The organism is Lederbergia wuyishanensis, assembly GCF_022900255.1.
Classification (GTDB): Bacteria; Bacillota; Bacilli; order Bacillales; family Bacillaceae_C; genus Lederbergia; species Lederbergia wuyishanensis.
Genome location: NZ_JALIRM010000011.1, coordinates 173,014 through 214,225 on the forward strand (window position 1 = coordinate 173,014; position 41,212 = coordinate 214,225).

The 41,212-nt window shown below is 37.5% G+C and carries 62 protein-coding genes, 2 tRNA genes, 1 rRNA gene and 1 pseudogene (1 of these 66 cut by a window edge); 10 read left to right on the forward strand and 56 right to left on the reverse strand.

Annotation, left to right across the window (positions count from 1 at the left end; all coding sequences use genetic code 11):
• The 42 genes and pseudogenes from MT489_RS15640 to MT489_RS15845 form a co-directional block, all read right to left on the reverse strand.
• Positions 1-394 carry the 5' portion of a phage tail assembly chaperone gene (locus tag MT489_RS15640; RefSeq protein WP_244682494.1) on the reverse strand. The gene continues 8 nt to the left of window position 1, outside the view, so only the first 394 of its 402 coding nucleotides appear in the window; it begins with the start codon at positions 392-394; its stop codon lies off the left edge, out of view.
• Positions 395-411: 17 nt separating this feature from the next.
• Complete coding sequence (locus MT489_RS15645; protein WP_244682495.1) at positions 412-876, reverse strand: phage tail tube protein; 465 nt, start codon at positions 874-876, stop codon at positions 412-414.
• A gap of 17 nt (positions 877-893) precedes the next feature.
• A complete protein-coding gene (locus tag MT489_RS15650) occupies positions 894-2,189 on the reverse strand; it encodes a phage tail sheath C-terminal domain-containing protein (protein ID WP_244682496.1) in 1,296 nt (431 codons plus the stop codon).
• A 2-nt stretch (positions 2,190-2,191) separates the two neighbouring features.
• Positions 2,192-2,359, reverse strand: a complete 168-nt coding sequence (locus MT489_RS15655) for a hypothetical protein (RefSeq protein ID WP_244682497.1) — start codon at positions 2,357-2,359, stop codon at positions 2,192-2,194.
• The gene (locus tag MT489_RS15660; RefSeq protein WP_244682498.1) at positions 2,346-2,756 is read right to left on the reverse strand and encodes a phage tail terminator family protein; all 411 of its coding nucleotides are present in this window, start codon (positions 2,754-2,756) and stop codon (positions 2,346-2,348) included. Before MT489_RS15660 ends, MT489_RS15655 begins: the two co-directional genes overlap by 14 nt.
• Complete coding sequence (locus MT489_RS15665) at positions 2,746-3,144, reverse strand: HK97 gp10 family phage protein (RefSeq protein ID WP_244682499.1); 399 nt, start codon at positions 3,142-3,144, stop codon at positions 2,746-2,748. The genes MT489_RS15660 and MT489_RS15665 overlap by 11 nt, the downstream gene beginning before the upstream one ends.
• Positions 3,144-3,527 carry a hypothetical protein gene (locus tag MT489_RS15670; protein ID WP_244682500.1) on the reverse strand — a complete coding sequence of 128 codons (384 nt, stop codon included), beginning with the start codon at positions 3,525-3,527 and terminating at the stop codon, positions 3,144-3,146. Before MT489_RS15670 ends, MT489_RS15665 begins: the two co-directional genes overlap by 1 nt.
• A gap of 1 nt (position 3,528) precedes the next feature.
• A complete protein-coding gene (locus tag MT489_RS15675; protein ID WP_244682501.1) occupies positions 3,529-3,876 on the reverse strand; it encodes a head-tail connector protein in 348 nt (115 codons plus the stop codon).
• A gap of 27 nt (positions 3,877-3,903) precedes the next feature.
• On the reverse strand, positions 3,904-4,188 hold the full coding sequence (locus tag MT489_RS15680; RefSeq protein WP_244682502.1) for a hypothetical protein: 285 nt from the start codon (positions 4,186-4,188) through the stop codon (positions 3,904-3,906).
• Positions 4,189-4,205: 17 nt separating this feature from the next.
• Positions 4,206-5,096 carry a phage capsid protein gene (locus tag MT489_RS15685; protein ID WP_244682503.1) on the reverse strand — a complete coding sequence of 297 codons (891 nt, stop codon included), beginning with the start codon at positions 5,094-5,096 and terminating at the stop codon, positions 4,206-4,208.
• Positions 5,097-5,117: 21 nt separating this feature from the next.
• Positions 5,118-5,678 (reverse strand): phage scaffolding protein, encoded by a 561-nt coding sequence (locus MT489_RS15690; protein ID WP_244682504.1) that lies wholly within the window; start codon positions 5,676-5,678, stop codon positions 5,118-5,120.
• Between the two features lie 427 nt (positions 5,679-6,105).
• Positions 6,106-6,354 (reverse strand): annotated as a pseudogene (locus tag MT489_RS22480) (hypothetical protein); the annotation flags it as partial.
• A gap of 18 nt (positions 6,355-6,372) precedes the next feature.
• Positions 6,373-7,389 carry a minor capsid protein gene (locus MT489_RS15700; protein ID WP_244682505.1) on the reverse strand — a complete coding sequence of 339 codons (1,017 nt, stop codon included), beginning with the start codon at positions 7,387-7,389 and terminating at the stop codon, positions 6,373-6,375.
• Positions 7,382-8,806: a phage portal protein gene (locus tag MT489_RS15705; protein WP_244682506.1), complete on the reverse strand. Its 1,425-nt coding sequence runs from the start codon at positions 8,804-8,806 to the stop codon at positions 7,382-7,384. The genes MT489_RS15700 and MT489_RS15705 overlap by 8 nt, the downstream gene beginning before the upstream one ends.
• A gap of 9 nt (positions 8,807-8,815) precedes the next feature.
• Positions 8,816-10,090 (reverse strand): PBSX family phage terminase large subunit, encoded by a 1,275-nt coding sequence (locus MT489_RS15710; RefSeq protein WP_280518655.1) that lies wholly within the window; start codon positions 10,088-10,090, stop codon positions 8,816-8,818.
• Entirely contained in the window at positions 10,074-10,934 is an 861-nt protein-coding gene (locus MT489_RS15715; RefSeq protein ID WP_244682508.1) for a terminase small subunit, read from the reverse strand. The genes MT489_RS15710 and MT489_RS15715 overlap by 17 nt, the downstream gene beginning before the upstream one ends.
• Before the next feature lie 76 nt (positions 10,935-11,010).
• Positions 11,011-11,283, reverse strand: coding sequence for a hypothetical protein (locus tag MT489_RS15720; RefSeq protein WP_244682509.1), 273 nt, complete (start codon positions 11,281-11,283; stop codon positions 11,011-11,013).
• A gap of 358 nt (positions 11,284-11,641) precedes the next feature.
• Positions 11,642-12,142 carry a sigma factor-like helix-turn-helix DNA-binding protein gene (locus MT489_RS15725; RefSeq protein ID WP_244682510.1) on the reverse strand — a complete coding sequence of 167 codons (501 nt, stop codon included), beginning with the start codon at positions 12,140-12,142 and terminating at the stop codon, positions 11,642-11,644.
• A gap of 13 nt (positions 12,143-12,155) precedes the next feature.
• Positions 12,156-12,326 carry a hypothetical protein gene (locus MT489_RS15730; protein ID WP_244682511.1) on the reverse strand — a complete coding sequence of 57 codons (171 nt, stop codon included), beginning with the start codon at positions 12,324-12,326 and terminating at the stop codon, positions 12,156-12,158.
• 145 nt (positions 12,327-12,471) lie between these two features.
• Positions 12,472-12,630 (reverse strand): hypothetical protein, encoded by a 159-nt coding sequence (locus tag MT489_RS15735; RefSeq protein ID WP_244682512.1) that lies wholly within the window; start codon positions 12,628-12,630, stop codon positions 12,472-12,474.
• Positions 12,631-12,819 carry a hypothetical protein gene (locus MT489_RS15740; RefSeq protein WP_244682513.1) on the reverse strand — a complete coding sequence of 63 codons (189 nt, stop codon included), beginning with the start codon at positions 12,817-12,819 and terminating at the stop codon, positions 12,631-12,633. It lies immediately after the preceding gene.
• A 2-nt stretch (positions 12,820-12,821) separates the two neighbouring features.
• Positions 12,822-13,043, reverse strand: coding sequence for a hypothetical protein (locus MT489_RS15745; RefSeq protein WP_244682514.1), 222 nt, complete (start codon positions 13,041-13,043; stop codon positions 12,822-12,824).
• Positions 13,040-13,267 (reverse strand): hypothetical protein, encoded by a 228-nt coding sequence (locus tag MT489_RS15750; RefSeq protein WP_244682515.1) that lies wholly within the window; start codon positions 13,265-13,267, stop codon positions 13,040-13,042. The genes MT489_RS15745 and MT489_RS15750 overlap by 4 nt, the downstream gene beginning before the upstream one ends.
• Positions 13,264-13,539: a hypothetical protein gene (locus tag MT489_RS15755; RefSeq protein WP_244682516.1), complete on the reverse strand. Its 276-nt coding sequence runs from the start codon at positions 13,537-13,539 to the stop codon at positions 13,264-13,266. Before MT489_RS15755 ends, MT489_RS15750 begins: the two co-directional genes overlap by 4 nt.
• Positions 13,536-13,949 carry a hypothetical protein gene (locus tag MT489_RS15760; protein WP_244682517.1) on the reverse strand — a complete coding sequence of 138 codons (414 nt, stop codon included), beginning with the start codon at positions 13,947-13,949 and terminating at the stop codon, positions 13,536-13,538. Before MT489_RS15760 ends, MT489_RS15755 begins: the two co-directional genes overlap by 4 nt.
• A gap of 127 nt (positions 13,950-14,076) precedes the next feature.
• Positions 14,077-14,445: a hypothetical protein gene (locus MT489_RS15765; RefSeq protein WP_244682518.1), complete on the reverse strand. Its 369-nt coding sequence runs from the start codon at positions 14,443-14,445 to the stop codon at positions 14,077-14,079.
• A 40-nt stretch (positions 14,446-14,485) separates the two neighbouring features.
• The gene (locus tag MT489_RS15770; protein WP_244682519.1) at positions 14,486-15,778 is read right to left on the reverse strand and encodes a DNA cytosine methyltransferase; all 1,293 of its coding nucleotides are present in this window, start codon (positions 15,776-15,778) and stop codon (positions 14,486-14,488) included.
• Positions 15,779-15,786: 8 nt separating this feature from the next.
• A complete protein-coding gene (locus MT489_RS15775) occupies positions 15,787-16,194 on the reverse strand; it encodes a DUF1064 domain-containing protein (RefSeq protein ID WP_244682520.1) in 408 nt (135 codons plus the stop codon).
• Between the two features lie 19 nt (positions 16,195-16,213).
• Positions 16,214-16,414, reverse strand: a complete 201-nt coding sequence (locus MT489_RS15780; protein WP_244682521.1) for a hypothetical protein — start codon at positions 16,412-16,414, stop codon at positions 16,214-16,216.
• A gap of 17 nt (positions 16,415-16,431) precedes the next feature.
• On the reverse strand, positions 16,432-16,638 hold the full coding sequence (locus MT489_RS15785) for a hypothetical protein (RefSeq protein WP_244682522.1): 207 nt from the start codon (positions 16,636-16,638) through the stop codon (positions 16,432-16,434).
• On the reverse strand, positions 16,635-16,817 hold the full coding sequence (locus MT489_RS15790) for a hypothetical protein (protein WP_244682523.1): 183 nt from the start codon (positions 16,815-16,817) through the stop codon (positions 16,635-16,637). Before MT489_RS15790 ends, MT489_RS15785 begins: the two co-directional genes overlap by 4 nt.
• Positions 16,818-17,729, reverse strand: coding sequence for an ATP-binding protein (locus MT489_RS15795; RefSeq protein ID WP_370876405.1), 912 nt, complete (start codon positions 17,727-17,729; stop codon positions 16,818-16,820).
• Positions 17,638-18,105, reverse strand: a complete 468-nt coding sequence (locus MT489_RS15800; RefSeq protein WP_244682525.1) for a hypothetical protein — start codon at positions 18,103-18,105, stop codon at positions 17,638-17,640. Before MT489_RS15800 ends, MT489_RS15795 begins: the two co-directional genes overlap by 92 nt.
• Positions 18,069-18,461, reverse strand: coding sequence for a DeoR/GlpR family DNA-binding transcription regulator (locus MT489_RS15805; RefSeq protein ID WP_244682526.1), 393 nt, complete (start codon positions 18,459-18,461; stop codon positions 18,069-18,071). Before MT489_RS15805 ends, MT489_RS15800 begins: the two co-directional genes overlap by 37 nt.
• Positions 18,462-18,616: 155 nt before the next feature.
• Positions 18,617-19,618, reverse strand: coding sequence for a RecT family recombinase (locus MT489_RS15810; protein WP_244682527.1), 1,002 nt, complete (start codon positions 19,616-19,618; stop codon positions 18,617-18,619).
• Positions 19,618-21,147 carry a DUF2813 domain-containing protein gene (locus MT489_RS15815; protein ID WP_244682528.1) on the reverse strand — a complete coding sequence of 510 codons (1,530 nt, stop codon included), beginning with the start codon at positions 21,145-21,147 and terminating at the stop codon, positions 19,618-19,620. Before MT489_RS15815 ends, MT489_RS15810 begins: the two co-directional genes overlap by 1 nt.
• Positions 21,148-21,245: 98 nt before the next feature.
• Positions 21,246-21,437 (reverse strand): YqaI family protein, encoded by a 192-nt coding sequence (locus MT489_RS15820; RefSeq protein ID WP_244682529.1) that lies wholly within the window; start codon positions 21,435-21,437, stop codon positions 21,246-21,248.
• Positions 21,438-21,782: 345 nt separating this feature from the next.
• Positions 21,783-21,941 (reverse strand): hypothetical protein, encoded by a 159-nt coding sequence (locus tag MT489_RS15825; protein ID WP_244682530.1) that lies wholly within the window; start codon positions 21,939-21,941, stop codon positions 21,783-21,785.
• Positions 21,932-22,195 carry a helix-turn-helix domain-containing protein gene (locus MT489_RS15830; RefSeq protein ID WP_244682531.1) on the reverse strand — a complete coding sequence of 88 codons (264 nt, stop codon included), beginning with the start codon at positions 22,193-22,195 and terminating at the stop codon, positions 21,932-21,934. The genes MT489_RS15825 and MT489_RS15830 overlap by 10 nt, the downstream gene beginning before the upstream one ends.
• A 91-nt stretch (positions 22,196-22,286) precedes the next feature.
• Complete coding sequence (locus MT489_RS15835; RefSeq protein ID WP_244682532.1) at positions 22,287-22,604, reverse strand: hypothetical protein; 318 nt, start codon at positions 22,602-22,604, stop codon at positions 22,287-22,289.
• The gene (locus tag MT489_RS15840) at positions 22,605-23,372 is read right to left on the reverse strand and encodes a BRO family protein (protein WP_244682533.1); all 768 of its coding nucleotides are present in this window, start codon (positions 23,370-23,372) and stop codon (positions 22,605-22,607) included. It abuts the gene before it with no gap.
• Positions 23,373-23,383: 11 nt separating this feature from the next.
• Complete coding sequence (locus tag MT489_RS15845) at positions 23,384-23,629, reverse strand: helix-turn-helix domain-containing protein (protein ID WP_244682534.1); 246 nt, start codon at positions 23,627-23,629, stop codon at positions 23,384-23,386.
• A gap of 170 nt (positions 23,630-23,799) precedes the next feature.
• On the opposite strand from MT489_RS15845, the gene MT489_RS22350 reads away from it, so the two are divergent.
• The 5 genes from MT489_RS22350 (at position 23,800) to MT489_RS15870 (ending at position 26,920) form a co-directional block, all read left to right on the forward strand.
• Positions 23,800-24,171 carry a helix-turn-helix domain-containing protein gene (locus tag MT489_RS22350; RefSeq protein WP_307415928.1) on the forward strand — a complete coding sequence of 124 codons (372 nt, stop codon included), beginning with the start codon at positions 23,800-23,802 and terminating at the stop codon, positions 24,169-24,171.
• Positions 24,172-24,269: 98 nt separating this feature from the next.
• The gene (locus MT489_RS15855; RefSeq protein WP_244682535.1) at positions 24,270-24,923 is read left to right on the forward strand and encodes an ImmA/IrrE family metallo-endopeptidase; all 654 of its coding nucleotides are present in this window, start codon (positions 24,270-24,272) and stop codon (positions 24,921-24,923) included.
• The gene (locus MT489_RS15860; RefSeq protein ID WP_244682536.1) at positions 24,920-25,276 is read left to right on the forward strand and encodes a hypothetical protein; all 357 of its coding nucleotides are present in this window, start codon (positions 24,920-24,922) and stop codon (positions 25,274-25,276) included. Before MT489_RS15855 ends, MT489_RS15860 begins: the two co-directional genes overlap by 4 nt.
• A 22-nt stretch (positions 25,277-25,298) precedes the next feature.
• Positions 25,299-25,679, forward strand: a complete 381-nt coding sequence (locus MT489_RS15865) for a hypothetical protein (protein WP_244682537.1) — start codon at positions 25,299-25,301, stop codon at positions 25,677-25,679.
• Positions 25,680-25,714: 35 nt separating this feature from the next.
• On the forward strand, positions 25,715-26,920 hold the full coding sequence (locus MT489_RS15870; protein ID WP_244682538.1) for a site-specific integrase: 1,206 nt from the start codon (positions 25,715-25,717) through the stop codon (positions 26,918-26,920).
• A gap of 74 nt (positions 26,921-26,994) precedes the next feature.
• On the opposite strand, the gene groL is transcribed toward MT489_RS15870, so the two are convergent.
• Positions 26,995-28,623: a chaperonin GroEL gene (gene groL / locus MT489_RS15875; protein WP_244682539.1), complete on the reverse strand. Its 1,629-nt coding sequence runs from the start codon at positions 28,621-28,623 to the stop codon at positions 26,995-26,997.
• 49 nt (positions 28,624-28,672) lie between these two features.
• Positions 28,673-28,960, reverse strand: a complete 288-nt coding sequence (gene groES, locus MT489_RS15880) for a co-chaperone GroES (protein WP_244682540.1) — start codon at positions 28,958-28,960, stop codon at positions 28,673-28,675.
• Between the two features lie 246 nt (positions 28,961-29,206).
• Between groES and MT489_RS15885 the strand changes: the two genes are divergently transcribed.
• The 3 genes from MT489_RS15885 (at position 29,207) to MT489_RS15895 (ending at position 30,694) form a co-directional block, all read left to right on the forward strand.
• The gene (locus MT489_RS15885; protein WP_244682541.1) at positions 29,207-29,941 is read left to right on the forward strand and encodes a CPBP family intramembrane glutamic endopeptidase; all 735 of its coding nucleotides are present in this window, start codon (positions 29,207-29,209) and stop codon (positions 29,939-29,941) included.
• Entirely contained in the window at positions 29,938-30,138 is a 201-nt protein-coding gene (locus MT489_RS15890; protein ID WP_244682542.1) for a YdiK family protein, read from the forward strand. The genes MT489_RS15885 and MT489_RS15890 overlap by 4 nt, the downstream gene beginning before the upstream one ends.
• A gap of 151 nt (positions 30,139-30,289) precedes the next feature.
• A complete protein-coding gene (locus MT489_RS15895) occupies positions 30,290-30,694 on the forward strand; it encodes a nuclear transport factor 2 family protein (protein ID WP_244682543.1) in 405 nt (134 codons plus the stop codon).
• A gap of 79 nt (positions 30,695-30,773) precedes the next feature.
• Here the strand turns inward: MT489_RS15895 and tatC are convergent, their stop codons facing one another.
• From tatC to moaC, 4 genes are all read right to left on the reverse strand, one after another.
• Positions 30,774-31,532, reverse strand: coding sequence for a twin-arginine translocase subunit TatC (gene tatC, locus MT489_RS15900; RefSeq protein WP_244682544.1), 759 nt, complete (start codon positions 31,530-31,532; stop codon positions 30,774-30,776).
• A gap of 15 nt (positions 31,533-31,547) precedes the next feature.
• Positions 31,548-31,736, reverse strand: a complete 189-nt coding sequence (locus MT489_RS15905; protein WP_213131303.1) for a twin-arginine translocase TatA/TatE family subunit — start codon at positions 31,734-31,736, stop codon at positions 31,548-31,550.
• 76 nt (positions 31,737-31,812) lie between these two features.
• Positions 31,813-32,475: a redox-sensing transcriptional repressor Rex gene (locus MT489_RS15910; RefSeq protein WP_244682545.1), complete on the reverse strand. Its 663-nt coding sequence runs from the start codon at positions 32,473-32,475 to the stop codon at positions 31,813-31,815.
• Between the two features lie 18 nt (positions 32,476-32,493).
• Positions 32,494-32,994 carry a cyclic pyranopterin monophosphate synthase MoaC gene (moaC, locus tag MT489_RS15915; protein ID WP_244682546.1) on the reverse strand — a complete coding sequence of 167 codons (501 nt, stop codon included), beginning with the start codon at positions 32,992-32,994 and terminating at the stop codon, positions 32,494-32,496.
• Positions 32,995-33,111: 117 nt separating this feature from the next.
• On the opposite strand from moaC, the gene MT489_RS15920 reads away from it, so the two are divergent.
• Positions 33,112-35,040 carry an ABC-F family ATP-binding cassette domain-containing protein gene (locus MT489_RS15920; protein ID WP_244682547.1) on the forward strand — a complete coding sequence of 643 codons (1,929 nt, stop codon included), beginning with the start codon at positions 33,112-33,114 and terminating at the stop codon, positions 35,038-35,040.
• A 244-nt stretch (positions 35,041-35,284) separates the two neighbouring features.
• Positions 35,285-35,791 (forward strand): GNAT family N-acetyltransferase, encoded by a 507-nt coding sequence (locus MT489_RS15925; RefSeq protein WP_244682548.1) that lies wholly within the window; start codon positions 35,285-35,287, stop codon positions 35,789-35,791.
• A 97-nt stretch (positions 35,792-35,888) separates the two neighbouring features.
• On the opposite strand, the gene tsaD is transcribed toward MT489_RS15925, so the two are convergent.
• The 8 genes from tsaD to rrf all read right to left on the reverse strand — a co-directional run bounded on the left by tsaD (position 35,889) and on the right by rrf (position 41,081).
• On the reverse strand, positions 35,889-36,905 hold the full coding sequence (gene tsaD / locus MT489_RS15930; protein WP_244682549.1) for a tRNA (adenosine(37)-N6)-threonylcarbamoyltransferase complex transferase subunit TsaD: 1,017 nt from the start codon (positions 36,903-36,905) through the stop codon (positions 35,889-35,891).
• Positions 36,902-37,369, reverse strand: a complete 468-nt coding sequence (gene rimI / locus MT489_RS15935; RefSeq protein ID WP_244682550.1) for a ribosomal protein S18-alanine N-acetyltransferase — start codon at positions 37,367-37,369, stop codon at positions 36,902-36,904. Before rimI ends, tsaD begins: the two co-directional genes overlap by 4 nt.
• Positions 37,362-38,063 carry a tRNA (adenosine(37)-N6)-threonylcarbamoyltransferase complex dimerization subunit type 1 TsaB gene (tsaB, locus tag MT489_RS15940; protein ID WP_244682551.1) on the reverse strand — a complete coding sequence of 234 codons (702 nt, stop codon included), beginning with the start codon at positions 38,061-38,063 and terminating at the stop codon, positions 37,362-37,364. The genes rimI and tsaB overlap by 8 nt, the downstream gene beginning before the upstream one ends.
• A complete protein-coding gene (gene tsaE / locus MT489_RS15945) occupies positions 38,044-38,514 on the reverse strand; it encodes a tRNA (adenosine(37)-N6)-threonylcarbamoyltransferase complex ATPase subunit type 1 TsaE (protein WP_244682552.1) in 471 nt (156 codons plus the stop codon). The genes tsaB and tsaE overlap by 20 nt, the downstream gene beginning before the upstream one ends.
• A gap of 119 nt (positions 38,515-38,633) precedes the next feature.
• A tRNA-Asp gene (locus tag MT489_RS15950) sits at positions 38,634-38,709 on the reverse strand.
• Between the two features lie 22 nt (positions 38,710-38,731).
• Positions 38,732-38,805, reverse strand: a tRNA-Met gene (locus MT489_RS15955).
• A 286-nt stretch (positions 38,806-39,091) separates the two neighbouring features.
• Complete coding sequence (locus tag MT489_RS15960) at positions 39,092-39,571, reverse strand: C40 family peptidase (RefSeq protein WP_244682553.1); 480 nt, start codon at positions 39,569-39,571, stop codon at positions 39,092-39,094.
• Positions 39,572-40,965: 1,394 nt separating this feature from the next.
• A 5S ribosomal RNA gene (gene rrf / locus MT489_RS15965) occupies positions 40,966-41,081 on the reverse strand.
• Positions 41,082-41,212 lie beyond the last annotated feature (131 nt).

Sequence of the window (41,212 nt, forward strand, 5' to 3'; positions counted from 1 at the left end):
TTGCTGCTTCAATGTCATCGTCCATCGATAGATCAATACCACTGATTTCTGTTACCTTCTCCAATATCTGAGTCGCTTCACCGAGTAGGAACATCGCAGAATACAGATTATCGGCACCTCGGACACCATATGATTCTTGTAATTCTGTATCGTTTAAATCTGGATGAACAATTGATGCGACACATATTTCTCGATTGTATTTTACAACATTAAATACTCGTTCTGGACGTCCTTTAACCCCAGGCTTTGTTTTAAAACACTGTTCATTAATTTTGTCAGCTTCAGCAGATGACAACGGACGCAAAACAATAGCCTCCTCGAAACGATCAAGTTTCAAAGAGGCGTTTTCTACTTCCTTTACATTTCCTTTTAAAAACGCTTTGAATTTACTCACTTGAATACCCCCGAAAATTAGTTAGTTACTTTAAATTGATTTAAGAAATCGAAATCATCATAAGTGAATGAGATTTCTTCTTTTAATACATCATCGGATTCACCGTCAAGAATCGCAATCATTGCACTATCAGGAACGATATTTTTAACAAGAGTCGTTTGTTTGCCAGCTGAACTTGTTGCATCTTCATTTACAACCATTGCATCTAAGATTGGCGCCTTACCTGAACGTAGGTATTCAAGTGCCATGGCCCGCATTTCTGGACGATGATAGTATACTGTCATATTTCCTGTTCCTGTAGCACCAACTATCTTACTACCATCCATTCGTGCCCCAACACGAGGGACAGATGCCTTTTTATACTCGACTTTTGCATCAAACTTGGTAATTTCGGCAAATTCTAAAGAACGGCCATTAATCGTAAGGTAGAGCATTCCCTCTTTACCACTAATTGCGTTTGCTGTTTCCATGATTCTAGGCATTCATTGCACCTCCCGTATTATTGACAGTGGACTGTCATATATAATTTTTCCATGGCATCGTTGAAAGTAGCGCTCAATCCAACAAGCACTGAATCCTTTTCATCACCTTGAGTAATCGAAATATCTTCCGACGTATACTCAAGAGCACCTTGCTGAACTAACGGATCCAAAACTACTTTCATCACTTGCTGCTTAAACAAGTCTCGGCCATCCTCGTTGTTATTGACTCTTCCGATAAAGAATGTTGAAAATACATGCTGCACATTATCTGAAACAGAATCCATAGTACGGACGAGTTTGTTCTTTCGAAAATCTCGATTCTTATCAACAGTAAATGAACGGAATGTATTAATATCCTGCTCCACAACAACGCGGCCGTTATTAGATACGTAAACAATATGGCCATCTTTTAAGGCTTGTACAATTTCTTCGTGAGTTTTACGTTCGCAATCAATAGCACCTGGATACTCAACATACGTAAGGGAATTAGTACCCGCGTTGGCATATGCACCTGCGTAAAAATATAGAGATTTGTCTGCGGAGAGAGCTTCATTTCCTTCAAGAGTCACACCATTTAATACGGAAACAACTCCTTCAAAATCAGCTTCCTTATAATTATTGGTGACAAAAGTAACGTTCTTGCCGCTTTGTTCACGCCATTCTTTCACTTTCAAAGTGAATAGCTGCTTGATCGTTTCATCAGCCGTACCGATTGCGACCACTTTAAAATCTTGCGTATCTAGTCCTTCAGCTAAAGTCGAATAGGACTCATTTGTTGCTGCAACAGTTGTTCCTCCTGTGAGAGTAAGAGAAGCGTCCTCCGTTGGTAACTCTCCACTGAATGATGCAAAAGCATTTGGAACTAACTCTGCAACAGTCGCGACAACTTGAGAGTCAACTTGAACACCTTTGTAAAATGTTCTTACGGTAGAAGATCCTTTTAACCCTACTGTGATGGTTACGCTGATGTTGTTTCCATCTTTTCCTCCGTGGATAGCTGTTGCAACTAAAGTTCCACTAGTTGCTGTAGCTTTTTCCCCTGTACCGTTCAAATTATAGACAATAACTTGTCCATTCGCTTTGAAGGCTTCGCGAATAGGGATTAATTCCTTTAAACTTTTTCCGAAGAGTTCCGTAAATTTTGATCTAACTGAAACAGCAATAAACTTTCCTGGTACTCCCCAATCTAACATCAACGGAATGACAACAGGACCTGTTGAATCTAATCCCGATTCTGCTAAATCATTGGTTTCAAAATTAACGTAAGCACCAGGTCTTACTTTATTTTGCGATTCCCAATATCCACCTGCCATGTTCACTTAACCTCCTTGTTTTTCCAAGTCTTGACTGTCTTTTCAACATCTTCCTTTGTGTACGATTGGTTATCCCGTAGCAGGACGTTTAATAGCAATCGTTCATTGTTGTTTTTAGCCGCATTTAAAAAAGCTTCTTTACTGTATTTTTGTGGTTTATCTTTCGCCAACCGTCACACCTCCTAATTCCTTCATTTTTGTTCCTTCTACTTTTTCGGTCAATAACGCATTGACACTAAAGGTAATAACTAGGACATCATCAGAGACACTGCCCTCGATTTCATGAACGTGGTATTTATTTGCGATATATTTAAACTCGTTTTGGAAAGTCTCAAGAATTCCATCACATTCATTCCTGATATCTTCAGATTCTGGATAGTAATTCACGTTAAACGAAATAGTCCTGGACTCTTGGTTTCCAAGTGCCCTTTGCCCGTGACTATTAAAAATAAGCAATTGGAAAGCAGGAGTCATTAACCCCTGCTTAACTGGTTCATCATATACTTTTACATTCCCAAAAACAGTACGGATTTGATCAATAATGAGGGATTTCAAGTTAGCTACCAAAGATTCTCCTCATTTCTTTTTCGACTTCGTTTTTCCACATGTTCGGAGCAATGCGTTCCATTTCATCCTCAGTCAACTTCAGCATAAATCGACCTTCAACCCATCCAACTGTTTGTCCAGCAATTACAATCCGATGGCCTTTTTCTACAAAAGAAGCATATTCCAGTTGGTTATAGATGACAACGATATAGGTATCGCCCTTTTTAATGACGCTATATTTCCAGTTGTTCCGAAGATCACCCGAATCAACCGGCGTCATTTTTTTGACTTTCCGAATGGCCAACTGTGCAATGCGTCTTGCTACTTTCAAATGAATTTTATGAGAAGCTATATTTAGAGCAATTAGACTTTCTTTCAACTTAGCTACTTCACTAAATTCAAAGCCCATTACGCGAAGTCCTTTCGATTCAGTAATACTTCTTGATGGGAAACATAGATAAACGGTTCTTTTGCCGATTCATACTCAACAGAATGAAGTACTTCACCATCTTTTACGGTTTTCACAATAACCTTATCGCCAGGCTTTATCTCATACCGACTGGACAGAAATAGCTTGATGTCATACTGAATTGCATTTGCTTCTCCCTGATCCGTGTTATTAAGACCCGAAGCAGATAGTCTACAGGGAACGTTTTGATGTTTAGGTACCCAACGCATTCCATCTGCTCCTGAGGGTTTCTTGTATGGTTCGTAACGCTGAATCTCTGCTTCTTTGTCATACATGAACTCAACAGCGGAAGTGGCTTTTGCCATAATGTCACGAATGTTCATGTTACCACCTCAGTTTCCTGAAACGGTTTAATTGGTCTTTGTAATTAAACACTAGACTTTTCATTTCTTCTTCGGTGGACTTGACTCTTGCGGCACCGAATTGAACAGTTACGTCACCTTCCCGAATGGAAGCAACAGACGACTGACCTTCTTCCGAGTTTACCCGATTTTGATGGTTGAGTAGATCCACAACCATATTTGCATAGACATACCGCAATTCAGGAGGAATATCCTCCCTATTGCAGTACGTCTTAATGGATTGGCCAACTTCCTCAATGTGTATGTTCAATATCGAATCTTCGGGTTTAGATTCCGGAAGCTTCGCTTTTACGATATCAATTACTTCCATGTCAAACCCTCCTAAAAGAGAGGAAGATTATTCGTCTCCCTCATGTTCATCAAGTAATTGTTTAAGTGTTTCATTGCTTGCATTACCTTTGAATTCAACACCAAGTTCTTTAAGTTTTTCCTTAGCAGCTTCTCGGTCGAATTCATCGCCCTTGGGTTCCTCAACGATTAGTTCAATGAACGTTCCCTTTTCTTTAAGGTTTTCGTTCACTTCAGCTGCACGTTCATCAGTGAGTTCAATCACTGAATTTTGCTTATATACATCATTCGTATGGATATCTCGAAATGCCCTTAATACTTTATATTTAGCCAACTCTTATTTCCCCTTTCTTAACCTGCTGGTAATTCGACAACTTTGAGAACTGCCTTTTTATTAGCTGGAAGAATGAACTCCCCTGCTTTACCGGCGCCTTGGAAAGCTACACCATCAAAGTCTTCCGATGGAATAGTACGTGCAGTGTTGATGCCAGTGAACTGTTTACCAACACCTGCAATAGATGTGTAAGCAAGTTCGCCAGTTTGGAATTTCGTTTCTGGTACTTGCTTAATTAAAAAGTCTTTAAACTGCAAGATTTGATTAGTATCAACGTTTGCACCAGATTTCTTAGCAGAAGTAGTGATTGGATGGTCCACAATGACGTTATATAACTCCGGCTTCACCCATGCAATTTTAGTTCCAATGGCTTCCATGTTCACATAAGCATTGTTTAGGTCGTTAAACAGCTTCAACACGGCATCGTTTGTTAAGTCAGATAATTGAAGCGCTTGAGATGCAACTTGCGAAATAAATAAACCACCATGATTATCAAACATTTGAACTTTAGCCTGTGCTTGTAAATCTGAACGGTCTGCGATTGTCGCATCAAAGTCATTATTCACTGTGTGCTTGTCAATACCTTCGTGCCAAGTCCATTCCCAAGTGTATGGAACGTCTGTGTCTGTATAGATAATCTCTTTACGTTCACCAAAACGAGATGATTTACTAGTTCCAGTTCCAAAACCTACATTAGGGTCTTTGTTGTATTCCGTACCGATAACAACCGGAATATCACTTGTTTTGATAGAGAACGCTGTTTTATTATGTTGCACACCGTCTAGAGCTTCAATTTCACCACCGAAAAACTCGCGGAAATACGCTTGTTTTTGGTATACAGCTTGCAATAACTCTTTAAACTGTTTTTGATAACTACGTACTGCTTGATTGTTGTTTTCTCCTGCCATTTTAAAATTACCTCTTTCCTTTTAATTGTATTTTGCTAGCTTAGCAGCAAATGGATCATTTGGTTCTCCGCCTCCCGGATCTCCTTCAGCTGGCTTTGCACCTCTTATTGTTGGATTCGGATCAGTTTCAGGAACAAACAAAAAAGACTTCGCCTCTTGCAGAGTTTTAATCTGCTCATCAAGTCCTTTTGTGACGTTTCCGTCTTCTCCTAATTCAATTGTGGATTTGTCGATAAGTCCTGCTACCAAATCAGCATCATGAACCTTTCCATTCAGCGCAATTTTTAGTGCACTCGTTAATTGAGTGTCCCTGATTTTCGCTTCATAAGCTGTTTTATCCGTGTTGTATTTCTTTTGAAGTTCAGTGAACTGTGTTTGTAAATCTTCGCTACCTTCAGCCTTTTTCTTTAGGTCTTTAAGGTCTTTATCACGCTGAGTCAGTTGTCCATTCAAATCATCATTACTTGTTTGGAGATCAGTAACTTTCGTTTTATAGGATTCAACTGTTTTTCCATGTTCAGTCATGATTTTTTCAATAGCTTCTTTTTCGAGACCTAATCCTTCTAAAAATTCGCGTTTCATGTGTGTTCCTCCTTGGTTACGATTTTTTACGTAGTTACGTCTACGACCAGCTTTGAATCTTTTACGTCTGCAAATGCTAAAAAGACGAGAAAATCAAACTAGATTAAATTTATTTACTTGCATTTTCCTTTGACAAGAAACCTTCTAAATTAGCTGCAACTTTCTCAATATCTACTCCACTATGAATATGATTTTCAATCTTGAATTGTTTCATGTGACCTGTTGCTTTTGATTCTAAGCTGTCCAATAGAAAGTCTCTGATATCTCTTTTGTACATTACTTTTTTTGCTTCTTCCAAAGAGAAGCCGTAAATCACCATCAAAGAGTGAATGATTCCACTTTTATACCGGTATGATTCTCCTTCAACTTGTATCATCTCTACATTATCTAAAAATCCTTTTGAATTACAGGATTCCGAAATCATATCTTCATAGGTAGCTTCAAATATATCTGGTTTGCATGGATAAAATTCACCTTTAACCCCTTTGATAATGTAGTCATCTATGTTTGCTGTCATAGCACCTTCTAAAGTTTCAATGATAATTTGTTTAACATTTCCAATCTCATTAACCCCTTTATGAACCTGCCCTCCTATGAATAACTCAATGTCGTTGTAGTTCCCACCCTTGAATTGTATAGCTTCGATTATTACTGGCTTTTTCCGATACTTTTTAATCACTAAAAAACCTCCTACCTACTTTACGTATTTGTCAAACCACTCTTTATAAGTCATTGAATCTATAAGACCGTTTGTTGATTGCCTTTTCTCATACTGCATATACTCCGATTCATGAAAATAAGGAATCGTTGTTGTTCTACATCGAACGTGAAAAGGCGGTGCGCTTTCTCCTGGCTTGTAATCTTTTTCGTTATAAATCTTCCCATCTTGCTTTCTACATATATCGGAAGTTCGACTATCCAATGTCGCTAGAATCTCATATCTATCAATTCCGGCATCTTCATAACTTTTTTGAGAAGCAGCATTATGAAAAAAATTCGCTTCAGTTCGGACAAGCGCTTCAACACGTGAACGAGCAACGTCGGTAACCTCCATAATGGCTTTTGTTGTTTTTTGGATGGACCTACCAGCTGCAAAGCTTCTTTCCAACTCTTTGCGAATTGCTTTTCTGGTCGCTTCTTGGTGTCCCCATATACGCTTAGAAAACTCTTTCCCACTCCAATTGTAAGAAAGTACTTCCTCCATGGTTTTATCAGTTAAGGCTTGAACTGGACCTGTTACAACTCCCTGTTTTGCCATGTCAAACATCGTCTGATAGTAAGAGCCTTGGTAGATGTCTGCTAAACCGGTGTACGTGTATTGTTGTAATCCTTTAGAACCGCCATATAGTTCAGCCATTCTCATTTCAATTGTTAGATTAAGAGCTTCCAGACGTGAAATTCGGACGCGATAGCTTGCAGCGTTCAGAATCCGGTCATATTCAGGATTGCCAGACATCGACATTTCCCTAAATCGTTTCAAATCAATATTCTTAAAATCCTTCAATTCCTTTGCAGTTAAATACTTGCGGGCCTCTGCTAAGGTTACTTGATTCTCTGCAGCGTACCTAGCATAAAAGGTTTCAATTTGTTTCAGAATATCATGCTGTGCTTCCCGTAAACTCTCGTCCATTCGAGCAAGATATTTACTAGCTATCAGCTGTGACTCCAATTCACGTTGTGCCGATCTACTTTCCCAATATTTCTTACTCATTATCCTTCACCGGAGGAAATGAATCCTTGTAACCGTCTATTTCGCTTTGTTGTTTCTTCTCTTGTTCCTCTAGCCTTGCCTCTACCTCTTCGGTATACCAAGGATGGTTTTCTCTAATGGTTTTATCATCAAGAATCCCGACAGACTTTTCACAGTTTTCGATAGCTTCTGATTCTGCGATGATGATATCACGATTGAAAATGATATTAACCTTTTCCTTCGTGAAATCCCCCTTACTCGTCATAAGCAAGTAGTGATTGATGAACCAAAGCATGTGTTCAATCGATGACTGGAACTCTGCTTCTAGAATGTTGCAATCCATATCCAGATCACTATATCGGAATCTGAGTGCAATCCCGGAAGCATCACGAAGGTTCACATCTCTCGTATCGACTCCCCGACCAAACTCATAAATTGAATTTCGATTACGATCAATTTCTTTTTCAACAGCTTCTGTCTGAATTTCTGCCTGGAGCTTGTCCACATCTCCATTTTCATCTAACTTAACAGCCATATATTTATTCAAGTCAGATAAAAATTCTTCTAGGTCTTCGCCGCCATAGTTTACTAGTTTATAAATAAATTTAGGAATATCAGCCAATAAATCTGCATTTGTTGAAGCCTGCAGATTGTAGTTATCAATCAATGACTTGATACTATCAATTAGTGGCTGCTCTTCCTCGTTATATTTGAAGTGTATCAGCGGAATCTTTTCCCACACATAAGGCTTATCATTAATCGTGAAATGATGATTCTGTTCAATACCTGCTGGAACATCAGCAATTAACTTCCCGTTCTCTAAGATATAAAACTTAATGCCTCCAGAATGGTAATATTCCACCTTCTTCTGCTTCACTTTCTCCTTATTCATATAGATACTAACTTCATAGACTCGAAGAAAAGAGAGCACTTCCATATGTTCACTATCTCCCCAGAACGGAATAATCTGTTCGGAAGGAAATTTCATGAACGACAGGTCACCTTTTTCATTAATGTACGGATAAAGATAGGCAATTCCTTTGTTGATTGCTTCTTTCCCCACGTTTTTTATCTTTTTCAAAAGTCCGCGGTCAAAGGTTTCCTGCATAATCTTGCTATACTCTTTATTCTCGGTCCCGAATGTAGGTTCTTTTGAAAGTAGATACCCAATCTTTTGATCTACCAATTTCTTAGCAAAACCATGTGCGAGTTTCTGATTAGATTTCCAAGCGATATCTTGTTTCTTTTCGAGAATATCGGCCTTGTTTCGGTAATAGAATTCTCCTGTAATCATTTTCTTACGTCGATCACTGGCTTCCCAATCTTTTATTTCTTTAATCAATACCTCTTCATCGGTAATGACACTTTTCACCATGTCCTCTATTACACTCACCATCCTTTCATGCCAAGGTGCCCTGAACAGGTCCTCGATTAGCATTCAATCACCTCACTTTAAAATACTCATGGAAGGTTTTTTGAATAAAATTGTATTTATAAAGTATCGATCACTATCCATATGGTGATCATTCTCTTTAACCGGCTTATCCTCACCGCGATTAGCTGCCTTTTCATCCCATATATAAGAAGAAAACTCCCTCTTGGTATGCTTGCAACAATCGTTATATTTAATCATCTTTTTATTCAACGCTGTAGCGACATTCCTAATTCCATTCACCACATCATTATCTGCATCTCTTACTCTAAATCCGTCTTTTTTAATTTGTGCCTTAAACGATGCAGCTGAAGGATCCACAATTACGAAAGATATGTTCAAAGGACCAACAAACTCTTTTAAATCCTTACTGTATTCAGCATCGGTTTTCTGTTTTCCATCCCGTCCACTATGATGGTATTCCTTGACCTTGTACCAAACTCCATCATAAAAGCCCCACAAACCAAAGGCGGTAGGGTTCTGAGTTCCATAGTCAATGGATACATAATACTTTTCATATTTTCTATCAACCGTTTTAACAACATGTTCTTTTTCATTAAACATGTCATAAATAATGCCTTCAGCTAAAACCCACAAACCTAAAATATAGCGTTGAAAGAAGATTCCACTATACATACGTTTGTAACGTTCTTTTATTCGTTCAGATAATGAAAGATTATCATCCATCGTAAAATGGAGATGCAACATGTTCTTATCTGCCAACTGGTCTAAGTACTCTGTTTTAAACCAGTGATATGGTCCTTCTGGGTTACAGTTGAACCACAACTTTGAGCCTTCAACAGAACAACGTGCTGTCGCTTGATTGACGAATGACTGTGGCATTAAAGCAACTTCATCAAAGAACATTCCAGCTAAGGTAATCCCTTGAATTAAGTCCTGTGAGCCTTCGTCTTTACCACCAAATACATAAAAATAGTTGGTTACACCTTTATAGGTAATAGCCAACATATTATCTGCCCTATGGTCTCTTACTTTATAACCCCGGGATTTTAACATTCGTTTTAATGGTGTAATAACATTTCTTCGGAATGAACCAATTGTTTTTCCGGCCATCCCTAAGTTTTCATCCTGAAATGCATCCATTGCCCACATAACATAAGACAAAGACATCACAACTGTTTTTCCAGCTCTTACGGATCCATCGCATATGATGCCGTCTTTATCCTTATGAGGTGATGTGTCGGTCCACCAATTTAAAACTTTAAGCTGTTTCTTTGAAAACGGTTTGAATTTGAAAGGAGCAGGTTTCTTTTTAATCATCATCTTCATCCCATATGCCAGTAGTTGATTTTATAGCATCTAAGAATCCGTCATCTTCGTATTCAGTACCATCTTCCCCTTTAACTTTTGCTATTTCTGCTTTTAACTTCTCTTCTTGCAATCGTTTCTTATCATTCTCAGAGAGCAAGTCAAAGTACTTAGACAACATTTCAAGGGCCTTCATTTTATCTGCTAATTTAACAGATATACCATCTTTCCCTTGTTTGACTTCAGTAACGATCGTGCCATCTATTATTGAAGATTCATTGAAATCAACGTAATTGACTTCTTCCGTTACTTGTCTACCTTCTTCATCTTTTACAGGACCATACATGCCAATGACTGGCACTTCTCTCTTTCCGAAAGTTGCGTAATCTGTTATGTCTGCAAAGGCAATCTTGATGTATTTGTTCAGCACATCCACAGCATCGATGAACACACCTTGCTGCATCTCGCCTTTTAATCTCTTAATTTCGTCAGCAACCTTACGATTCCTTACTAATTCACTTCCGGTTACATGAGCCCTATCTGATGAATATCCAGCTTTGATTGCTGCCATCGTCTGATTAAACGATTTTACGTAATAAATACAAAAAAGCCTTTGTTTATCAGTGAGTTCATCACTTTTAACAACAGGCTCAAATTGTTCTTTTTGTTTTTGTGCATCTTTCTTTATTGAGGTTGCAACTTTTGTTGTTTTGGTTGCATCCTTTTTAGTTGCATCTCTAGACCAATTCTCACGACTTTTACGGCTCTTTAATGTACCCAATTTAATGTCATGTTTCTCAGCTAGTGCAGCTAATGTAATCTTGGTTGTTTCCCACTCATTTCTTATCTGCTCCCAATTAGGCATCTACATATCACCGCCACCTCTTTCTATTTCTGGACATAAGAAAAAGCACCTCAGTGGGTGCCCTATCAAAATAAAATTATCTTTTAATAGTTATTTCTTTATTCTCTAAAATAACGAACTCTCCATCTATTAACATCATATATCTTCCTAAATACTTAGAACTGGTCTTACCTTCTAAAATAAACTCCATTTCCTTAACGAAAACTCGATCTCTCAAAAGTTGTTTAAAAATATCATAAACTTCGCTGTTTTCACCTTTGATATATACAACATCTCCGGTTTTATAATAATTACCAATTGTATTTATCTCTATATCCTTATTAACAATTATCTTATCAAATCTATTCATTTTGACCCTCTCCTTTCATCTATCCAATTCGACAAAAGGAGCTATAATCCTGCTTATGTAAATTTCCTCTTGGGTCTTCCTATTCTCGGATTACCAATATGTCCGCATCTATTACACTTTTCCCACGGATAACCATTCCAATATCCGTTATAAAACCGATGCCCATATAAGAAACAGATGAATTTTCTTATCATTTAATGAACCACCTTATTTTTGAATAATAAAAACGCCACCGAAGGATGGCGCATTAACGTAATCTCGTTCATGTATGGGATTAAAACAAAGGGCGCGGAACATCCCCCTATAATCCCCCTTCATATATAGAGACATCGTATGACATTCGTATGACAAGATTTAGTCAACTGACCTTTTTTTCGACTTTAGTTTCTACCTTACGCCTAGCTCTAGTGATGTACATTTGTACTGTAGCCTTACTTAATCCTAAATCATCAGCTATCTGCCCCATACTCATTCCTTGTGCTGCATGAAGAACATAACACTGTCTTTCCCTCAGTGAAAATGATGTAAAGATGTCAGCCAGTATTATTTTTTCTTCGCTAGTCATATATAATTGGCGATTATTTATGTCTAATTGTTCAGTAATATCAGGAATAATGTCCATACTCTCGAGCGCTTTTCTTTGATAAGCCAATCTTTTGTCAACCCCTCGATATGTTCCTGGCTGTTTTCCAGTTTCTAACCATTCAATCGTGAATTCCATATCATCGATCATGCTGTTTATAACCTTTCTATCTTGGCGATCAGTTGGGTTTTCCTTATCCAAACTGTTATGAAGTTTATGAAGCTGTCTCTTTCCATTTGAATATTCCTGGATTAATTCATCTGCCCAATTTGGCATATATACCCCCTCCTTATCCTCTCTGCCTAAATGCTCCCCTGTGTCTTCTGTACGTCGGCTTATCCATTCCCATGAGACTCTTAATATCCGATTCTGTTAAAACCTCTGTACGGCGCTTCTGTAGCTTTTTCGGCTGTGGTTTTTTATATATGTTTGCTAGTTGTTGTTTAAGTGGTAGATTCATCATTTCAACTCCTTGGTTGCAAAATCACTGCAAAATTGTAAAATAGTTGCAATGACATGAAAACGTTGGTTTAATCAGCTTTTAAAATGCAAAAAGACACCAAAAAGCTTTTGCTTTCTAGTGTCCGTCGGTTCTTCCGTAAGGACTATTTATTTTTTAAAATCTCTTTTACTGATGATATTAATTGTTCCCGGTTCATCGTCGTGTATCCTTTAACTTTGTTGCGTCTGCAAGTATACTTCAAATCTTTTAACGTCCACGATTCTACAGGTGGAATTTCAATAATTATTTGCTCTTTGCTCAATCAAATAACCTCCTGCCCTTCTAATCTATCCCTTTGGCTTCGTATGATGTCAAAGGGCTGTCCATTTTTCCAAATGATTACATCTTCCCCATGACTTTTAGGTGTAACTTTCGTTAAATTGCCTCCAGAGACTATATAAATCCCATCCTCTAGCAAATCAATAACCGCCTTAGTCGTTTCATCCGTCATGCCTACCCCTCCTGCTTGTCCATTCCTTTTAAAAGATGTTCATGCACCTTCCATGCCGTTTTCTCTCCGATTCCTGGGATATCTGTTAATGTCTGCATGCGCTCAGATAAGAACTTATGGAAGATGTCCGTTGCTTCCTGATATCCTACTTGCCTGCCTTGTTCGAATCCTTTTTGAAAGACTGGATTTCGTTTGGATTTGGGTTTTAGTTGGTAGGCGTTCATCCACCATCCACTCCTAATGCTTGCCGTGCTTTTTCTCCATCATCTTCTAAAATAGTTGCGTTCACTTCTTCCCAAACATCCACTGAATACTCGTAATTGCTCTTATCAGCATAAAACTCCAACGCTTCACGGAGCCTTAATATTTCATTATTCTTTTCTTTAATCTCATCAATGAGATATCTGTTATGGGCTTGAACTTCACTGACCAACTTATTCCAACTCATTTGGATTCCTCCAATGCTTGACGGGCTTTTTCTCCACCGTCTTTCTCAACTTCGTTCATGTCAATGTCTGGATATTCAACATAGTGATTCTTATTATCAGCATAAAACTCCAACGATTCACGCAACTGTTCAGCCTTTCTAGTCTGAATCATGACCGAATCACAAAGTGTTTTTATTTCTCTCTGTTGCTCTTCTATCCTCATAGCTGCTTCAATTGGGCATTTGATACACCATTCTTTTAATCTTTTAAATTCTTCAAGGTGTTCATTCATTTGGATTCCTCCATGTCTATATATACATATCCTTTACCTTCACATTGTGGACAGTGCTTTTGTCGAGTTCTCCAAGAATTATTACAGATGCAACATGTGATTTTTTCTAAGTTTTCTAATCGCTCTGCCTGTTCCTCCACAGTGGAAATGAGCCGTTTGTAATCACCCTTAGGTATAACTAAAAATCTTCCCCTAACGTCATATTCCTTGTACTCACGGCGCATTACCTCTTCTAACTGTTCTTTATCGTTTTTTCGACGATTCTTCACAATAGCTAGATTATCATCAGTTAAAATTCTGCAATCATCTTTATCACAAACCCAATCCCCATAAACAGCAGTTATACCTTCATCATCATAGATAAACTCTCCACAAGAGTCACAACGATATTTTTCCTTATTCACACTCATCACATACCGTCCTCCAACTCCCATTTATCCGTTTATGGCTGCCTTGCCCTTTGACAACCATCTCACCGCATTTATGACAGATGCCTTTGTATTTCACTGGATTCACTCCTTCACTTTGTATTCGTATTTAGACGTTAGCTTTATTTAATTCATCCACGGGAAAGCCACGTTTTATAAAATCCTTAAACCGTTCCAATTCTCGCTCATAGCACAATTCTTGATACATTAATCGCAAGTCACTTCGAGTTAAGTTGACTTTAAAATATTCATTAAATCTTTTTAGTAACCGATTCGCATCCCTTTCGTCTAAACCCTTACCGATAGGGCGACATAGAGCAAAAACTACATATAATTTAACTTCTTCAATATCCTTACATCGATTAATCCCTACGTAAGTATTAGTGGGTTCGTCAATGATTAATTCACCAAACCTATTCAGCAAATCGACTTTGAACTCTTTCATAAATTCCACTACTTCATTAAAATCTAATGTCACTTTTTTCACCCTTTCAATACGTCGCTTTTTTGTCTACTCATCATCTAGCAATCTTCAATTCTTTCCTGCATAACTCCGGTAAATTTGCCTTTACTAACGATTTTGCAAATGGTGGAGGAACACTATTTCCTACTCTTGCCACTTGTGAGGTTTTTGGATAACTTTTTCCTTCAAAATCCTTGTCGATAATGTAATCAGTAGGGAATCCCTGGGCGTTGAATAATTCTCTTGGTTGCAACATTCTTAACCCGATGTCTGATATACCCTTGTAACTTCCTTTGACTGTCACTAAGCCAAACCTGTCTTTAGTTGTAATAGTATGGAGTGGACCGTTTAGTGATTGCCCTATATCTGATCCGTAAAATTTAGTTAAGAACGCATATACTTTTTCAGTCTCATTATTAAGTGTTATATTTTCAGTGAGAGTAGCCTTGACTAATCCAAAACGATTCGCGGTCGGTATGGTTGATATCGGCTCTCTCAAACTACTTCCTCTCACTTCATCTCCTTGATGTGTGTAATAGTGGATTAAAAAGTACGCTGCATCATCAACAACAAATGGTTCATCCTCTAATACAAATTTCCCGATTCCTCTTCCAATTCTTATCATCGTGTTTTCAGCAAGAGGCTTTTTTCTTCCAAAAATACTAGGTACAGGAATTGACCAATCAATAATCTCTCCTGCTGTCCTATACGGCTTTTTAAGACCTAATTGGACATTTACTTCATCTGGCTCACCATGAGTAGCTTTCGGCCATATAATTGGTTTACCGTCACATCTAGCAATCATGAAGAATCTTTTTCTGGTGGTAGGTGCACCATAATCACATGCTCGCAATTCTTTGAATTTCACTTGATAACCTTGTCTTTTGAGCGCATTTACGAATGCTTTAAATGTTTTTCCTTTTTTATTAGGATCAGGATGTCCATTTTCCAATAATGGTCCCCAAGTTTTAAATTCCTCAACATTTTCCAAAATGATAACTCTCGGCCGTACTGTAGCTGCCCATCTGACTGCCACCCATGCAAGCCCTCTAATTTCCTTTTTCTTAGGTTTTCCACCTTTCGCTTTGCTAAAGTGAGTGCAATCAGGAGAAAACCAACATAAACCTACTTTTCTACCTTTTACCACTTCTCTAGGATCTACATCCCAAACACTTTCAAGATAATGCTCTGTATCCGGATGATTTGCTTTATGCATAGCGATAGCAGCTGGATCATGATTAATGGCAATATCTACATTCAATCCTGTTGCCATCTCAATCCCAGTGGATGCACCTCCACCGCCTGCAAAGTTATCGACTATGATTTCTCTAAATAAATCTAGCTGCATTTCCTCACCTACAATTCTTCAAATCTCCCATTCTCGTATTTAACAAGCGTTAACTTATGCGGATATTTCTTCTCAAAAAGCTTTTGCTTGAGCCTGAAAACATCCGTCAATGCTCCTTTTACATCGATTACTTCTATCGACCCATCCAGATGATGTATTTCAAAATCTGCTATGTAATCGATGGCTCTATGGCTTTTGCCGTTCTTTTCAAATCCGTCTTGAAGCCTGTATCTTGGCTGGTTCCGAAAGAACAATATCTGTTTATTAGCTTCAAGCCATTTTAATTGCTGGTAATACTTTGATTCTGCGATGCTATCAAAAACAATTCCGTCCAGTTCAACTTTTCTATTGCCATATTTGGATTTCCTAGACCTCGAAACTTTCCTGTACTGCTCTATTGTCATTCTCTGCCCCATGATGATCCTCCTTTACTACCTAAAACCAAGCGTTGGCGCTACATTCCGCATCGACTTCTTTAAACGATTGAAGCACCCATTCATATTTGAGTTCCTCGTAATCTAGCTTCCAGATGTTCTGACCTTGCTGTGAACGAGTCACTCCTGAAGCAAGCAATTTATCTAAAAGAAAGTTCTTTTTCATTTCTTCTTTGGTGGCTGAAACTAGTGCTGTAGTCATTTACATCATCCTTTCAGCTATTTAATTAACGGAACATATCCATATATTTCTTCTTGTAACCATTCACCATTTTCATCTTGAGGAGATAACCCGTATTTCACTTGACTGCCTTTTCCATTCTCCGTTACCTCTGCTGTAAAACAATGCCACGTCTCATCTAACTTGAATCTATCTCGACCAATAATCGTTAAATCTTGAAATGAATATGATTTTTGAGCTGTCACGCCGCATTCTCCCCCTTAACCTCTTTTTCTAGAAACTTAATCGCACCCTGCCTGTCCAATCCTGTGGCTTTTTCAAGCTTTGAGAGCAACATGTCAAACTGTCGCACATATTGCTGCTCTCCGAATCTGTCATATTGGCCGATGGTGATGATTAGTTGGTCAATCAATCTTTTAATCATTTACCAACCCTCCAATCGGTGATTTAACAATTTTCTATCTCCTTTTATGAGGACCATGAAATCTTGGCACATTTGGCGAATTCTAGTTCCTAACGCTTCGTCAATCTGTTCAATTTCATCAATATCCAGTTCCGATGACACCATAATCGGCATGTGATTCAAATACCTGTGATTGATAACTGCGTACATTTGCTCAATTTGCCATTCAGAAGCCCTTGCTTTTCGTTCCTTTCCGGTCGGCTTGAACAAATCATCCACAAACAGAACGTCAATCTTTTTCATACGGTCCAATTTTTCTTCCAGTTTGTCAAAGTCATCCCTGAGGTCGGTGAATCCCTCAACATAAGGGAAATATAAAACTGGTACATGTAATCTATTAATCAAGTTATTTGCAATAGCTGTTAACAAATGCGTTTTTCCTGCCCCTGGTTGACCAAGTAAAGCTATGCTGTTGTGCCTTGAATCTTTTATAGCTTCGTACTCTTGGAAATATTCAACCGCACACTCATAAGAGTCTTTAATGACTTGTGGTTTTCCTTCCGTTCTAAAGTTTTGGAAGCTTAACTTTTTAAATTCCTCCGTAATGTCACTGGACTTCATAATTTTTTTTAACCTATCTTGCTCAACACATTTACATTGTCGTGAAAAGGTATCTCGCCATTCCCAACCTTGATCAGGTGTACAAACCTTTCCTGCAAAGAAGTCATCCTCTGTCACCATCGATTCTGGAATTAAGGTTCCGAACCCTTGGACTTCCTTCCATTCGGTATCTTTGTGAACTCTGTAAATAATTATTTTTTTGTCTTTGCAAACGCGGCAGCTAAACTGTTCTTCTTCGTATTCGACCGACTTGTTCACCTGTAATGGAGTCGTTCTTTGTCGAAGTTTTTCTAGTACTTCGCTTATGTTCATGCTTGCCATTTTCAGGTAACCTCCTTTTTGCAAGTTGTCTAGCCTTTTCGGCAGCTTCCATCTTGGCGTAATGGTCCGTAATATATTTTTCGCAGTAGCTAAAAGCCTTTATGGCTCCTTCTGGTTCACGCTCTGCATATTCATGAAAGCACTGTTCAAGCAATTTGATTGTTTGTGGTAACGGCATACCACGGGCGACAATCCGGGCGATCGCTTCATAGTCTTTCACGTTAGGATGGACCTCACGACCTTCCAACACGGTTCTTAAGTCAATGAATTTTTCAGCAATAACATCTACAGGGTCAGAATCTTTATTATTAGTAATAGTAATAGAAGTACTTATAATATCTTTATTAGATTGGACACTTTTGTCCATTCTCTATTTTCAGGTTGGACATTTTTGTCCACTCTCTCAAAGAACCCTCTTTTTGAATTTTTAACTGTTAAAATTAATCCATAAGGCGCTCGAGTGATTCGTATGTACTCATGTTGTTCAAGAACATCGAGCCACCTTCTAACCGTTTTTTCGTTCACATTAAATATTTCTGATAGATCCGATAGCTTGTGAGGCTTATTTCCTTTAACAATGCCCCACACGATCCCATCTTTTTCTTTTTCAGTAGTTGTTGAGCTGACACACCATAGAAACAACCAGATAGCATTTCCAATGTTTTTGTAGTGTTCAGGAGTAAGCAAGCCGGAATATGTGTTAAATGGATAACTGTGGGACATTGATTCACCTTCTTTCGCAAACTGCAAACCTGTTTTTTACTGATTTCACTACATAATCTGGATACCTTGTCATATATTTGAGTACAAGTATTTTCAAGTGTTCTTTGTCCTCAGCCTTCTCGAATATCCAAGAAGGCAGCAGAACCTTTGTGTGGTTAATCAAAAGGGAATTCCTCTTGCAAAGCTTCAAAATCTATATCATCAAAATTAATCTCTTCTGCTGATGCTTTTTCAGGTTCTTTGTCTTTTGTTTTTTCGTTTTCTATTTCTGTGAATTCGGCATCGACGACAGGTTCATTTTTCATGCTATTTTCTTTTTTCTTCACTGGCAGCAACTCAATAATTCTTTTTAATCCGGTAATTTCTTGAAGGTTTAAATCAAATAATTTTTTGTCAAAGTGTTTTCTAGAAAGTTCTAATGCATCATCGCCATTCATTTTTTTACTTTCCAATACCTTGTCTAATTCTTTGAAGGTTGCTTTTTTTAAATCGTCTTCATCAGCAGTTTCTGTTTCGCTTATATTTATTTCTCTGCGTTGTGTCTGCCTTGCGTTTTCCTGTACAGCATCCCTTGAACCTTCAATAGTGTGATCATCAATATCTACACCAAATTGAGCTTTCAGTGCTCGTTTTAAGACGTGTTTTTTGAACATGTCATTGAAGTTGGATTTCCATAAAGGATTTCTACCTTTTTCTAAATGTTCAACCTCACTACGGTCCATGAAAATTACTTGATCTGGCGCATCTTTTCTTTTGGCAATGGCATAGGCAGCAACTGCTTTACCTCGAAAAGGAAGGGCAATTTTATGATTTGTCACTTTGAATTCTCCATCTACCAGTTCAGCTTCAAAATGTTCCACTTCGTTTTCTCCGATAATTTCAGCCGATGCAGTAATATAGTCTGGATGTTGTCTTGCTAGGTAATGAATCCCCTCTACACTTATTTGAATGTTCATTGTTCCGTTATAAGGAATAGCATATATATGATTCATAAAAGGATTTAAACCAGATGCAGCACAAGTCTGGATGAATAGATTAAACTGTGCATCATTGATTCCTTGTCCAACCAATGTTTGTTTAAGCGTGGCAACCTCACCACGAGTTAATGAACCTGCTACAACTTCTTTTGGATCTGCTTTTTGAATTTGAGTTGTCATTAGGAAGCGACCTCCTTGATTTCATCTTTTACTTCGATTTTCAATTCTCCGACTCTTACTTTTGCGGTAATCAATTGCCCTGTTGGCGCTGTATATCTCAAGATAGATTCAGCGTTATCGACAAATGTTGGAACAATTATTCCGGATTGTTTGCTGAGGACCTCGACCATCTCTAGGCCACATTTGATTCTTTCAGCAGTTGACAGTTTGCTATATGGTTTTCCATCCATCTTGATTTCGAATATATCTTTGCGATTTCCGTTCTTTAATTCATCAAACAATTGAACAGATATTGTAGTAAACAAGCTATCTACCTTCCTGACCATTACTAATGCTTGTTTAGCTTGGAATGCTTTAATTGCTTCGAGAATGCTTTGAGATTCGTTTCGTTCAGAAAGTAGCATTTCTTTTCTTTCAGCTGCTATGTCAATATCTGTTTTAAGTGCAATTAACCTTTCTGCAGCATCACGCTTTGCCATCAGTTGATACACCTGGTCATCCAATTCTTTGCTACGCGCTTGCGTATCAGGCACTTCAATTTCTGGAATGGCAGCTAATTTTTCTTTTAGTTTTTGTAACTCTACTGTCATTCTCTTACCTTCTTCAATTGCTTCTTGGAATCTATTTAAATGGTTATCTTTAACCTTCTTAATAGAATCTTCATTTAATGATTGACCACATGTTTGGCAATTTTCTTGAAGCTTCTCTTCACGAATAGATAGAGCTTTTTCTTTTTGTTTAAATATCCGATCGCTTAAGTAATCAATTTCTGATTGAATGGATGTTCTGTTTTGCATAGAACGGAAAGCTTGATGTCTTTTCTCATCTAGTCCGTCGCGTTCATTTACTAATGTTTCGATTTCTTTTTGAATTGCCGCTGAATCAATCTGCTTGGAATCAGAATCTTTTTCTAACTGCTCTTGTAACGTTAGGAGCCTTTCACTGGCTCTTTCATACTCACTATCACGTTTTTTGAATCGTTCCTTATGGAGGCTTTCTAAATCGCTTAATGAGTGTGATTTCAAATTTTCTTTAAGTAGTTCGGCCTGAATCTTTGGCATTTCAGCAAACACTTCACTATTTAAAGGCTCGTCCACATATTTAAGGACCTGCTCCCGTTGTTCTTTCCAGTTCTGCGAAAAGAAATAAATTGGATTGAACATGGATAAAAACAAATCTTTATCGAAAAGGTCAGCAACAAACTGATTAAACTCCGTAGCCTTTTTCGGTACCTCATCAATGTAATATTTAGCTGTTTTCTTTTGATTTCTTGTGAGTGTTGTTTCCTGACCATCTACAATGAGTGTAAGAGATACCTTACTTTCTGCTTCAAAGTCATTGATTGGATTTGGCTCAAGCTTACCTCCTAACTGATCAAGTCCAAATAGTACCCAGGATACCGCATCTGCAATGGATGATTTTCCGGCTCCATTTTTACCGAAGATGTTTGTGATTTCACCAAAATTAAGTGATAGCTTTTTATGATTCTTGAAATTTTCTATTTCAATTTGCTTGAAAGTAATATCCAACTTTATCTCTCCCTTGATTCAATTTTCAAAGTGCTGTAAACTGTACTTAATTAAATGTTTTAAACCGCGGACTTCCTTAAGCCAAAGGAAGTCTTTTTTCATGATGCAATGGTGTATTTCGCTCCAAGCTGTTCAATGAGGTAATCTTCAAGATTCTTTTCCAACACGACTTCATTCCCGATCTCGACGATTGAATCACCTTCAAAGATTTCTTCACCAGTAGCATCTACACCCCAATGCCTTTCACCATCGTTCCAAAGACTATCAACAACCATTGGATTTTCTACCATTCTTATCACCTACCCTTTATGTATTTAGGTATCAGCGAGTGAGCGCCTAACAGCGCGAAAGGCTATTGCCACTCACTCGTGACCTGATGGATTAGTACCATCGTCATGACCGGAAGGAAAAGGGAATGGTGTGAGGTGGGAAACCTTCCGATCATGACGACAGGCACTAAAGCCTGTCTTGTATTTATTTGTCAAAGTATGGTATAATATGTGTAACATAATTTCTTAAGCAGTTTTGAGTGGCAGCTCATTACTGCTTTTTCTTTTGTTCATTTTGGAAAACTCCTATAAAATAACCTACAATTCCAAATAAGGTTGCCATTAACATTGCTGTTGAAATTTCCATCATTCATCCTCCCGTGGTTTAAAACCCAATTTTAGATATCTTTTATTAAGTGCATTTACTATCTTTTCAGCTCTGTATTCATTAGGGTCCTCATTATGTAGATCTAGCAGCGTCTTCGCCCAATGTCCTAATTCTTGATATTTTGTGTTTAAATCCATGTGATAAATCCTCCGATTAACATTGAGATGTTCTGGATGATCGTTGTCGGGTCAACCCCTACAAGTAAAGCAACCAACATTTCCTGCGCTTGCGTGATATGACACCACCGAATTAAATCATCTGCCTTTAAGATTGTTTTATCGTTCTCTAAACGTGAAACCGTGCTGCGTGGAATAAACATTCTCAACGCCATTTCTTCCTGACTCAATCCGGCGGTGATTCTTGCTTTCTTTAACACCGCCCCTAGGTTCATATATTGTTCTCACCTCCTTACGATGTGCTGGATTAGCACATTTTGTGTTGAAACTGGACAGATTTATGTCTTGTAAGCTAGTAAACTAGAGTTAAGAGATAGACATTTTTAAATAATTGGTGTTGTAATGGACGTATTCAATATTTTTGTTAATCCATATAAAAACTTCATCTCTTGGGTAACGAGCTTGCACCACTTTAGACTTTGGAAAACCTTCCATTCGAATAATATTTTCAACTGTTGGTAGTGCTACCTGAAATAGATCTGCCAAGTCTTTCTTTTTTAACAAGGTTGGTAAAGCTTGTTGTTCTTTCGCATCATTCAATCCCTGTTCATAAGCTTGTTGGAACATTTCTTTTAGGCTTTCACTCAAAAGATTTGCTTTTAATTCATCAAGAGAGATTTGCATTTAGATCACCGCCTTCTTATTTAGTTCTTTTTTAAGCCTGTTAATGATGTAAGACTGCCCTTTCGGAGTAACCCTTGTTGTTAACCAAGTGAATGCGCCTTTAGAACTTCCTTTGACTCCTTGTGCTATCTCAAAGTAGCCTCGATCGATGTATTCTTGGTAAGGTTCATTTTTGTTAGCAAAGACTAACTTCCACTCCCGAAGTTTCTGCCATAGTCTGCGCTCACCTGTAATGATTCCATTCTTAGAACAAAGTTTTGCAACTTCTCTTACAAGGAGACTCTTATCAGAAGTCATGCAAGCCTCTGCGAAAGCTACTAAAGGTTGTTGTTGTTTGATTCTTTGCTCAGCTTCTATGCGTTTTTGTTGTTCATCTTTTAATTGAGTAGCAATTTTTATTATGGTATCTGGATTAAGCAAGACTTCTTCTATTTTCTCAGGTGTCATGTATGCCCCATGTTTTCTGATAGATGGTAGAACTTCTTGCTTAACCCACTTTTTAAATGTTTTGGCTTCTAACTTTCGACTAGCAAAGATTAATTCGTAAAGGCCAGATTCGTTGATGATTGAAAAACTTCTGTTTTGTCTGCCGTCGTTTAAAACGACATCAGCTTTTTCTTCATCTTCCAGTCTGGTTAGTGCATGTCTGCTATTACTTATTTCCAAAATGTCACACACATCTTTAGCAACAAACCAAGGTTCGTTGTTGTGCATTACTGTTCTGATTTCTTGACCTTTGTAATCGAAAACCCTTTGAAGTTGGTTCATTTTTTCGCCTCCTATATAGCTTGTTTATGATTTTTGATACATTTTTTATCATCAAATTCAAAAAAAAGATCTGGAAATAACTTTCTCATATCTGTTTCGAAAAAGTTTTCATATTTAATCATGGTTTCTCTACCAGGATTAGCAACGCCTTTTTCAAGTTTTCTTACATAAATTGTTGATATATCTAGTTTTTCAGATAAATCTTGCTGTGTTAGCTTATGTTTAATTCTTAAAGTTTTTAATAATTTGCGTTCCATTTTGTCACCACCTCTTTTGATACATTTTTTATCGTTATGTTTAATATATACGATAAGTTTTTTATCGTCAACTTCTTTTTGAAAAATATTTTATCAATGATACAAAAATTATCGCTAAATAGTTATAATGGAGGTGAAATGAGGTGCTTCTTCTAATGGAAGATAAGAAAATACTAGGAGAACGATTAAAAAGTCTTAGAGGGAAAAGAACTCAAGAAGAGGTAGCTAATCTACTCGGATTATCTAGAGCCAGATATTCTCATTATGAAAATAATAGAGTAGAGCCAGATACCGAGATATTAAATAAACTTGCTGATTTTTACAATGTAACTACAGACTACCTTCTTGGTAGAACTATTAATCCTGATCCAATCCGTAAAGACGAAGAAGTAGAAAGTTTGCTTTATTATAAAAATAAGATTGTTTCGGAGTTTCCAGACATAGACCTCATGTTTAAAGATATGGAGACGCTAACAGCTGAAGATATGAAAGAAGTATATGAGTATATAAAATTTAAGATGAGTCAGAAAAAGGACGATTAAATAATATTCAAGCTTATTAATTAGGTGTACATAAATATGTGCGCCTTATAAAATAACCAAAAATAGAACATACATTCGATTAGTAAGGGGGTCATTCTTTGTATTCACACCTCGAAGAGTACATATATGAACTATATACATCCATCGGAGTGGAGAATCCTAGCGATTTGAATATGAAATTCATAGCTAAGAAACTAGGAGTAAAAATTATATATAAGAAGCGAGCATTCAGATTAGAAAATGAAATTTTATTAACAAATGGTACTAAAAGCGAGGAATGGGTCGAATTCGGACATGAAATTTGTCACTTTTTACGACATGTAGGTAATCAATTAAATATGCACTCTTTATTTAGAAACCTTCAAGAATGGCAATCTGATTATTTTGCTTACCATTTTTGTGTACCTACTTTCATGCTAGTAGATTTTGAATTTCCTAGATATTCCGAACAAGCAATACAACAAATTGCTCAAAGTTTTAATGTAACAATTGAGTTTGCTCGTACTCGTTTTAATATGTATCAAAATAAAAAGCAATACCACCTTTACCAAGAAGAATGGCAATATTCGCAAGTTGCTGATTATCAAAATGCATACTCAACAGAAGAAGTTATAGACATGGAATTTAATCTGGATCATGAAATACTTCCCGATGAATTCTACGAATTTTTTGACCTCTCGACAAATAAAGATGCCAAAATTGCAGGAGCAATCAAATTTATAAAACATATAAGAAAGAAGCAATTAAGATGAAAATATTTTACGAAGAAATTGACGGTATGCTAAATCCTAAACTAATGATTATTCCATTTTCAGCTGAAACTCAAACTCATCGTGTACAAGTCGATGTCGAAGCCTCCTTCGAGCAAATGTACTCAGATGATTTTCATGATGACTTCAAGGCGCTAACAATCACTCAAGGTGAAATGTTGCGCGACCATTTTAAAGAAACAACGTTTTTAATTGATATAAAACTCGTTGAACAATCCTTGTTAAAACAGGAAATTTATCCTGAATTAATATATGAAATCGACTACTTTGTCATGTTAATAGATGATGTTGAAGAATTGTTGCAAATGGATGTGAGAAGATTCTATCTTGAATAAAAAAGAGAGGAGTTAAACTGTAATGCCACAACAAAGACTTTATCACGAATTTGTAGGAAATCAATTAATCCCTTATTGGTATGTTCTGACTTTCGATTATCGTGAAATTGATTGGAATAAAGCTCTTTATTTTTACGAAGCCATCTGGCCGTTTGAATTTGTGGAAAGGGATGAGTTCGATGATTCTTTAATCAGCTACCCTATTTACTTCTCGGACTTTATTTTTAATAATCTATCTCCCAATAAGATTGGAATTAATTTAAAACGCGTTAAAAAGAGGATGCAGATGGATAATACAGATCCTTGTATCGTCAATCAACTGATTGTACCCACTTACGAATTAATTGATTTACTACATTTTCTACCAAGTGAAAGAAAAACAGAGTTTGCTATTATAACGTAATTTAAGTGAGTAATAACAATAAAGGAGTGATATTAGTGGCTAGTTTTCAAAGTTATAAAACAAAAAACGGCGAAAGATATATGTTTAAAATATACACAGGCATTGATCCGGCCACTGGCAAGAGAAAACATACAACACGAAGAGGTTTTAAATCACTTGGTGAGGCTAGAACAGCAGCTAGACATATGGAAAATGAAATCGAAGCAGGTAATAGTCTGAAAGATATCCCCATTACATTCAAAGAATTTAGTGAATTGTGGATAAGTCTATATCAGGAGGAAAGAGGAGTTAAGCCTGGTACTATCAGAATTAGGAGACACGAAATAAATAATCTATTACCATATTTCAAAAACATCAAAATGGCCGATATTACTCAACAACAATATCAAAATGCTTTAGGTAAACTTAATCAAAAGTTCGCAAGAAATACATTAGACGGTATTCATAGAACCGGAAGAATGATATTCCGAAAGGCATTAGAAAAAGAAATTATTAAAAAAGATCCGACGGAGTTTGCATACATACCGAGGAAAGCCCAAACGGTTGAGGAATTAGAAAGCTTTTATGAGTTGCCAAAGTATATGGAAAAAGAAGATTTAGCTTTGTTTTTAAAAACCGCCAAAGAAAATGGTTTGGACTTAGATTTTGAAATTTTCGTCACACTTGCTTATACAGGAATAAGGATTGGTGAACTTTGCCCTCTAAAGAAAACAGACTTAATAAAAAATAATGATGGAGGTTATTCTCTATCTATTACCAAAACGTATTATAATCCCACAAACAACATAAAATCATTTAAACTAGTTACACCAAAAACTAAATCATCACGAAGAATTATCGACATAGATAATCTAGTTGTTAGGTGCTTGAAATCAGTTATAGAAAGGAACGAAGAAATTAAGCGCATCGCAGGAAAAGATTATTTAGATGAAGGTTTTATTTTTGTAAATAATGGCACGAATCCCGGATATCCTCTTTACGTTAAAATCATTCAGCAAAGAATGAGAAGAGTTTTAAAGCTAGCCAAATTAAACGAGTCATTAACACCCCACTCATTAAGGCATACTCATACATCTTTGTTAGCTGAGGCAGGTGTTAGTTTGGAAAGAATAATGGAACGTTTAGGTCATTCCGATGATGATATTACTAAAAAAGTATACCTCCATACAACTGAAGCTGTAAGAAAAAGAGACTCTGAAAAGTTCGGAAATCTTATGAAAAGTGTCTTGGATTTTGAGTAAATATGGTCAAAAAATGGTCACGGGATAAACCCATGACCATTTAACATTGACACTATAACGTTTTCAGGCGAACCTTACATCATGCCGCCCATTCCACCCATGCCGCCCATATCAGGCATTGCAGGGCCAGCAGGTTCTGGCTTGTCAGCAACTACTGCTTCAGTTGTTAATAGCATAGATGCTACAGATGCAGCGTTTTGTAGAGCTGAACGAGTTACTTTAGTTGGGTCTACGATACCAGCTTCGATCATGTTAACCCACTCGTTTGTAGCAGCGTTGAATCCTACGCCGATTTCTTCTTTTTTCAGACGCTCAACAACAACAGATCCTTCAAGACCAGCGTTGTGTGCGATTTGGCGTACAGGCTCTTCTAGTGAACGAAGTACGATGCGAATTCCTGTTGCAACGTCGCCTTCTGCTTCAAGAGCAGCTACTTTGTTGTAAACATTAACAAGTGCTGTTCCACCACCAGAAACGATTCCTTCTTCAACAGCCGCACGAGTCGCGTTCAATGCGTCTTCAATACGAAGTTTGCGCTCTTTCAATTCTGTTTCAGTTGCTGCACCTACTTTAATGACAGCTACACCGCCAGCAAGTTTTGCTAAGCGCTCTTGTAATTTTTCTTTATCGAACTCGGAAGTAGTTTCTTCCATCTGTACACGGATTTGGTTAACACGTGCACCGATATTTGCAGAGTCTCCAGCACCTTCAACGATTGTTGTGTTTTCTTTAGTAACAACAACTTTCGCTGCACGTCCAAGAGAATCGATTGTTGCAGATTTAAGATCTAATCCTAGTTCTTCAGTGATAACTTCACCGCCTGTAAGGATAGCAATATCTTCAAGCATTGCTTTACGACGGTCACCAAAGCCAGGAGCTTTAACAGCAACTGCATTGAATGTTCCACGAAGTTTGTTCACAACAAGTGTTGCTAGAGCTTCGCCTTCTACATCTTCAGCAATCATCAATAATGGCTTGCCTTGTTGAACAACTTGCTCAAGAACAGGAAGAATTTCTTGGATATTAGAAATTTTCTTGTCAGTGATCAAGATGTATGGGTTATCAAGTACAGCTTCCATTTTATCAGAATCTGTTACCATGTATGGAGAAGCATATCCACGGTCGAATTGCATACCTTCTACTACATCAAGTTCAGTAGTGAAGCCTTTTGATTCTTCGATTGTGATAACGCCGTCGTTTCCAACGCGCTCCATTGCTTCTGCGATAAGTTGTCCTACTTCATCGTCACCTGAAGAAATAGCAGCAACTTGTGCGATAGATTCTTTATCTTCAATTTGCTTAGAAATTGATTTAAGCTCTTCTACTGCAGTTACAACTGCTTTTTCAATACCTTTTTTAACGCCAACAGGATTAGCTCCAGCTGTAACGTTTTTCAAGCCTTCACGAATCATCGCTTGTGCAAGAACCGTTGCAGTTGTTGTACCATCACCCGCTACGTCATTTGTTTTACTTGCAACTTCAGAAACAAGCTTCGCACCCATATTTTCAAATGCATCTTCAAACTCAATTTCTTTTGCAATAGTTACGCCGTCATTTGTAATTAGTGGAGAACCGAATTTTTTCTCAAGAACAACGTTACGTCCTTTTGGTCCCAATGTAACTTTAACAGCATCTGCTAATTGGTCTACACCGCGTAATAACGCGCGACGAGCATCTTCTGAGAATTTAATTTCTTTTGCCATTGAAAAATGACCTCCTCATACGTTTTATAATGTTAAAATAGAATCAGACTTACTTTCCGACAACTGCTAAAATGTCTGATTCACGTAGAATCAAATATTCAGTACCTTGGTATTTCACTTCTGTTCCAGCGTATTTTGAGAAGATAATTGTATCTCCTTCAGATACCTCAAGAGCAACACGCTCACCGTTGTCAAGAACACGGCCCGTCCCTACAGCAACTACTTTACCTTCCTGCGGTTTTTCCTTTGCTGTATCCGGAAGTACAATACCACTAGCTGTTTTTTCTTCCGATTCTACTAGCTCAATAATGACGCGATCACCCAATGGTTTTAACAAGTGAAACAACCTCCTTAAATGAATATGTATTTTTTATTTATTAGCACTCTTACTCATTGAGTGCTAACACAGTTATTATAATAATAAATTCAATTTTGATTTGCAAGCCTCAAGCTCTTTTTATTTAAAAATCTTTTTCTCCAAACATCTACAAAATTTTTAAAAGGTTTCCTATTTGAAGGGTTGGAAGTTTATTAGTAAAATGAAGGTTGTCGCTTTTTATTTTGATTGAAGGGATTTCTGTTGATGAATAAAAAATATCTATATATATTGATAACTTATATCGCGATGCAGCTTTCTGTATTTATTGGTATGCCTTTGGTCGGTTTCGCAGGGGTTTTATTATTTCATATTGAGCCCGCAAAAATGGATATACTAGCAACAGGCATATGGGTTGTATTTAGCTTTTTGGTAGGATTAATCATTATTCTTCTGATATTAAGAAAAGCCGAACCACAAACGAGAGTGGAAAAATTAGAGCCCCTGCCGGTAGCAAGCTCTGTCTTATGGGCAATCGGAGGGATTTTTATTGCTTTCGTTGCTCAAATGATTGGAGTCATGATCGAAACAGCCATTGGCATTAAGCCAGGTTCCGAGAATACTGAAAACATAATGAACTTAATTAAATTAGTTCCATTAGTCGTGCTATCCAGTTCGATTTTCGGGCCGATTTTAGAGGAAATCGTCTTTAGAAAAGTCATTTTTGGTCTTTTATATAATCGCTATCCTTTCTGGGTAGCAGCATTATTAAGTTCTTTAATATTCTCACTTGCCCATTTTGATCCAATGCATATTATTTTATACGCTGCCATGGGATTCACATTTGCCTTTTTATATGTAAAAACAAAAAGAATTATCGTCCCAATTATTTCGCATATGATGATGAATACGATGGTCACAGTCGTGCAATTTAAGTATATGAATCAGCAAGCTGGATTTTATGAATGGGTTCACGGTTGGATTGGAGGGTTTTTTGGATGAGATCTCCGTTTTTTTCTGGGATCGTATATTTAGTACTTGGATGCATCTTTACTTTTTTCGCAATCCAACAAGTAACGATGAGTGATTGGAATTTTTTCGTATATTTACTACTTATTTTAGCAACGTTTGACTTTGGTGCAGGATTTCGATTGATTGCATTGCATTTTAGAATAAAAAAGCAAAGAAATAAGAAGTAGAAATAGATACCATCAAATATAACTATCCTACTGCTAAGAGGCCAACTCCTATATGATTTGGCCTCTTATTTATATTGTATTAAAAAAAAAGGAATAATGGGAGATATATAGAATTTTATAATAAACATACATTTTAAGTGAGGTAGAAAAAATGGTTGTTCTAAAAAATCTTTTAAACGAATTCACTGATATACACAATAAATTTATCGCCGATTGGAACGAAGCTATGAAATCAGGTGATACATCATCGGTAAATAGAATGGCTGATGATTATTATGTTGCGTTTTTTAAAGGTGCAAATGATATGCCAATTATCTATAGTAAACAAGAGGCCGTATCCGGAATGAATCAATCTGTTCAACACTTTTTAGGCGCATGTAAAAAGTTTGAAAATAGGATTATTCGACTTAAAAATAACGAAAATGCGGTGGTTTTTTATGAGCAGTTGATTGTAAAAAACGAGAGCGTATTGGCAAGACTTTTTACAATCGAGAATTGGAAACTTATTAATGATAAATGGATGATTGTTAGAGAAATCGAAGAACCGATTCACTAATTTCTCTAATTTTTTTCATAAAAAAGCGCAAGAGTCTTCCCATCGAAACAGTTGATGAGCAAGGCACTTACGCTTTTCTTTATACCATCTGATTCTCTTCTTTTCTTCTTTCAGCTTCAGCGGCTTGAGCTTTTTTGTATCCAATCGTTGCTATCCACACACTAATTTCATAGAGCAGTAAAAGTGGTACGGTTACCATCAAATGAGACACAATGTCAGGTGGTGTGATAAGCGCTGCGATAACAAATAGCACGAAATACGCGTATTTTCGTATCTTTTTTAATAACATCGGTGTAACAATTCCGAGTCTCGTTAAGAATAACAGGATAACTGGTAGTTGAAATAATAATCCGAATGGTAGTGTTATTTGAAATAAAAATTGAAAATATTCGTTGATACCGATTGTCGATGTAATTCCCATATCATTCGATAAGCCAAGCATGAACTTCATGACAAAAGGAAATAGAATAAAATAAGAAAATGCTAATCCTGCTAAAAATAGAAATACAGAAGCTGGAATATATCCTAGTGTCACTCTACGTTCTCTTTCAAGTAAGCCCGGACTTACGAATGACCAAATTTGGTATAAGATCATCGGAGACGTAACAATTAACGCTAACACAAATACCATGTTCATATATACTTTAAACGGATCCGTCACACGGAACGCATTCATCGTTAGTTCTTTTGCCTCTGCTGCATTTTGAAGAAGAGAAATCAATGGTTCTACTAGGAAAAAACTAAGAATTAGGGCAAATACGAAGAAAACGACTATGATCATCAGCCGTTTTCTTAATTCGTCTATATGTTCTAAAATCGTCATATGATTTTGATTCATTGCACGTTCATCCTATCATTGGTCGGCGTCTTTTTTCTGATCCTTCTCTTTATCTTTCTCATCATCATCCGCCAAACCTGCTGTAGCATTTTTAAATTCGCGAAGTGTTTTTCCAGCCGCCTTCCCTAATTCAGGCAATTTTTTGGGGCCAAATATTAATATAGCAACAAGACCGATTAATACTGCACTAGTTGGTCCAATCATACCTAATACCATTTGCGCCCACCTCCTTATTCATTTATTGTAAATGAAGATATTCCATTTGGCTATTCCCAAACAGTTATTCTTGTGAACTTTCCGTGTCTTCATTCGGATAATTTTTTAAGAAATAAATGAGTGACTGAAGTTCTACCGCAAGGTCAATATGGTGCACTCTTACTGACGGTGGGACTGCAAGTCTTGCAGGGGTAAAATTCAATATCCCCTTCACGTCTGTATTTTCAAGTCGATCGGTGATTTGCTGTGCAGCAGCTGCTGGTACGGTTAAAATGACAGCTGTTATTCCTTCTTCATTCAATCTTTCTTCAAGTTCAGCCATGTCATAAATTGGCACATCGCTAATCTTTGTTCCGATCTTTTCAGGACTAACTTCGAAAGCCATCGCTATTTTTGTATTATTATTTTTTAAGAAATTATAGTTTAAAAATGCCGTTCCAAGATTACCAACACCTATTAGTGCCACTTTCGTCAGTTCATCTTGATCTAAAGTTTTACTAAAAAATGATAATAGATAATTTACATTATACCCATATCCTTTTTTTCCTAACGCACCAAAATATGAGAAATCACGTCGTATTGTTGCAGAATCAACTTTTACCGCTTCACTTAGCTGTGCAGAAGATACTCGCTGTTTTCCTGATGCATGTAAATTTTTTATAAAACGATAATAAAGAGGCAACCTTTTTGCCGTTGCATGCGGTATTTTTGTTGTTTCTTCGTTCATAATAAAACCTCCAAACCTTCACTCATCGTTAGATTGTCGCTTATAGTCTTTTCCGGTTGTTCCACCTGTTTTTTCAATAAGATAAGTCGGTCCTACGATCATACTTTTGTCTACTGCTTTACACATATCATAAACCGTTAATGCTGCTACAGATACTGCAGTCAAAGCTTCCATCTCAACTCCAGTATTTCCTATTGTTTTCACTGAAGCTTGTATGTCTAGTTGCCAATTTCCATCTGTCTTTTTTCTCCATCCAAAAGAGATATCGATTCCTTTTAAAGGGATTGGATGACACATGGGTATAATTTCCCATGTTTTTTTCGCAGCCATAATTCCTGCAACTTGCGCTACGGCAAGAACATCACCCTTCTTTATTTTGTTTTCCGTAATATGTTCATAAATAATCTCATTCACTTCGATACTTGATTGGGCGATTGCAGTTCGCACCGTTTCGGGTTTCGCACTAACATCAACCATCTTTGCGCGTCCCTGCTCATTAAAATGAGTTAAATTATTCACTGCCAACACCTCTCTATTATCATACACTATTTCATCCAAGCTGTCTTTTTTCCTAGAGATATTGCCGAGAGTATTGCTTATACGGTAAACTGACTATGAAACAAGAGGTGAAAAATAATGATGCTGCTACAAGTACAGCAACTGACAAAATATTTCGGCGCTGAATTAATATTATCTAATATTAAATTGGAAATACAGACGAAAGATAGAATTGCCCTTGTCGGACGTAACGGCGCAGGAAAATCAACATTATTGAAGATGATTGCAGGACACTTATCCTATGATTCTGGTCAAATTGTAAAACCGAAAGATGTGTCGATCGGTTATTTAGCACAAAATACTGGTCTTGAATCATCATTATCTATTTGGAATGAAATGCTTTCTGTCTTTGATTATATAAAAAAAATGGAAGAAAATCTTCGCAATATTGAGCTAGAGCTTGCAAATAGCACGAATAATGAGCAAATGGAAAAACTTTTAAAAGAATACGATCAGCTCCAAATAAAATTCGAAGAAGCTGGAGGTTATCAGTATGAATCTGATATTCGCTCAGTCCTTCATGGATTACGATTTTATGAACAAGACTATTCTACCCTTATAGCAACATTAAGCGGTGGCCAAAAGACACGTCTTGCTCTTGCTAAGCTTTTATTAACTAAGCCAGATATTCTGATTCTGGATGAGCCTACGAATCATTTAGATATTGAAACACTTTCCTGGCTAGAACAATATTTAGTAGGCTATCCTGGAGCGATTTTGATTGTTTCACATGACCGTTATTTTCTAGATAAAATCGTAACACAAGTTTATGAGCTTTCCATGCATGAATTAAAGAAATTTTATGGAAACTACAGCAAATACTTAGTACAAAAAGCCGAAATTTATGAACGCGAAATGAAATTATATGAAAAACAACAGGATGAAGTAGCAAAATTGCAAGACTTTATACAACGTAATCTAGCACGTGCCTCTACGACAAAAAGAGCACAAAGCAGGCGTAAGCAGCTTGACAAAATGCAGTTGATGGATAGACCTACAAGCGGAGATAAGTCTGCATCCATTTCTTTTGGCATTGAGAAGCAAAGCGGAAACGATGTATTGAAAGTGAAAGACGCCGCAATAGGTTACAATCATACACCTTTATCGAAAAATATTCGTTTTTCAATCTTCCGCGGAGATAGCATCGCATTAGTCGGTCCTAATGGAGTCGGAAAATCGACTTTATTAAAAACAATTATTAAAAAAATAGGATTGCTCTCTGGTGAAGTCAATTACGGTACAAATGTAACAATTGGCTATTACGACCAAGAACAAGCAGAGTTATCGTCGAATAAAACTGTCTTACAAGAGCTTTGGGATCATTATCCACTGAAAGAAGAAAAAGAAATTCGTACGATGCTTGGGAATTTCTTATTCAGTGGGGATGATGTGCAAAAAACCGTCTCCACTTTAAGCGGCGGTGAAAAAGCTCGACTTGCTCTTGCAATCTTGATGCTAGAACAAGCAAACTTTCTAATCCTTGACGAACCGACGAACCATTTGGATTTAGACAGTAAAGAAGTTCTTGAAAATGCACTTGTGGATTATCCAGGTACCATTCTTTTTGTATCACACGATCGCTATTTTATTAACAGAATCGCTTCCAAAGTTGTGGAGCTTTCTCCAGAGGGTACAATAGAATATCTTGGAGATTATGATTACTATGTAAATAAAAAAGCGGAAATGCTAGAAATGGCTAGACTCGACGAAGAAAAATTACAGCCAAAAGCACGGATGGAAAGCCGGACAACAAAAACATCCTTCCAACAAGATAAGGAAACAAAAAAACTAGAAAGACAGAGAAAACGTAGAGTCGAAGAAATAGAGGAACGCCTTGGATTGTTAGAAGAAAACATGTGCGAATTAGAAGAGCTTCTCTGCCGTCCTGATATATTTGAAGATCACGAAAAAGTAATGGAACTAAATGAACAAATTGAAGGAATTAAGGTAGAAATGGATCAGCTTTTAGAGGAATGGGAAGAATTGTCTGAGCTTCTTCAGGAATAGCACCTGTTTTAGGTGCTATTCTTTTTCCACAACTTTATTAACAATTTAAGAACCGATATAATAGTTATCCTGATACTTTTCCACATTATCCACAGGAATAACATTTTTTATCCACAAATAAAGTTGAATCCTTGATATTCATAGTTTTCTTTAACAAATATCCACATTTTATCCACAGCTTTTTTGAAATAGGTTATGGGAAAATTTATGTATAGAACGGATTATTGTCGAAGGAGGGATAATTTTGAATAAAGCAGTCATCACAACGGAAAGATTAATACTACGAAAAATGTCAAAGGATGATGTTGGGAATCTAATGGAGATATTCTCAGACCCTGAGGCAATGAGGTACTATCCTTCAACAAAAAATGAAAAACAAACTATGGAATGGATAGACTGGACCTTAAATAATTATACAAATTATGGTGTAGGTCTCTGGATAGTAGAAGATAAATCAACAGGAGATTTTCTAGGACAATGCGGGATTGTCCTTCAAGAAGTAGATGGAGCAATAGAAATGGAAATAGGCTATTTATTTGTAAGACGTGTATGGGGAAATGGATATGCTACTGAAGCTGCGATGGCATGTAAGAAATATGGGTTCGAACAATTGAAGTTAAGAAGAATCGTCTCTTTACCAGATGTGAATAATATACCATCTACCAAGGTTGCAGAACGAATTGGTATGAAAGCAATCAAAACAATAAATAAATGGGGCAAAGAGGTATACGTTTATTCTGTGTCGCCCTAGCAGTTGGAATATTTTCAAAATTTATTCAGGGAAAACACTATTTTGTTAGTTCTAAAAAAAATAAACCCATTAGACTTTTATCTAACAGGTTTAAAAACTATTTTTCAATATCCAAACCGGGATGTGCATTCATTTCCATCGTGCCTCTTTTTCCCATTTCAAAGAATATGCTACCAGCTACTGCAATCATGGCAGCATTATCTGTGCATAAAAAAAGTGGTGGAATGATGAGCTCGATCTCAGGTTCTTTTTCAAATGCATTCGTTAAAGAATTTCGAAGTCCTTTATTTGCTGCGACCCCACCAGCTAAAAGAACTTGTTGCACATTATATTCTTTTGCTGCACGAACCGTTTTTTCCGTTAAGACTTCCACAACACTAGCTTGAAAACTTGCCGCTAAATCCTCAGGGCTAACGGTCTCGCCTCTTTGTTCAGCATTGTGAAGGGTATTAATAACTGCTGATTTAAGTCCACTGAAACTAAAATTATATGAGCCTTCATCAAGCCATGCCCTAGGCAGATCAATAGTTGGCTTTCCTTCGTGCGCAAGCCTATCTATATGAGGGCCGCCAGGGTAAGGAAGTTGCAATGTGCGAGCTACTTTGTCATAAGCTTCACCAGCAGCGTCATCAAGCGTTTCCCCGATTACTTTGAAAGAACCGTGCTTTTCCATATAAACCAGCTCTGTATGACCACCAGAAACAACGAGTGATATTAATGGAAATTTTAATTCAGTAATTAGGCGATTCGCATAAATATGTCCAGCAATATGATGAACAGGAACAAGTGGTATTCGATGTGCAAAAGCAAGTGCCTTCGCTGCATTCACACCTACAAGCAATGCTCCTACTAAACCGGGACCTTCTGTAACAGCAATGGCGTCAAGATCTTTGATCAAAAGGTTTGCTTGTTCCAATGCTTCCTCTATTACAATCGTCATTTGTTCAACATGGTGCCTAGAAGCAAGTTCAGGAACGACTCCACCGAATCTTTTATGACTTTCAATTTGCGAAGCGACAACGTTTGAAATAATCTCAGTCCCATTTTTTACTATCGATGCTGCTGTCTCATCGCAGCTTGTTTCAATTCCTAATACGATTAAATCTTTATTCATATCTTCACCCACATGACAATGGCATCTTCGTTATTGTCAGTATAATAATGTTTTCTTATGCCGCCTTCATTAAAACCTATTTTTTTATATAAGGACCTTGCTGGAATATTGCTAACACGTACTTCTAAGGTCATTGTTTTTGAACCAGCTTCTTTTGCTAAAGACATCATTTTTCTTAATAAGGCCTCTCCAAGCTTATGTCCACGAAATTCTGGCAAAACGGCAATATTCGTAATATGAGCTTCATCCATTACAAGCCATACACCACAATATCCTGCAACTTGCCCGTCATATTCCATCATCAAATAAAGTGCGAATCGATTACTAATGATATCTTGATAAAATGCTTCTTTTGGCCATGGAACGGAAAAAGATTTTTGCTCAATATTAAATAAACTATCTATATCATTTTCCGTAGCAATTCGAAACGAAACTCCACGTATATCATGCTCATAATCAATCATTTGCTTTCTCCTGTTTTTCCAGCCATTTTGCTTCCGCTTCAACTAAGCGTAAATAATTCGGCGTAAAAGAGTGTACATCTGCAGCTGGAAGATTTATACCTAACATTCCAAGTTCACTAGGTCTAGGATTATGTTCAGGTATTTGGGCAAACAAAGCTTTTTCTTCCAATATAGGTTGAAATGTCTTTTTATGGATCGGGATATCATTACCAATGAATAATATAGGTTCACCATAAGAATTCAAAGTATTTGCCCATTCACTAGCTAAAATATTTCTATCTGACAAAACATTGATTAAAACACCATCATCATACTTGTATAATCCTGTGTAAATTAATCCTCTTCTAGCATCAAATAAAGGACATAAATATCCTGAAAAATATCTAGGAACTGCTGCCAATACTGCAAGACTTGATACACCAACCAATGGAATCCCTAAGCTCCAGGCCATTGTTTTAGCAATCGTCACACCTATTCGTACACCCGTGTAAGAACCAGGTCCTTGTGCTACTACTATTTTACTCAATTCCGTCGTTTCTGTACCACAGTCCAAAAGCAACTGCTCAATTGCCGGCATAACACGTACACTGTGATTTTTTTTCACATTCGTAATGTATTCCCCAATGACTTTCTCTTCGCTTAAAAGTGCAATTCCTAAACAATCATTGGAAGTATCAATCGCTAAGATTTTCATCGAATAACTCCTTACATAAGGCTTCATATCTTGCCCCAGCTGGTTCAAATTTCACCATTCTCTTATCATCGCCATCTCGGTAAAGATAAATGGAGAGATGCTCGGGTGGTAGCTGTTCTTCTATAATATGAGCCCATTCAATCACCGTTACACCACCGTTATAAAAATATTCATCAATTCCCAAATCTTCGAAAGTATCTTCGACTCGATACACATCCATATGATAGAGCGGGAGTCTTCCATTGTATTCTTTTATAATGGTATAAGTAGGGCTATTTACGTTTTTTTGAATATCTAAACCTGCGGCAAGGCCTTTTGTAAATGTTGTCTTTCCCGCTCCCAGGTCCCCTTCTAACAAAATAACATCATTTTTTTTGAGTAATTTTCCCAAGTTCTTTGCAATTGAGTAAGTATCTTCGGGGCTATTCGATTTCAATTCAAAGCTTCCCATTCGAACTCTCCCTTTTAAGTACATGTTAATATAAAAACCTTCTAATAAAATTCTATACTTTTCTTTTGCAATATGAAAAAAAACGAAACTAAGTTTCGTTTTTACTTTAAATTTACATATGGCGGTCCCGACGGGAATCGAACCCGCGATCTCCTGCGTGACAGGCAGGCATGTTAACCGCTACACCACGGGACCAATATCCACGCTAAAAATAATATTGCGGGGGCAGGATTTGAACCTGCGACCTTCGGGTTATGAGCCCGACGAGCTACCAGACTGCTCCACCCCGCGACAATAAAAAATTAAACTTCATTGCTCCTTCTCTCAAAGTGCAACAAATTTATTATACTAGGTTCACTTTGAAAAATCAAGGTTTTTTTAAAATTGATTCTTACCTCCATAAAAAAGAAAAAATCTCCGTAGTTTTTCACTACGAAGACTATGAATGGATAAACATAAAGACAACTAGGAGAGTGATGGTCCCGAAAAGGAACACAGCTACAACTAAGTAGATCAAAAAGTGAATAAATTCCTTTATCTTTGCCCGTTTCATGATAGACTCTCCTGTAAAATAAAATTAGTTTACAATTCTCTTTGCTCCAACGTACTTAGTCTTCCAGTAAGTAAGGTTCATGGATTGAATTTTAACACCATTTGATGTTGCACCTATGAACTGTTGCTTCCCTACATAAATTCCGACAAATGATACTGACTTCCCGTTTGTTTTGTAGAATACTAAGTCTCCTGGCTTTAGATCCTTCAACTTTACGTCCTTACCTTTTTTAAATTGATCTGCACTTGTACGCGGCAAATTAACTTTTACACTTTTTGCATACACATATTGAGTAAAACCTGAAGCATCAAACCCTTTTGTTGTCGTTCCGCCCCATTTAAACGGCTTCCCTTTCAATGTTTGCGCGTATGCCGCAACCTGATCTCCTTTTGTCTGTGCTGCGGCATCCGCACTCAAGCCAAACAATGATGAAAACATTAGTGCTAGTGCTGTGATCACTGCTACGACCCATGATGTTTTTCTTACTGACATCCCCATTTCCATTACAAATCCCTCTTTCACTTTTTATTGTTTTTTTCTTTCTAAACACATCATAAACAATTTTCAGAGGGCAATCGTTTCCGATTGGTTAAAAATAGTTACATAAAGGTTAAAGGGGGTTTTTATTCGTATTTGGAGTTTAGTAACAGTTAGGGCTTGGAGAGAATTAATAGTTAAAATCCTTAGATTGATTTCTTTCATCATCAAAATCACCACTACTTAAGGCATTAATCCACAGATCGGTGACCTTCAACATTAATTTCTTCAACTCTTAGGGCACCTATAAGCGGATTGATGACCTTCAACATCGATTTCTTCAACTCTAAGGGCACCAATACGCATATTGGCTACCTTTAGCAATAAAATCCATAAGACTTAGGGTATCAATCACCCGATTGATACCTCTCAACATCAAAATTGGCTGATTCGTTGATCTTCTTGGTTCTCCCGATCCTTGCTACATTGATTTCGTTTCTTTACTTCCATGCCTTCCGCATTTTTTCAGGAAAACAAAAAAGACACCCAATATTTTGGATGTCTTTGGTTGCCTGGCAACGTCCTGCTCTTGCAAGGGGAAAGCCCCTTACTACCATCGGCGCGAGAGCTTAACTTCCGTGTTCGGGCTGCGGATCAGGATGACCGGCGAATCTCTTTGTCATCTGCGCTCATTCGATTCTCATGGGCATAGCCCATTCCGAGTCTCTCTCCCTTGATTCCTTGATTTTCTTGGTCCTCCTGATCCTCGCCTACATGGTTTCCGTTTCTTTTCTTCTGTACCTTCGGTACTTATTTAGATACAAAAAAGACATCCTAAAGGGATGTCCTTGGTTGCCTGGCAACGTCCTGCTCTTGCAAGGGGAGGCCCTTACTACCATCGGCGCGAGAGCTTAACTTCCGTGTTCGGGCTACGAATCAGGATGACCGGCGAATCTCTTCGTCATCCGCGTTCGTTTGATTCTCATGGGCATAGCCCATTCCGAGTCTCTCTCCCTTGATATTCTTGATCTTCTTGGTCTTCCTAATCCTCGACAACATGCTTTCCGTTTCTTTTCTTCTGTACCTTCGGTACTATTTAGATACAAAAAAAACATCCACTAAAGGGATGTCCTTGGTTGCCTGGCAACGTCCTGCTCTTGCAAGGGGAAGCCCCTTACTACCATCGGCGCGAGAGCTTAACTTCCGTGTTCGGGCTTCGGAACAGGATGACCGGCGAATCTCTTCGTCATCCGCGTTCGTTCGATTCTCATGGGCATAGCCCATTCCGAGTCTCTCTCCCTTGATTCCTTGATTTTCTTGGTCCTCCTGATCCTCGCCTACATGGTTTCCGTTTCTTTTCTTCTGCACCTTCGGTACTTATTTAGATACAAAAAAGACATCCTAAAGGGATGTCCTTGGTTGCCTGGCAACGTCCTGCTCTTGCAAGGGGAGGCCCCTTACTACCATCAGCGCTGAAGAGCTTAACTTCCGTGTTCGGGATGGGAACGGGTGTGACCTCTTCGCCATCGTCACCAGACATATGTATTTGTGAAGGATTCATTCCTTCAAAACCAGATAATAAGAGAAAACAAACCGTATCATACATTGATTAAGTCCTCGATCGATTAGTATCCGTCAGCTCCATGTGTCGCCACACTTCCACACCGG

What these genes read in the sequence shown, in the direction of transcription:
- MT489_RS15830 (WP_244682531.1), bottom strand. Translation starts at nt 22,195, where the DNA reads ATGAACCTAGGGGCGGTGTTAAAGAAAGCAAGAATCACCGCCGGATTG.
- MT489_RS15770 (WP_244682519.1), bottom strand. Translation starts at nt 15,778, where the DNA reads ATGCAGCTAGATTTATTTAGAGAAATCATAGTCGATAACTTTGCAGGC.
- rimI (WP_244682550.1), bottom strand. Translation starts at nt 37,369, where the DNA reads ATGATTGATTATGAGCATGATATACGTGGAGTTTCGTTTCGAATTGCT.
- MT489_RS15700 (WP_244682505.1), bottom strand. Translation starts at nt 7,389, where the DNA reads ATGAGTAAGAAATATTGGGAAAGTAGATCGGCACAACGTGAATTGGAG.
- MT489_RS15755 (WP_244682516.1), bottom strand. Translation starts at nt 13,539, where the DNA reads ATGAATGAACACCTTGAAGAATTTAAAAGATTAAAAGAATGGTGTATC.
- MT489_RS15775 (WP_244682520.1), bottom strand. Translation starts at nt 16,194, where the DNA reads ATGGGGCAGAGAATGACAATAGAGCAGTACAGGAAAGTTTCGAGGTCT.
- MT489_RS15805 (WP_244682526.1), bottom strand. Translation starts at nt 18,461, where the DNA reads ATGTCCCACAGTTATCCATTTAACACATATTCCGGCTTGCTTACTCCT.
- MT489_RS15845 (WP_244682534.1), bottom strand. Translation starts at nt 23,629, where the DNA reads ATGGAACGCAAATTATTAAAAACTTTAAGAATTAAACATAAGCTAACA.
- MT489_RS15715 (WP_244682508.1), bottom strand. Translation starts at nt 10,934, where the DNA reads ATGCCTAATTGGGAGCAGATAAGAAATGAGTGGGAAACAACCAAGATT.
- MT489_RS15960 (WP_244682553.1), bottom strand. Translation starts at nt 39,571, where the DNA reads ATGGAAATGGGGATGTCAGTAAGAAAAACATCATGGGTCGTAGCAGTG.
- MT489_RS15920 (WP_244682547.1), top strand. Translation starts at nt 33,112, where the DNA reads ATGATGCTGCTACAAGTACAGCAACTGACAAAATATTTCGGCGCTGAA.
- MT489_RS15790 (WP_244682523.1), bottom strand. Translation starts at nt 16,817, where the DNA reads ATGATTAAAAGATTGATTGACCAACTAATCATCACCATCGGCCAATAT.
- MT489_RS15650 (WP_244682496.1), bottom strand. Translation starts at nt 2,189, where the DNA reads ATGGCAGGTGGATATTGGGAATCGCAAAATAAAGTAAGACCTGGTGCT.
- MT489_RS15835 (WP_244682532.1), bottom strand. Translation starts at nt 22,604, where the DNA reads ATGCAAATCTCTCTTGATGAATTAAAAGCAAATCTTTTGAGTGAAAGC.
- MT489_RS15670 (WP_244682500.1), bottom strand. Translation starts at nt 3,527, where the DNA reads ATGAACATTCGTGACATTATGGCAAAAGCCACTTCCGCTGTTGAGTTC.
- MT489_RS15840 (WP_244682533.1), bottom strand. Translation starts at nt 23,372, where the DNA reads ATGAACCAACTTCAAAGGGTTTTCGATTACAAAGGTCAAGAAATCAGA.
- MT489_RS15750 (WP_244682515.1), bottom strand. Translation starts at nt 13,267, where the DNA reads ATGAGTTGGAATAAGTTGGTCAGTGAAGTTCAAGCCCATAACAGATAT.
- MT489_RS15820 (WP_244682529.1), bottom strand. Translation starts at nt 21,437, where the DNA reads ATGGTAGAAAATCCAATGGTTGTTGATAGTCTTTGGAACGATGGTGAA.
- tatC (WP_244682544.1), bottom strand. Translation starts at nt 31,532, where the DNA reads ATGAATCAAAATCATATGACGATTTTAGAACATATAGACGAATTAAGA.
- MT489_RS15800 (WP_244682525.1), bottom strand. Translation starts at nt 18,105, where the DNA reads ATGGACAAAAGTGTCCAATCTAATAAAGATATTATAAGTACTTCTATT.
- MT489_RS15795 (WP_370876405.1), bottom strand. Translation starts at nt 17,729, where the DNA reads ATGAACATAAGCGAAGTACTAGAAAAACTTCGACAAAGAACGACTCCA.
- MT489_RS15690 (WP_244682504.1), bottom strand. Translation starts at nt 5,678, where the DNA reads ATGAAACGCGAATTTTTAGAAGGATTAGGTCTCGAAAAAGAAGCTATT.
- MT489_RS15905 (WP_213131303.1), bottom strand. Translation starts at nt 31,736, where the DNA reads ATGATTGGACCAACTAGTGCAGTATTAATCGGTCTTGTTGCTATATTA.
- tsaD (WP_244682549.1), bottom strand. Translation starts at nt 36,905, where the DNA reads ATGAATAAAGATTTAATCGTATTAGGAATTGAAACAAGCTGCGATGAG.
- MT489_RS15710 (WP_280518655.1), bottom strand. Translation starts at nt 10,090, where the DNA reads ATGAAGATGATGATTAAAAAGAAACCTGCTCCTTTCAAATTCAAACCG.
- MT489_RS15895 (WP_244682543.1), top strand. Translation starts at nt 30,290, where the DNA reads ATGGTTGTTCTAAAAAATCTTTTAAACGAATTCACTGATATACACAAT.
- MT489_RS15685 (WP_244682503.1), bottom strand. Translation starts at nt 5,096, where the DNA reads ATGGCAGGAGAAAACAACAATCAAGCAGTACGTAGTTATCAAAAACAG.
- MT489_RS15860 (WP_244682536.1), top strand. Translation starts at nt 24,920, where the DNA reads ATGAAAATATTTTACGAAGAAATTGACGGTATGCTAAATCCTAAACTA.
- MT489_RS15865 (WP_244682537.1), top strand. Translation starts at nt 25,299, where the DNA reads ATGCCACAACAAAGACTTTATCACGAATTTGTAGGAAATCAATTAATC.
- MT489_RS15705 (WP_244682506.1), bottom strand. Translation starts at nt 8,806, where the DNA reads ATGCTAATCGAGGACCTGTTCAGGGCACCTTGGCATGAAAGGATGGTG.
- MT489_RS15665 (WP_244682499.1), bottom strand. Translation starts at nt 3,144, where the DNA reads ATGGGCTTTGAATTTAGTGAAGTAGCTAAGTTGAAAGAAAGTCTAATT.
- tsaE (WP_244682552.1), bottom strand. Translation starts at nt 38,514, where the DNA reads ATGGGAAGCTTTGAATTGAAATCGAATAGCCCCGAAGATACTTACTCA.
- MT489_RS15890 (WP_244682542.1), top strand. Translation starts at nt 29,938, where the DNA reads ATGAGATCTCCGTTTTTTTCTGGGATCGTATATTTAGTACTTGGATGC.
- tsaB (WP_244682551.1), bottom strand. Translation starts at nt 38,063, where the DNA reads ATGAAAATCTTAGCGATTGATACTTCCAATGATTGTTTAGGAATTGCA.
- MT489_RS15810 (WP_244682527.1), bottom strand. Translation starts at nt 19,618, where the DNA reads ATGACAACTCAAATTCAAAAAGCAGATCCAAAAGAAGTTGTAGCAGGT.
- MT489_RS15675 (WP_244682501.1), bottom strand. Translation starts at nt 3,876, where the DNA reads ATGGAAGTAATTGATATCGTAAAAGCGAAGCTTCCGGAATCTAAACCC.
- MT489_RS15760 (WP_244682517.1), bottom strand. Translation starts at nt 13,949, where the DNA reads ATGAGTGTGAATAAGGAAAAATATCGTTGTGACTCTTGTGGAGAGTTT.
- MT489_RS15725 (WP_244682510.1), bottom strand. Translation starts at nt 12,142, where the DNA reads ATGCCAAATTGGGCAGATGAATTAATCCAGGAATATTCAAATGGAAAG.
- groL (WP_244682539.1), bottom strand. Translation starts at nt 28,623, where the DNA reads ATGGCAAAAGAAATTAAATTCTCAGAAGATGCTCGTCGCGCGTTATTA.
- MT489_RS15780 (WP_244682521.1), bottom strand. Translation starts at nt 16,414, where the DNA reads ATGACTACAGCACTAGTTTCAGCCACCAAAGAAGAAATGAAAAAGAAC.
- MT489_RS15740 (WP_244682513.1), bottom strand. Translation starts at nt 12,819, where the DNA reads ATGACGGATGAAACGACTAAGGCGGTTATTGATTTGCTAGAGGATGGG.
- MT489_RS15720 (WP_244682509.1), bottom strand. Translation starts at nt 11,283, where the DNA reads ATGAATAGATTTGATAAGATAATTGTTAATAAGGATATAGAGATAAAT.
- MT489_RS15825 (WP_244682530.1), bottom strand. Translation starts at nt 21,941, where the DNA reads ATGGATTTAAACACAAAATATCAAGAATTAGGACATTGGGCGAAGACG.
- MT489_RS15910 (WP_244682545.1), bottom strand. Translation starts at nt 32,475, where the DNA reads ATGAACGAAGAAACAACAAAAATACCGCATGCAACGGCAAAAAGGTTG.
- MT489_RS15745 (WP_244682514.1), bottom strand. Translation starts at nt 13,043, where the DNA reads ATGAACGCCTACCAACTAAAACCCAAATCCAAACGAAATCCAGTCTTT.
- MT489_RS15730 (WP_244682511.1), bottom strand. Translation starts at nt 12,326, where the DNA reads ATGAATCTACCACTTAAACAACAACTAGCAAACATATATAAAAAACCA.
- MT489_RS15885 (WP_244682541.1), top strand. Translation starts at nt 29,207, where the DNA reads ATGAATAAAAAATATCTATATATATTGATAACTTATATCGCGATGCAG.
- MT489_RS15645 (WP_244682495.1), bottom strand. Translation starts at nt 876, where the DNA reads ATGCCTAGAATCATGGAAACAGCAAACGCAATTAGTGGTAAAGAGGGA.